We start from the raw sequence: 56,656 nt of genomic DNA, 5'->3' as shown, positions 1-56,656 counted from the left end.
GCGGCGTGATGAACGTCCTGTGGATCGCGGTGATCGCGATTTTCGTGCTCGCCGAAAAGGTGGTGCCCGGCGGCCGGATGCTGTCCCGCGTCGCGGGAGCCGCGGTCGTCATGGCCGGGCTGTGGCAGCTTGCGGCCATGACGTGATCCTACAGCGCCGTGCGTCTTATTGGACGCGCAAAGGTCGCTGTAGCACTTTGAATTGCTGCATGTTTTTATCCTTAGATCGGATAGGATCTAAGGAAACATGCAGTAGGGGCAACCGCTGAGCGTCAGTCGCTCAGCGTGTCGAAGAAATCCTTCATCCGGGCGAAGAAGCCGGCGGATTCCGGATTGTTGTCCTTCGACGAGATCTGCTCGAATTCCTGTAGCAGCTCGCGCTGACGCTTGGTCAGCTTCTGCGGCGTCTCGATCTGCATCTGGATGTAGAGATCGCCGGTCTGGCTGGAACGTAGCACCGGCATGCCCTTGCCCTTCAGGCGGAACTGCTTGCCGGCCTGGGTGCCTTCCGGCACGGTCACGCGCGACTTGGTGCCGTCGAGCGTGGTGACGTCGAACTTGCCGCCAAGCGCCGCCGTCGTCATCGAGATCGGCACGCTGCAATAGAGATCGGCGCCATCGCGCTGGTAGAACTCGTGCGGCTTGACCGAGAGGAAGATGTAGAGATCGCCCGCTGGTCCACCGCGCAGGCCCGCTTCCCCTTCGCCGGAGAGGCGAATGCGAGTGCCGTCTTCGATGCCGGCCGGAATGTTGACGGAGAGCGTGCGCTCCTCGGTGACGCGGCCCTGGCCGTGGCACTTGGTGCAGGGATCGGTGATCGTCTGGCCGCGGCCGCCGCAGGTCGGGCAAGTGCGCTCGATCGAGAAGAATCCCTGGGCGGCGCGTACGCGGCCCGAGCCTTGACAGGTTCCGCAGGTCTTCGGGCTGGTGCCAGGCTTGGCACCGGACCCGGTGCAGACGTCGCAGGTGATCGAGGTCGGCACCCGGATCTGCGCGGTCTTGCCGGAATAGGCCTCTTCCAGCGAGATTTCCATGTTGTAGCGCAGATCGGCGCCGCGCTCGCGGCCACCCGATGAACGCCGCTGGCGCCCGCCACCCATCATCTCGCCGAAGATGTCTTCGAAGATGTCGGAGAAACCGCCTGCGCCACCGGCGCTACCGCCAAAGCCGTTGCCCATGCCGCCCTGCTCGAAGGCTGCGTGGCCGTAACGATCATAGGCCGCGCGCTTCTGCGGGTCCTTGAGCGTCTCGTAGGCTTGGTTGATTTCCTTGAAGGTCTTTTCCGAGGCGGCGTCGCCGGGGTTCTTGTCCGGATGATACTGCATCGCCAGTTTGCGGAAGGCGCTCTTCAGCTCCTTCTCATCCGCGTTCTTGGCAACGCCAAGCGTTTCGTAAAGATCACGTTTCATTCTTCAAAGATTGTCCTGTTGACAAGGCGTGCCAGCGCGGGGGCCCGGCGGCTGCCTGGTTACCTTGCCACAGGATTTAGTAAACCTTGAAGCGCGATACCATAGCCCATCGGGCCGCGGATGCGGTTTTTTGTCGGAAAAATGACGTTTCTGCCGGTCTCGCGCCCGGTAGACCCGCTTTGGGTGGCACTCCTGCCCCCAGGGATGCTCTGTAGCGGCGGTTTCAGCGGCGCGGGCCTCACGGGGCCGACGTCCTTCAGAGGCTGTCTGGCGCAGGCGCCTGAGGGGTAAAAAGGCAACAAAAAAGCCCGGGTCGCCCCGGGCTTTTCCGTCTCTAGGAGAGGGCGACTTAGGCCGACCGCTTGCGATCGTCTTCGTCGTTGACTTCTTCATAGTCCGCGTCGACGACATCGCCGTCGCGCGCGGCGTCAGCGGCGGCATCCGCATGGGCGGCGTCCGTCTGCTGGGCCTCGTAGATCGCCTGACCAAGCTTCATGGAGACTTCCATCAGCGTGTTGGTCTTGGCCTTGATGTCTTCGGCGTCCGGCTCGGAAGCCTCGACGGCGGTCTTCAGCGCGGCAATGGCGTCGGAGATCGCGTTGCGGTCGGTTTCCGAAACCTTGTCGCCGTAGTCCTTCAGCGACTTTTCCGAAGAATGGATCAGGCTTTCTGCCTGGTTCTTCGCTTCCACGCCTTCGCGGCGCTTCTTGTCGGTTTCGGCATTGGCTTCGGCGTCCTTGACCATCTTCTCGATGTCTGCGTCGGACAGGCCACCGGATGCCTGGATGCGGATCTGGTGTTCCTTGCCCGTACCCTTGTCCTTGGCCGATACCTGCACGATGCCGTTGGCGTCGATGTCGAAGGTCACTTCGATCTGCGGCATGCCGCGCGGTGCCGGCGGAATGCCGACGAGGTCGAACTGGCCGAGCAGCTTGTTGTCGGCTGCCATTTCACGTTCGCCCTGGGAGACGCGGATCGTCACGGCCGACTGGTTGTCGTCGGCGGTCGAGAAGGTCTGCGACTTCTTGGTCGGGATCGTCGTGTTGCGTTCGATCAGGCGGGTGAAGACGCCACCGAGCGTTTCGATGCCGAGCGACAGCGGGGTCACGTCGAGCAGCAGAACGTCCTTGACGTCGCCCTGCAGAACGCCGGCCTGGATCGCAGCACCCATGGCCACGACTTCATCCGGGTTCACGCCCTTGTGCGGCTCCTTGCCGAACAGCTGCTTTACGGTTTCCTGGACCTTCGGCATGCGGCTCATGCCACCGACGAGAACGACTTCGTCGATCTCGGCAGCCGAAACGCCGGCATCCTTCAGCGCGGCCTTGCACGGAGCAACGGTGCGCTGGATCAGGTCGTCGACAAGCGCTTCGAACTTGGCGCGGGTCAGCTTCATGGTCAGGTGCTTCGGACCGGAGGCATCCGCCGTGATGAACGGCAGGTTGATTTCGGTCTGCTGCGACGAAGACAGCTCGATCTTGGCCTTTTCGGCCGCTTCCTTGAGGCGCTGAAGAGCGAGCTTGTCGTTCTTCAGGTCGATGCCCTGTTCCTTCTTGAACTCGCCGGCGAGATACTGGACGAGACGCATGTCGAAGTCTTCGCCGCCGAGGAAGGTGTCGCCGTTTGTCGACTTCACTTCGAAGACGCCATCGCCGATTTCGAGAACCGAGATATCGAAGGTGCCGCCGCCAAGGTCGTAGACGGCGATCGTCTTGCCGTCCTTCTTGTCGAGGCCATAGGCGAGCGCGGCAGCGGTCGGCTCGTTAATGATGCGCAGCACTTCGAGGCCCGCGATCTTGCCGGCATCCTTGGTTGCCTGGCGCTGGGCGTCGTTGAAGTAGGCCGGAACGGTGATGACGGCCTTTTCGACCTTTTCACCGAGGTAGGATTCGGCGGTTTCCTTCATTTTCTGAAGGATCATGGCGGAGATCTGCGACGGCGAGTAATCCTTGCCATGCGCTTCGACCCAGGCGTCGCCATTGTCAGCCTTGGTGATCTTGTAAGGAACCATGTCCTTGTCTTTTTGCGTGGTCGGATCCTGGAAGGTCCGGCCGATCAGGCGCTTGATCGCAAAAAGCGTGTTTTCCGGGTTGGTGACGGCCTGGCGCTTTGCCGGCTGGCCAACGAGACGTTCGCCGTCTTCGCTGAACGCCACCATCGAGGGGGTCGTGCGCGCACCCTCGGCATTTTCGATGACCTTCGCATCTTTTCCGTCCATGACGGCGACGCAGGAGTTGGTCGTTCCCAAGTCAATACCAATAACTTTAGCCATGTCGTTCTCTCCTTGCAGCGGACTGTCGGAACCCGGTCAGGCATTCGTGAGACAGTCCCTAACGGGATGGTCTTTGGATTTCTTCGCAGCGGTGGCTGCGCCGATGCGGCGTATATAAGGACCGGCGTTTCGGACTGCAAGGCATTCTGCGGGGCGATTGGGGGCAAAAGCAAGCCTGCGATTGGCGTGCGGCCTACAATAGATGCTCGACCCGCGGCAGGGGCGGCTGCAAACTGCCAGGACGGCGCCGTTTGCGCCGCCTCAGCCGCCCGTCAGGATATCGAAAAGCGTCGTGCGCTTGGTGGCGCCGGTGGTCTCGCCGACGTCTGCCGGCGGCACCATGCCGCCACTGCCCTCAGGCAAAGGCCGGGTCTGCTGCACGGCGGCCGAGCCGTCGACGCCTACAGGCGGCTCAGGAAACGCGTTCGGGTCGCCGGAAAGCATGTCGCCCGCCGCGGCAGGCGCACCTCCGTCATCGAAGACCGGCTGCACCCCGGTTGTGCCGAACAGCGGCGAGGGCGAAAGGCCATCATGTGCGGCCACCATGAAGTCGTGCCAGGCCTTGGCCGGAAGGCCGCCGCCGGTGACCTTCTTCATCGACTTGCCGTCGTCATTGCCGAACCAGACGCCGGTGGTGAGGTTCGAGGTGTAGCCGACAAAAAGCGCATCGCGGAAGGATTGAGTGGTACCGGTCTTGCCGGCCGCCTCCCAGCCCTTCAGACGCGCCTTCTTGCCGGTGCCGTTGGTCAGCACCCGCACCATCATCTGGTTCATTTCGCTGACGATGGCCGGATCGAGCACGCGCGGCGGGTTGTCGTAGGTGTTTTCGTAAAGCACCGTGCCATCGGCCTTCGAAATCCGGCGAATGACATGCGGCGTCGCCTTGAAGCCACCGTTCATGAACGGGGCATAGGCCGAGGTCAGTTCGACCAGGCTCACTTCCGAGGTGCCGAGCGCGATCGAGGCGTTGGCTTGCATCTCGGAATCGATCCCCAGGCGATGCGCCACCTTCACCACGTTCTGTGGGCCGACCTCCATCACCAGCTGCGCGGCGATGGTGTTTAGCGAGTTGGCGAGCGCGTCGGCGAGCGTAACTTCGCCGCGGTATTTCTGGTCGTAATTCTCGGGCGTCCAGTTGCCGATTCTGACCGGGCCGTCGTTGCGGATCGACATCGGCGTGCGGCCGATCTCAAGCGCTGCCGCGTAGACGAAGGGCTTGAAGGCCGAGCCCGGCTGGCGCTTGGCCTTGGAGGCGCGGTCGAACTGGCTCTCGGCGTAGTCCTTGCCACCGACCAGCGCGCGGATGGCGCCGGTGCCGTCGATCGAAACGAGGGCTGCCTGCGAGGCGTCGAGCTTGGCGCCGTCGCCCGCAAGCGTGGCGCTGATCGCCTCCTCCGCCTGCTTTTCCAGATTGAGGTCGATGGTGGTGTCGACGATCAGGTCTTCCTTGACGTCGCCGATCATGCCGGGAAGCTGGTCCATCACCATGTCGGCGACATAGTGTTCGGCACCCGACCAATAGCTCTTGGCCTTGGTCGGCGTCTGCGACATCGCCGTCTTGATCTCGCTGTCGGTAACGAAGCCTTCCTCGCGCATGGCGCCGAGCACGACCTGGGCGCGCTCTTCCGCGGCCTTCGGGTCACGGGCGGGCGACAGGCGGGAAGGCGCCTTCAACAGGCCGGCCAGCAGCGCCGCCTCGCCGAGGTTCACGTCGCGCGCCGATTTGTTGAAGTAGCGCCTCGACGCCGCCTCAACGCCGTAGGCGTTCGAGCCGTAGAACACCCGATTGAGGTACATCGCCAGGATCTGGTCCTTGGAATATTTCTGCTCCAGCCAGAAGGCGAGTAGCACCTCCTGAACCTTTCGTTCCAGGGTCCGCTCCGGCGACAGGAACAGGTTCTTGGCAAGCTGCTGGGTCAGTGTCGAGCCGCCCTGGACCATTCGGCCGGTGGTGACGTTCGTCAGCATGGCGCGCGCCAGGCCCAGAGGGTCGACGCCGAAATGCGAATAGAACCGGCGATCTTCGATGGCGATCACCGCCTGCGGGATATAGGGTGACATGTTTTCGAGCGACAGCGCTTCGCCGCCGGTCGTGCCGCGATTGGCGATGATGTCGCCATTGACGGAGAGAATCTTGACGTTGGGCGGACGCTCGGGGATCGACCAGCTTTCAGCACTCGGCATGCGCGCGCCGTAATAGAGCACCAGGCCGCCGACGCCCATCGCGCCCCAGATGCCGAGCACAATGCACCAGTAAAACAGCGTGCGCACGAGACCGATGAAACCGCCGCCTCCGCCCGAGCCGCGGCGCGTTCCGCCGCGCTTGCTGCGCTGAGCCTTCTTCTTGGGCGCAGGAGCCGATTTGCCACGCGCAGGTTTGCGGCTGCCGCCGGTCACGCGATCGCTGGCCTCGATGCGAAAATCGTCATCGTCTTCGGCGTTGCCGCCGAACGAGGGCTCGATCCGTTGTCCTGACTTGCCGCTTGCTGCCATGCCGTTTGGATTTACCCCTCATGCCGCATTGCGGGCGCCCAGTCGTCCGCCCCAGCAGCGAACGCAATCCTAAAGGCGGGGAAAAATTGATCGCTCGACCCGCCATGGCGATGCGGTGAACTTTAAATGCGGCAATTTAAGGGGGGGTTAAAAACCGAATTGTAAAATATGCATGGTCTTCAACAGCTTGCCGGATTTGAAGCCCCAGGCTTTGCCGCTTCGTTCGCGCACGCCTGCCAGCATCAATCGCGCGGAGCCACGCGCACGCGCCATCATCAACAGCGGAGGAATTGGCCGCAGTTGCCGCCGACGTGCACGATCCGGCATTGTGTCTGTGTCGATGCCGGCCCTATTCGGCGGCCTTTTCGTCCTGAACCACGCGATCGGTCTTTTTCAGGAGCACAATTTCTTCGGACGTCGGCTGGCTTTCCGTCGTGATGCTGGCGGTGGTTGTTGTCGTATCGACCGCTGCATTGGTCTTGGCGTGATAGGCGCATTCGGCAAATGCCGCGGAGGCGGACAGGCCGACGGTGGCCACAGTCACCAGAATGATCTTCATGATCTTCTCCTTCTCGCCCACGCGTGAAATCCTAACCTGCAACGCGAGCCGCTCGAAATCACGATTTTGTTCCGGCGGAGGCTGCGCCAGGGTTATGGAGGTAGATCGAACGTCGTTGCTCTAGTCGATCGAACTCCTGAGCGGTGTTTCGCCGACGAGCTTCGCCTGCTTGCTGCGGTCTGGTTCGGTGTACTCGTAAAGCCATTGGCTGAAAGGCAGTCGCAGCAGGACGGTCTTTGCCAGCTTGTTGGTAGCCATCGCATCGCAGTCGCGCGCCGGGTAGGCCTGGCGGGTACACATCGCTTGCGGACTGTCGACCAGGCGGTAGCCGTGACCTTGAAAGACCAGTGTGGTCATCGCGGTCAACCGGTACGAACCGGGCGGCACAACAACGAGGCGCAGGCTGGCAAGCCAGGTCGTCAGAATCAGGAGAACGATGATCGCGGTCGGGACCTGGAGCAATAACTTCAAGAAAGAGCCTGCAATTCCTAGGTGCAATGGCATCTAAGGAACCAAAAACGCCCGCATGTCTAGGAAGATGTGCGCCGTCATATCGGCTATCTTCAGTTGTGGTTTGCAACCTTTAACGCCAATCGCCACTCATATACGCAACCGGTAATAGATTGCGGACATGATTTTGGGTGAAAATTGTGCGATGCAACAAATCCGCCCTTGAAAATATTGCGACGCATGATTATTGTAACACTTATCGAAGCGCTGCACCTCCTCCCGCGGCGCCCGATGCGGATCGGTGGCACTCCTCCTCCCAGTCACCGGTCAAGTTTGAGAGCCCCGTGCACCTCCTCCCGCGCGGGGCTCTTTTCATGTCTGGACCCCCGCGCTCGTAACGAAAGCACCTGAACGGCGACGCAGATTTTGCTGGTCCTGTCGGTGTTGCGGGTGTATCGGCGCGGTTCATGGGCTCCAAGGCAAACGGCTATATCTACGCGCTCCTCGCCATCGTTATCTTTGCGATCCAGGACGGCATCTCCAAACATCTGGGCAGTGTCTATCCGCCGGTCTTCGTGGCGATGATCCGCTATTGGGCCTTTGCCCTGTTCGCCGTGGCGCTGGCCGCCCGCGCAACGGGAGGGCTCAAGCTGACGGCGACGACGAAACAGCCATTGCTTCAGGTACTGCGCGGGCTGCTGCTGCCGCTGCAGATCGTCATGATCATTACCTCTTTCACGATGGTTGGGCTGGCGCATTCGCAGGCGATCCTTTCAGCGACACCGCTGTTCGTAGCGCTTCTGTCGATGCCGCTTCTGGGCGAGCGTGTCGGCTGGCGCCGATGGCTGGCAATCTCGGTTGGGCTCATCGGCGTACTTCTGATCCTGAAACCGGCCGAAGGCGCGTTCGAACTCACATTCCTGTTGCCCTTGGCCGCAGCACTTGTCTTTGCCCTCTATGTCATCGTCACGCGGCTGGTCAGCCGCGACGATCCGGCGATGACGAGCTTCTTCTACACCGGCATCGTCGGCGCCGTGGCGATCAGCCTTGTCGGCCCATTCTTCTGGACGACGCTGTCGCCACCCGATTGGGGTTGGATGCTGCTCTTGTGCCTCACGGGAACCACGAGCCATTATTTCCTCATCCGTGCCTATGACGTGCTGGACGCGGTCGCCGTCCAGCCTCTGACCTATCTGCAGCTGGTCTTCGCGTCGATCATGGGCGTCAGCCTCTTCGGTGAGACGCTGACCACCAACATGGTTGCCGGCTCGGTGCTCGTGGTTGCGGCCGGCATCTTCACCGTCTGGCGCGAGCGCGTCGTTGCCCGCCGCAAGGCGGGCCTGCCGTCGACCTGACGCGATATCGATATTTTGGCGAATCTTGCTATGGCTTCGCCTTGATGTTGTGCTCGGTTGGCTGCCCCAAAAGCCGATCAGGAGGAGTGCCATGACGTTTCCGTCCGCCGCCGTGCTGGTGTTTTCGACGCTCGCTGCCGTGAATTCCGAAGCTCTGGCGCAGGACAACGTCGCCTATATCGACGACCGATCGGATGGTGCAGCAGTCGTTCGCTCGCTCTACAACGCCATCAATCGCAAGGAATATGCGCGCGCCTACGGTTATTTCGGCGAATCGAAACCGGTTGGCGGTTACAGGACTTTCACGCGCGGTTACGACCGCACCGTTTCGGTCGAAATAAAGCTCGGCAAGGTGAAGACCGAGGCCGGCGCCGGCAGCATCTATTCGGCTGTTCCGGTGGCGGTGAAGTCGATCGAAAAACGTTCGCGGGTACGCTTCTTCGCCGGCTGCTACGTGACGCGGATCATCAATCCTTCGCTGCAGGTGCCGCCGTTCACGCCCTATCAGATCGAAGCGGCGCGCCTCAAGGAAGTGAAGGGACCGCTGGAGGCGGCCCTTCCGACCGTCTGCAACGCCCCGTGACGACGACCTCTACTGAATAGGTCCGCGCCGCTCCGCAAGGAATCTTGACCGTTCGAACACCAGGATTACGGCGAGCGCCATGATGAACGGGATGACGAGATAGAGGATCCGGAAGATCGCCAGCGCCGCCAGCACGTCGGCCGGATCCATTTCCGGCAGGGCGGCGATGAAGACGAGCTCAAGAACGCCAAGTCCGCCCGGCGCGTGCGACAAGAGTGCTGCCGAAAACGACGCCAGAAAGATCCCGAGAATGACGATGAAACCCGGATTGCCGGCTTCCGGCAGGGCGAAATAGATGATCCCGGCGGCACCGATCAGCTCGACCGGCGCGATCACCAGCTGCCGCAGCACGATCGAGGGCTTGGGATAATGCAGCTGGAACCAGCGTGTGCGGATCGACGGCAGGCCGACGAGGCTGCCGATCACATAGAGCGCGATCACGACCAGGATCAGCACGCCCGTCGTCAGCGACATTTCGACCGGCAGGAACTCGGCGAACCGCTCGATGATCTCCGGTTTGACCAGAAGCACGATCGCCGAGAGCATCAGGGTGCCGAGCGTAAAGGTGAACGAGCAGAAGGCGACGAGCACGCCGACTTCGCCCGGCGTCAGCCCTTTCGATCGGTAGGCCCGGTAGCGCACGACAGCGCCCGAAAAGACGGAGGCGCCAAGATTGTGCGAGAGCGCATAGGTGGTGAACGAGCAGACGGTGATGAACCACAGCGAGATACGATGGCCGAGGTGATCGAGCGCCAGCTTGTCGTAGCCGGCAAGTGCTGCATAGGCGACCAGCGTTGCGCCGATCGCCAGCAGCCAGCTTCTCAGGGAAATCGCCTTGAAGCTGGCGATGAATTCGTCCAGCGAGAGACCGCTCAGCTCGTGATAGAGCGCATGCACCGAAAAGATGATCGCCGCCAGCCCGACGACGGGCCAGAAATACGCGCGCAGCCTGCTCATACCGGTGTCGCGATCGCTGCAACAATCTTGGCCGAAGGCCCTTTCGACGGCGTCGCCTTTATCTCGGGACGCATCTGTTCATGAAAGCAGCCGCGATCGCGGCTCCAGCCCGTCACAGTTTCGCGTCCGGAACGCGACGTCTCGGTCCTCACACTTGCCAACGATCCAATTTCCCATTCTGATTTGTTTTGCAAAAGGGAAGCATCTGAGGTCGAGCAGGTCAAGGATCGATGCCCCGGCAGGAGCCGGTGTTTGGTCAAGAAATCGCGAACACGACACGGTAAAGCGGAGGCGGGCGGATGCAGAACGATGAGGAAAAGCCGATCGAGCCGGTTTTTCGCAATGGAACGGTGACGGTCGTCGGCGTGGTGCTGTCGTTTTCGCTGGGCTTTCTCACCCAGTGGGCAGCCAATCCGGTGCCATGGAATATGGGCGATCTTCCCGCCGTCATCCTGTTGGCGATCGGCATCCTTTTGCAGATGCATGCGCTCTGGGACTTTCTGCAGCTGCGGTCGCTGCAGCCAAAGGTCTACGGTCAGGCGACGCGCATCTTCTTCATCGGCGTAGTGGTTACCGGCAGCGGCGTGTTTGCAGCGCTTGTCGCCGACTTTGTCGTGATGATCTCGAAAGCGGGGTGATGGTCGTGGCGGGCTGACCCGCCACGACGTCGTTCGATATCAGGCGGCAAGCGCGTTCAGGATGCGGATCCAGGAACGAATGCCCTTGTGATAGGATTGCAGCTCGTATTTCTCGTTCGGCGAATGGATGCGGTCGTCCGAAAGGCCGAAGCCGACGAGCAGCGATTCCATGCCGAGCATCTTCTGGAAGTCGCCGACGATCGGGATCGAGCCGCCCATGCCGATGACCACGGCCGGCTTCGGCCATTCGTCGGAAAGGGCGAGCTTTGCCGTGTTGAGCAGGTTCGAATCGTAGGGCAGCTGGATTGCCGGCGAACCGCCATGGGCGTGAAATTCGACCGTGCAGTCCGCCGGCACCTTCGAGCGCACATAGGCGCGGAAAGCTTCGCGGATCTTCTCCGGGTTCTGGTTGCCGACCAGGCGGAAGGAGACCTTGGCGGAAGCCTGCGCGGCAATCACCGTCTTGAAGCCTTCGCCGGTGTAGCCGCCGGTGATGCCGTTGATCTCGGCGGTCGGGCGGGCCCAGGTGAGTTCGAGGACCGAACGGTTCTTTTCACCAGACGGGATCGACAGGCCGATTTCGCCGAGGAATTTTTCCGCGGTCTGGCCAAGCGTCTCCCATGCAGCCTTGATCTGGGCCGGGGTTTCCTCGACGCCTTCGTAGAAGCCTTCGAGCGTCACGCGGCTGTTTTCGTCATGAAGCCCGGCGAGGATGCCGGTCAGGATGCGGATCGGGTTGGCGGCAGCACCACCGAAATAGCCCGAATGCAGGTCGCGGTCGGCCGCCTTGATGATGACTTCCTCGCCGACGAGCCCGCGCAAGCCCGCCGAGATCGCAGGCGTGTCCCGGTCCCACATGCTGGTATCGCAGACAAGTGCATAGTCGGCTTTGAGTTCGGCCGCATTGGCTTCGAGGAAAGGTTTTAGCGACGGCGAGCCGGACTCTTCCTCACCTTCGAACAGGATCGTGACGCGGCAGGGCAGCGAACCGTGGACTTCCTTGTAGGCGCGGGCGGCTTCGACGAAGGTCAAGAGCTGGCCCTTGTCGTCGGCGGTGCCTCGGCCGGTGATGACCTTGCGGCCGGGCTCCAGCTCCTTGACGCCGGGTTCGAACGGATCGGTGTCCCACAGGTTCAGGGGATCGACCGGCTGGACGTCGTAATGCCCGTAGAACAGCACATGCGGGGCATCGGCGGTGGCGCCGGCGTGATGGGCAACTACCATCGGATGTCCGGGAGTGTCGCGGATCGAGGCGTCGAAGCCGAGGCCGTTCAGTTCCGCGACCAGCCATTCGGCGGCCTTGCGGCAATCGGCCTTGAAGGCCGGATCGGTCGAGATCGACTTGATGCGCACGAGGTCGAAAAGCCTGTCCAGGCTCTTCGGCAGGTTTGCGTCTGCGCGCTCGAGAATGGGGGTGATATCTGCCATCATGCATATCCTTGCTTCAAGTTTTGCCGGAACCTACTGCATGACGCCGCAAATCGGAATCGATTTCAGCAGCGAAATCATGCGGCCGTTCGACGGGCGGCAGCGATTTTGGCGTGTCCGAACGAACCCGCTCAGGTTGTTTAGAACCTCATGCGGGTGGATTTAAGCCAAATTTTTTGATGGAACGATTAGGGAGACGTGTTGCCTGTCACGCGGCACCGCCGTCACGCGCGGCATGGGCAAGCGCCATGCGCATGTATTCGAGCATGAGTTCGCGCTCGAATTGCCTGAGGCCTGATAACAGCGACTGATCGGCGGCAAGCGCTGCCTCCTTGGCCGCCGCCTCGATTTCCCTCGCCCTCTCGGTCAGGAAGATTTGCTGCGAACGCTTGTCCTGCGGATGTTTGCGCCTGACGATGAGCCCGTCGCGTTCCATTCTCGCCAGCGTGTTGGCCATGGTCGCCTGTTCGATGTCGAGCCTGTCGAGAAGCTGTTTCTGGGTCAGACCCTCCTCGGCCCATAGTTCCAACAGGACGGGAAACTGCCCGGGCGCGAAGCCGAGCTTCTGACCGCGCTCCTGAAGTGCACGCGAGAAGCTTTTGGCCAGCAGGCTGGCCAGGTAAGTCGCAGATTCCATACGGTTGAAGGCCATGCTCCAGTGGGTACGCTCGAAGCGGCGCGAAGACAAGTTACAAAGCAGGCGATGGACTTGAGAAAGCCTTATCTCACAAGGATTTGACAAGGACTTGACCCAACCAACGAGAAACCGCCACGGCGCGGAGGCGGCGCCGTGGCGGTTCTCTGAAAACGGGACAAAGGCCCGGAGAGGGGGATAAGGCCTTTGTCCTCATCTGGTGCGGGCGGGGGACAGGCCAATCACCAGAAGACGGCATCACTCGGTGCCGTTGACTAAGATTTGAGGATTCAAATGTGGCTTTTCAAGGATTGGGCCAATGAATCGCACATTACAAATGCGTAACGTTTCTGTGAAAGCCGGACATTGCTCAAGCGCCCTTCGAGCGCCGGTTCCGCAAGGCAAAAATGACCTCCACGGCGCCGATCGCGATTGCAGTCGCCAACGCTGATTTCGCCACATCGCGGGCCGATTGATCCGGCCTGATGCACATGACGATAATGAAGGCGACGAAAAGTGCGGCCCGAGCGATCGCGTATTCGACCTTCTGCACAGTGGCCACGGCGCGGCGTCCGCCCGTCTGAAATGGGCATCGAGCCCCGTCGTCGCAAGCAGATAGATCGGCGCAAAGACGGTCTTGATGACGACAAGGAATGCCGGATCGCTCAACAGCCAGGAAATGACGAAACAGACTCCGGCAAACCCTGAAAGAACAAGGTACTGTCTCAGTGCATATTGCACGTCATGCGGCATCGCTTGCTCCTCTGTGACAGCTGGACATTGTAGTGTTCGACGAGAAAACCGCAATGGACGTTTGGCTCACCCCGCGCTATCCATTGCCCATGAAAAACGGTGATCACCTCTTCCTCGTCGACGGCTCCGGATTCATCTTCCGGGCGTTCCACGCCATCCCGCCGCTCAACCGCAAATCCGATGGCCTTCCGGTCAATGCGGTGTCCGGTTTCTGCAACATGTTGTGGAAGTTGCTCACCGATGCGCGCGACACCTCCGTCGGCGTGACGCCGACGCATTTCGCCGTCATTTTCGACTATTCCTCGAAAACGTTCCGAAACGAACTCTACGATCTCTACAAGGCCAATCGCTCGGCGCCGCCTGAGGATCTGATCCCGCAGTTCGGGCTGATCCGCCACGCCACGCGCGCCTTCAACCTGCCTTGCATCGAGAAGGAAGGGTTTGAGGCCGATGACCTGATCGCCACCTATACGCGCCTTGCCGAAAAGGCGGGCGCCAGCGTCACCATCATCTCCTCCGACAAGGACCTGATGCAACTCGTGACGCCGAACGTCTCGATGTACGACAGCATGAAGGACAAGCAGATCTCGATCCCGGAAGTGATCGAGAAATGGGGTGTGCCGCCGGAAAAGATGATCGATCTTCAGGCGATGACCGGCGACTCGACCGACAACGTGCCTGGCATCCCCGGCATCGGCCCCAAGACCGCGGCGCAATTGCTGGAGGAATACGGCGATCTCGATACGCTGCTGGCGCGTGCGGGCGAAATCAAGCAGGCCAAGCGCCGCGAAAACATCATCGCCAATGCCGACCTTGCCCGCCTGTCACGCCAGTTGGTGACGCTGCGCACCGACACGCCGCTCGACGTCCCTCTCGAGGAGCTGCATCTCGAACCGCAGGATGGGCCGCGCCTCGTCGCCTTCCTGAAGGCGATGGAATTCACCACGCTCACCCGTCGCGTGGCCGCCGCCACCGATACGGACGCCGATGTGGTCGAACCGGCCGCGGTGCCGGTCGAGTGGGGCGCGGATGCGCGCGGACCGGATCTCGACAAGGCTGCGGCTGCCCCGGCGTCGTCGAGTGCCGGCGAGGCCGCGCCTGCGGCCGTGAGCCAGGTAGCCTCCACGGGCGAGGCCACTGACGCCACACCAGAGGCGCTCGCACAATCGCGCGCAGCCCTTTTCGCCAGCGCTACCATCGACCACTCGCGGTATGTCGCGATCCGCGATCTGCCGACGCTCGACGCCTGGATTGCCGACGCCAAGGACGCGGGCCTCGTCGCCTTCGACACCGAAACGACGTCGCTCGATGCCATGCAGGCCGAGCTCGTCGGCTTCTCGCTGGCGCTTGCTGACTATGGCAAGGACCCTTCGGGAACGGTGATCCGCGCCGCCTATGTGCCGCTGATCCATAAAACAGGAGTGGGCGATCTTCTCGGCGGCGGCCATGCTGAAAACCAGATTCCGGTGCGCGAGGCGCTCAGCCGGCTGAAGGTGCTGCTTGAAGATCCTTCGGTGTTGAAAGTCGCACAGAACCTCAAATACGACTACCTCCTCATGAAGCGACACGGCATCACCGTCCAGGGCTTCGACGACACCATGCTGATGTCCTACGTCGTTGATGCCGGCAACGGCACGCACGGGATGGATGCGCTGTCGGAGCGCTGGCTCGGTCACAAGCCGCTCGCCTACAAGGACATGACCGGCAGCGGCAAATCGTCGGTGACCTTCGATTATGTCGATATCGACCGCGCCACCGCCTATGCCGCCGAGGATGCCGAAGTCACCCTGCGCCTCTGGCACGTGCTGAAGCCGCGGCTGGTGGCCAAGGGGCTGGTGCGCGTCTATGAGCGGCTGGAGCGCCCGCTCGTGCCGGTGCTGGCCCACATGGAAGAGCGCGGTATCACCATCGATCGCCAGATCCTGTCGCGCCTCTCCGGCGAACTGGCGCAAGGGGCAGCGGCGCTCGAAGACGAGATCTACAAGTTAGCCGGCGAAACATTTACCGTCGGCTCGCCCAAGCAGCTCGGCGATATCCTCTTCGGCAAGATGGGGCTGCCCGGCGGTTCGAAGACCAAGACCGGCCAATGGTCGACCTCGGCGCAGGTGCTCGAGGATCTCGCGGCGGAGGGCCACGAACTGCCGCGCAAGATCGTCGACTGGCGCCAGATGACCAAGTTGAAGTCGACCTATACGGACGCCTTGCCGGGTTTCGTCCATCCGGAAACCAAACGCGTCCACACCTCCTATGCGCTGGCGGCGACGACGACGGGACGCCTGTCCTCGTCCGACCCGAACCTGCAGAACATCCCGGTGCGCACCGCCGAAGGCCGCAAGATCCGCACGGCCTTCATTGCCACATCAGGTCACAAGCTGGTTTCGGCCGACTACAGCCAGATCGAACTGCGCGTGCTTGCCCATGTCGCCGACATCCCGCAGCTTCGCCAGGCCTTTGCCGATGGCGTCGACATTCACGCGATGACGGCTTCGGAGATGTTCGGCGTTCCTGTCGCGGGCATGCCGAGCGAAATCCGCCGGCGGGCGAAGGCCATCAACTTCGGCATCATCTACGGTATCTCCGCTTTCGGCCTTGCCAACCAGTTGTCGATCGAGCGCTCGGAAGCCAGCGACTACATCAAGAAGTATTTCGAGCGTTTCCCCGGCATTCGCGACTACATGGAAAACACCAAGGCCTTTGCCCGCGAGCACGGCTATGTCGAAACGATCTTCGGGCGGCGTGCACATTACCCCGACATTCGCTCGTCGATCCCCTCGCATCGCGCCTTCAACGAGCGCGCTTCGATCAACGCGCCGATCCAGGGGTCCGCAGCTGATATCATCCGTCGTGCCATGGTGAAAATCGAGCCGGCGCTGAGTGAGGCGAAGCTTTCCGCCCGCATGCTGCTGCAGGTGCACGACGAACTGATCTTCGAGGTCGAGGATGCCGACGTCGAGCGGACCATCCCGATCGTCGTGTCGGTGATGGAAAATGCCGCGATGCCGGCGCTCGACATGCGGGTACCGCTCAAGGTCGATGCCCGCGCCGCGATGAACTGGGACGAGGCGCACTGAGGTTTCCCTGAGGGATTCCATCAGCGACCTTGCATCGACAGCTGCGGTTATTCTTGCAGAAGGCGGCCACGACGGCCGCCTTCTGCCTGTCGGCGTATCACGATGATAGAAAGCGCATGCCGCCGCCGTCTCAGCGGTTGCGGTCGTCCTCGTCTCCCCCTAGGCAGCGATCGGGGAGGGCGCTAGCGCGCCCGGCAGAGCCGCCGATCGGAGGAGACCATGGCCACCAACACATTCATCCTTGTGCTGTCCTGTGACGACAAGCCGGGCATCGTTGCCGCAGTGACGACGGAGCTGGCCGGCCTTGGCGCGAATATCGCCGAGAGCAGCCAGTTCTGGGATCGGCACACCAACAGCTTCTTCATGCGCATCGCCTTCCAGGCGCCCGATGGCATGACGCGGGACGACGTCGAGCGGGCGTTGCGGCCGGCGGTCGACCGGTTCCAGATGCGCACCGCGCTGACGGAAGCCGCACGCAAGCCGAAGATCGTCATCCTGGTGTCGAAGTTCGACCATGCGCTCCTGCGTCTGCTCTACCAGATCCGCGTCGGCTGGCTGAACGCCGAGGTCGCCGCCATCGTTTCCAATCACGAGGACAGCCGGCGCACGGCGGAACTCGAGGCGATCCCGTTTCATCATTGGACGGGATCGAAGACCAACAGGGAAGAGCAGGAGGAAAAGCTGTTGCGCCTGACGCAGGAGACCGGCGCCGATCTGGTGATCCTGGCGCGGTACATGCAGGTGTTTTCGGACAATCTGTCAAAGCGCCTCTACGGCAAGGCGATCAACATCCATCACTCGTTCCTGCCGTCGTTCAAGGGGGCCAGGCCCTACCACCAGGCCCACGAACGCGGCGTCAAGCTGATTGGCGCCACGGCCCACTACGTCACCCCGGATCTCGACGAGGGGCCGATCATCGAGCAGGAAACCGAACGTGTCAGCCACGCGCTGACGGCGGAGGACTTCGTCGCCAGCGGCCGTGACATCGAAAGCCGCGTGCTGGCCCGTGCCGTCAAGCTGCACCTGGAACGGCGGGTGATGCTCAACGGCCATAAGACCGTCGTCTTCAGCTGACGGTGGATAGTGCAGAACGGGCGGCGGAGGGCGTGCGGAAGCTCGAAAACAGCCGCCTCAGCCCGTCACGCCCTTCGGCGACGATGTCGAACGGGCGACCAAAGAGCAGCCACTGGGTGCAAAGCCCAAGCATCATCCAGTGAAGCGTGCGGGTCGCCGACGTGGGCGTCCAGCTGTCCTGCATGTAGCCCTTGGCAAGGGCGCGGGAAAAGGCCAGTTCGAGCAGGGCATTATGATGTTCGTCGAGTTCCTTGTGGCGGGTCAGGACCTCGCTCATGTCGCCGTCGTAGTTGGTGCGCAGCATGATGGTGAGAATGCGCTGGCGCTGCTCGTCGGCGGCCAGGATATCGATCCAGGCGCCCATGGCGTCCTCGACGATTGCCAGCGTATCGGCGGCCTCGGCCTCGATTTCCTGGGCGATCATGTCTTCCTGGGGCAGCGGCACGGCATCGTGCAGGGCCAGGAAAAGATCGGTCTTGTTGGCGAAGTGCCAGTAGATGGCGCCGCGGGTCACGCCCGCTTCCTTGGCCACTTCCTCAAGCGTGGTGTTTGAAACACCCTTTTCGTAGAACACACGTTCAGCGGCGCTCAGGATCTTCTGCCGGGTTGCCTCCGCATCGGCTTTCGTTCTGCGCATTCATTCCTCCTTGCAGAACGGCCCGCCGAGAGGGCGGGCCGTCGATAGCAGTGTTATTCGGCGGGTGTTGGGGTCTCGGCTGCAGCCGGTGTGGCTTCTACCTTCTTGCGTCCGAACAGCTTCGTGACGAACACGAAGAACACCGGAACGAAGAAGATCGCCAGCACCGTTGCCGAGATCATACCACCCATCACGCCGGTACCGATGGCGCGCTGGCTGCCAGAGCTTGCGCCGGTGGCAATCGCCAGCGGCAGAACGCCGAGCGTGAAGGCGAGCGACGTCATCAGGATCGGGCGGAAGCGTAAGTGTGCTGCCTCCAGCGTCGCATCGATCAGCGATTTGCCCTGTTCACGCAGTTCCTTGGCGAACTCGATGATCAGGATGGCGTTCTTCGCCGACAGGCCGATGATCGCGATCAGGCCGACCTTGAAGTACACGTCGTTCGGCATCTCGCGCATGGTCACGGCAAGCACCGAACCGATGACGCCGAGCGGAACCACCATGATGACCGCCACCGGGATCGACCAGCTCTCATAGAGCGCAGCCAGGCACAGGAAGACGAGCAGGCACGACAGCGCGATCAAGAGAGGCGCCTGGGTACCCGACTGGATTTCCTGCAGGGACTGGCCGGTCCATTCGTAACCGAAGCCTGCCGACAGTTCGCCCGCAAGCCGCTGCATTTCGTTGATCGCGTCACCGGAGGAGTAACCCGGAGCCGCTTCGCCGCTGATGCGTACCGACGGGTAGCCGTTGTAGCCGATCGTCTGGGTCGAGGCCTTGACCCACTCCACCGTCGCGAAGGCGGAGAGCGGGACCATGCCGCCATTGGCGTTGCGGACGTTGAGGTTCAACAGATCCGCCGTCTGCATGCGCTGACCCTCGTCCGCCTGCACCGTCACGCGCTGCATGCGGCCGGCATTCGGGAAGTCGTTGACATAAGACGAGCCAAGGTTGGTCGAGATCGTCGAGTTGATGTCCGCAAAGGTCACGCCGAAGGTATTGGCCTTTTCGCGGTCGATGGCCACGCTGACCTGAGCCGCATCGGGCATGCCTTCGAAGCGAACCCCGGTCACGATCTTGCTCTGAGCCGCAAGGCCGAGAAGCTGGTCGCGTGCCTGGGACAAAGCCGCTTCGCCGAGACCGCCACGATCCTGCAGGCGGAAGGAGAAGCCCCCGGTGGTGCCGAGGCCCTGGATCGCCGGCGGCGACAGCGCGAAGCTGATCGCATCCTTGATCTGGCTCATGGCCATGGTGGCCCGCATGGCGATCGATTGAGCGGCGTTGTCGGCGTCGCGTTCCTTCCAGTCCTTCAGCGTCACGAAGGCGAGCGCTGCGTTCTGTCCGGTGCCGAAGAAGGAGAAGCCGTTGATCGCGATGATGCGTTCGACAGCCGGCTCCTGGCCGAAGATCTTCTCCGCCTGTTCCACCACCTCGGTCGTACGGTTGCCCGTCGCTTCGGAGGGGAGCTGCATCATGACGATCACGAAGCCCTGGTCTTCGTCCGGAAGGAACGACGACGGCAGCTTCATGAACAGCCAGCCGAGGCCGGCCAAGACGGCGATGTAGACGATCATGTAGCGACCGGTGCGGTGGACCAGGCGCTTCACGATGCCGCTATAGCCGTGCGAGGTCTTGTCGAAGCTGCGGTTGAACCAGCCGAAGAAGCCGCGCTTGGCGTGGTGGTGGCCCTTCGGAACCTGCTTCAGGAAGCTGGCGCACAGCGCCGGCGTCAGCGACAGCGCGAGCAGTGCCGAGAACAGGATCGACACGACCATGGTCAGCGAGAACTGGCGATAGATCACGCCGACGGCGCCCGGGAAGAAGGCCATCGGAATGAACACCGAAGCCAGCACCAGCGTGATGCCGATGACGGCGCCGGTGATCTGCTTCATTGCCTTGCGGGTGGCGTCCTTCGGTGTCAGCCCCTCTTCGGACATGATGCGTTCGACGTTCTCGACGACGATGATCGCATCGTCGACCAGGATGCCGATCGCCAGCACCATGCCGAACATGGTCAGAACGTTGATCGAGAAGCCCATCGCCAGCATCACCGCGCAGGTGCCCAGAAGAGCGACCGGCACGACGAGTGTCGGGATGATGGTGTAGCGGATGTTCTGCAGGAACAGGAACATCACGATGAAGACGAGCGCGACCGCTTCGACCAGCGTCGAAAGCACCTTCTCGATGGAAACGGCAACGAACGGCGAGGTGTCGTAGGGAACCGAATATTCCAGGCCCTCCGGGAAGAACTTCGACAGTTCGTCCATGCGCTCCTTGATCGCCGTCGAGGTCGACATCGCGTTGCCGCTTGGCGACAGCTGTATGGCGATAGCCGCGGACGGCTTGCCGTTCAGGCGGGTCGAAAACGCGTAGCTTTCGCCGCCGATCTCGACGCGGGCAACGTCGCGCAGACGAACGGAGGAGCCGTCCGGATTGGCGCGAAGCACGATCGCTCCGAATTCCTCGGCGCTCGACAGCTGACCCTTGACGACAACAGGAGCACTGATCTGCTGCGTGATCGGGTTCGGCTGTGCGCCGATCGAGCCGGATGCGATCTGGGCGTTCTGGGCCTGGATGGCATTCGTCACGTCGCCGGCGGTCAGGTTGAGGCCGAGCATCTTGTCCGGATCGAGCCAGATGCGCATCGAGCGTTCGGTCGCAAACAGCTGCGCACGGCCGACGCCGGGCACGCGCTGGACTTCGTTCAGCACGTTGCGGCTGAGATAGTCGCCGAGACCGATGGCGTCCATAGAGCCGTCGGTCGAGGTGAGCGCGACGATCATCAGGAAGCCGGAACCGGCTTCGTCGACCTGTACGCCCTGGCGCTTGACCGAATCGGGCAGGCGCGGTTCGACGCGGCGAACGCGGTTCTGAATGTCGACGGCCGCCTGTCCCGGATCTGTACCGGGTGCAAAGGTGGCGCTGATGTCGACCGAGCCGGCAGCGCTGGAGGTCGATTCGAAATAGAGCAGGCCTTCGACGCCGTTCAGCTCGTTTTCGATCAGCCGGGTGACGCTCTGATAGGTGTCCTGCGACGAAGCGCCGGGGTAGCTCGTGTTGATGGAGATCTGCGGCGGCGCAACATCAGGATATTGCGATACCGGCAACAGCGGTATCGCGATGATGCCGGCGAGCATGATGAAGATCGCCACCACCCAGGCAAAAATAGGCCTGTCGATGAAAAAACTAGGCATTAATCAGCACTCACTCTGTGGCTTCAGCGGGCTTTGCGTCGGTCGCCGCGGTCGTCTGGGCTGCTTCGGCCGCCGGCTTTGCATTCGGATCCCAGTCGGTCGGCTCCACCGGCGCGCCGGGGCCGATCTTCTGGAAGCCTTCGACGATGACCTTTTCGCCGGGCTTCAGCCCCGAGGCCACCTGCCAGCGGGTTCCGACCGTGCGTCCAAGTGTGACGTTGCGGAACTCGACCTTCTTGTCGGCGGCCACGACATAGACCTGCGACTGGCCGGCATTGTTGCGCTGGACAGCCTGCTGCGGCACGGTGATCGCGTCCTTCTCGACACCCTGCTGGACCAGCACGCGGACATACATGCCCGGCAATAGGTCGCCGTCGGGATTGGGGAACTCGCCGCGCAGCGTTACCTGGCCGGTCGTCGCGTCAACGGCCGCTTCCGAGAACAGGAGCTTGCCCTTGTGTTCATAAGGCGTGCCGTCGTCGAGGATCAGTTGAACCTCGGCCTCCTGGTCACCGCTCATCATCTGGCCGGCTTCAAGCGCCTTGCGCAGGCGGATGAGATCGGTCGCCGACTGGGTAAAGTCGGCATAGAGCGGATCGAGTTGCTGGATCGTGGCGAGGTTTTCCGAGCTGTTGGCGCTGACGAGCGCACCCTCGGTGATGAGAGCGCGTCCGATCTGGCCGCTGATCGGGGCGGTCACGTTGGCGTATTGCAGGTCGAGCTTGGCAGCGGCCAAGCCCGCCTGGGCGATGGCGACGTCGGCGTTTGCTGCAGCCAGCAGGCCGTTTGCATCGTCGAACTGCTGGGCGGCGACGACGTTTGCCTTCTTCAGAGCTTCCTGTCGGGCAGCCTTCTGTTCGGCCTGGAGATGCACGGCCTGGGCGCGGCGCAGGGTCGCTTCGGCCTTTTCGACCTGGACCTGGAAGGGAGCAGGGTCGATGCGGTAGAGCACGTCACCTTCCTTGACCTTCGAGCCCTGCTGGAAGACGCGTTCGACGACGATGCCGGAAACGCGCGGACGAACTTCGGCGACGCGCGTCGCGGTGATGCGGCCCGGCAGTTCATTGGTGATCGGCAGCGTCTCGGATGCGGTCGTGAAGACAGCGACGGCCGATGGCGGGAAGGCGGGAGCGGCCTGTTCTTCGTCTTTCTGGCAGCCGGAAAGGAGAATCACGGTTGCCAAGGCGGCGGCCAGTGTCGGTCGGTTCATGCGCATAGCGATGTCCATATTCGGTGACCGTGCGCAGCCAGTGCGTATCGCAGGGCTGCGCGGTCCGGAAGTGAAGGGAAGCAATTACCAGTATCGGGATGGGAAAATACCGGAACGCTAATATACAAACACAAATGTATGTTAATTTGCGCCGCAGTGCAACACCGTGATGCAGCGCGTTGAATCGATCAAAAAAATCAGCCGCCGCAGTGCTTTCGGCACCACGGCGGCTTGATATCACTAAGGTGTGATCCGGGTTTGTCGCCGGATTATCGTCTCAGGCGAGGACGCGGTCGTCGGCACCGAAGCGGTGCATGCTGCCGACCATCGGCGTCGCAAAGACAATGTCATCAGGCGCGTAGCGGTGTTCGCCAAACAGCCGAACGGTGATCAGACCGACCTGGTCGGACTCGATATAGACAATCGTGTCGGCGCCCAGATGCTCGACGTGGATGACCTTGCCCTTCCAGTCGCCACTCTCGCGCGACAGACCGATATGTTCCGGCCGGATGCCGATCGTCTTGGCGCCGGGATCGCCGAGGCGGGCGCCGTCGACGAAGTTCATCTGCGGCGAGCCGATGAAGCCACCGACGAAGACATTGGCCGGCCGGTTGTAGAGATCCATCGGCGAGCCGATCTGCTCGATCTGGCCGGCGTTCAGCACCACGATCTTGTCGGCCAGCGTCATCGCTTCGACCTGATCATGGGTCACGTAGATCATCGTGGCCTTCAGGCTGCGATGCAGCCGGGCGATCTCGAGCCGGGTGTTGACGCGCAAGGCCGCATCGAGGTTCGACAAGGGCTCGTCGAACAGGAACAGCTTCGGTTCGCGCACGATGGCGCGGCCGATGGCGACACGCTGGCGCTGGCCGCCGGAAAGTTCCGCCGGGCGCCGGGCGAGATAGGGGTCGAGCGACAGCATGCTGGCGGCCTTGCCGACCTTGTCCTCGATTTCAGCTTTCGGCTTGCCGGCCTGCTTCAGGCCCAGGCCCATATTGTCCTTCACCGTCAGGTGCGGATAGAGCGCATAGGACTGGAATACCATGGCGATGCCGCGCTTGGCGGGGGCCACGTGTCCGACTTCGACGCCGTCGATCTGGACGCTGCCGGAGGTCGCGTCCTCAAGGCCGGCAATGGTGCGCAGCAATGTCGACTTGCCGCAGCCGGAAGGACCCACGAAGATGACGAACTCGCCGTCCTTCACTTCCAGGTCGATGCCCTTGAGAACCTCATGGTTTCCGTAGGCCTTGCGGATGGATTTGAGTTGAAGTGATCCCACCTAATTGCCCCTCTTAAAGTTTGACCGGCTGACCGGTGCGGACGCTTTCATCAGCCGCAAGGCAGATGCGCAGCGACTGGACGGCGTCGTTCATGTGGCGGTCGAGATTGATATCTTCGCGAATGGCCTTCAGCACATAGGCCTGCTCACGATCGCAGAGTTCCTGATGGCCGGGCTCTCCGTCCATTGTCAGGTCCTCGTCCGGCTTGAGAAAGCGACCATTGGGACCAGTTTCCGCATTGTGCACGCGAATGACCGAGGTCTTGGTGTGTGTGTCGATATCGTCCGACTTGGCATTCGGATCCATGACGATCGACACGGAGCCCTTTGGCGACATGACGTCCTTCACGAAGAAGGCGGTCTCCGAAATCATCGGACCCCAGCCGGCCTCGTACCAGCCGGCCGACCCGTCTTCGAAGATCACCTGCAGGTGGCCGTAATTGTACATGTCCGAAGCGATTTCGTCGGAAAGACGCAGGCCCATGCCGCGCACCTCCACCGGCTTGGCGTCGGTGATCTGGCACATGACGTCGACATAATGCACGCCGCAGTCGACGATCGGCGGGGTCGTCTGCATCAGCGACTTGTGGGTCTCCCAGGTCGGACCGCTCGACTGCTGGTTCAAGTTCATGCGGAAGACGTAAGGACCGCCGAGTTTGCGGGCTTCGGCGATCAGCCGGATCCACGAGGGGTGGTGGCGCAGGATGTAGCCGATGATCAGCTTGCGGCCATGCTTCCTGGCGGCAGCAACGACCCGTTCGGCGTCTGCGACCGTCGTTGCCAGCGGCTTCTCCACGAACACGTCGCAGCCGGCTTCGAAGGCGGCAACCGCATAGTCGGCATGGCTGTCGGAATAGGTACAGACCGAGCAGAGTTCGGGTTTCAGTTCCTCAAGCGCCGTCTTGAAGTCAGGATGGATCTCGTAGCCGCGCAGTTCCTCCGGAAGCTCCACCTTGGAGCGGTTGACCAGCCCGACGATCTCGAAGCCGGGATTGTTGTGATAGGCCAGCGCATGGCTGCGGCCCATATTGCCGAGACCCGCGACGAGGACCCGGACCGGTTTGCTGTTTGAACTCACTTGACTGCTCCTGCGGTGATGCCGCGGATCAGCTGCCGCGAGAAAATGACATAGAGGACGAGAACCGGAAGGATGGCGAGCGACAGGGCCGCAAGCACGGCGTTCCAGTTGGTGACGAACTGGCCGATGAAGATCTGCGAGCCGAGCGTGACCGTCTTGGTTGCTTCTGCCGGCGCCAGGATCAATGGGAACCACAGATCGTTCCAGATCGGGATCATCGTGAACACGGCAACCGTTGCCATCGCCGGCCGGATCAGCGGCAGCACGAGGCGGAAGAAGATCGAGTATTCCGACAGCCCGTCGATGCGGCCGGCATTCTTCAGGTCATCCGAAACCGTGCGCATGAACTCCGACAGGATGAACACCGCGAGCGGTAGCCCCTGTGCGGTATAGACGAGGATCAGCGCCGTCAGCGTGTTGACGAGGTTGGCAGCGACCATGCCCTGAAGGATGGCGACGGTGCCGAGCCGGATCGGGATCATGATGCCGATCGCGAGATAGAGCCCCATCAGCGTATTGCCGCGGAAGCGGTATTCCGACAGCGCGAACGCGGCCATGGCGCCGAACAACAGCACCAGCGCGATCGCGACGACCGTGACGATGAAGCTGTTCTGGAAGTAGGTCGCGAAATCGCCCTGGCCGAGCACCGTCTGGTAGCCGATCAGGCTGAAGGTCTCGGGCGTCGGGACCGTCAACGGCGCCCGGAAGATCGCGTTGCGATCCTTGAACGAGTTGATGATCGTCAGGAACACCGGAAACAGCGAGATGAGCGTATAGGCGATCAGCGCGATGTGGACGAAGCCGGTGCGGAAAATGGAGTGGCGTGCTTGCGACATCTCGGCCTCCCTTAGAACTGATAGCGGCGCATGCGGCGCTGGATGACGAAGAGGTAGAGCGAGACGCCGGCGAGGATGATCAGGAACATCACCGTTGCGATCGTCGCGCCCATCGAGCGGTCGCCCAGCTGCAGCTGGAAGCCGAAGAAGGTGCGGTAGAGCAGCGTGCCGAGAATGTCGGTCGAGCCATCAGGACCGGCAAGCGCGCCCTGCACGGTGTAGACCAGGTCGAAGGCGTTGAAGTTGCCGACGAAGGTCAGGATCGAGATGATGCCGATCGCGGGCAGGATCAGCGGCAGCTTGATCTTCCAGAACTGGCTCCAGCCGGTGACGCCGTCGCATTCGGCGGCTTCGATCACTTCATCGGGAATGTTGAGCAGGGCGGCGTAGATCAGCATCATCGGGATGCCGACATATTGCCAGACCGAGATCAACGACACGGCGATCAGGGCCGAGCCTGGCCTGCCGAGCCAGGGCGCAAACATCGACTTGAGGCCGACGAGATCGAGCATCCAGGGCGCGACACCCCAGATCGGCGACAGGATCAGCTTCCAGATGAAGCCGACGATAACGAAGGAAAGCAGCGTCGGCAGGAAGATCGCCGTGCGGTAGAACGTGACGAAACGCAGCTTCGGAATGGACAGCATGGCCGCCAGCGCAACGCCGATCGGATTCTGCACGCACATGTGAATGATGAAGAAGATGACGTTGTTCTTCAGCGCGTTCCAGAAGTCGTGCGCCCAGCGCTCCTCGCCGAACAGGACCTGGAAGTTTGCGAGACCAACGAAGGTCGGCTGGCCGTCGACCGTGTTGTATAGCGAGAGACGCAGCGTCTCGATCAACGGCAGGATCATCACCGCCGTGTAGACCAGAAGGGCCGGCAGCAGAAAGATGAGGATGTGCCAGCGTTTCGGCCGTCTCACGGTCGGCTGTCCCTCTTGCAGTGAAGTGACGTTGCTCATTGATCGTACCCGCTTGTTCGACCGGTTCCCCAGGGCGTCATGATGCACGTCGACGCCACACGGCCGGTCTTGCCGCATAACGCCTGCCCCGATCCGGGCTCATGACGAAGGTTAAGGCTATCGCGTTCTTTTGCAAACGACTGCGTCGGGGACCTCCCCATCAAGGGGAGGTCGAGGACGCTGCGGCTGGGGGAGTGCCTCCTTGGGCAATGTCCTCCCGCCCGGCCCTTGCTGCATGTTTCCTCAATCCTATCCGATTTGAGGACAAAAACATTCAGCAATTCAAAGTGCTACAGCGACCTTTGTGCGTCCGACAAGACGCGCGGCGCTGTAGGGCCGACCCTCCCCCGAAGGGGAGGGAACCAGTTGCGCTTACTTCGCCGGCTTGTACCAGCCGTCGAGACCCTTCTGCAGCTTTTCGGCCGCAACCTCAGGCGTATCCGTGCCGTTGATGACGTTGGCCGATTCAACCCAGGTTTCGTTCTCGAGGCTCGGCGTACCGCGCGCCAGGATCTGGTAGGTCGAGCGGATCGTCGGCTTGCACTTTTCGCGCCAGGAAACGAATTCCTGAGCGAGCGGATCGGTCATCTTCACCGGGGTCGAATTGAGGCTGAAGAAGCCCGGCAGCGAATTGGCGTAAATCTCGGCGAATTCCGGCGAAGCGACCCAGGTAAGGAAGGTCTTGGCTTGCTCGGCGTGCGCACTCTTGGCGTTCAGACCGACGCCGATGTCGTTGTGGTCGGAGATGTAGCAAGCGTCGCCGGCGTTCTTAACCGGAGGCGGGAAGGCGCCCATCTTGAACTGGGCCTGGGTGTTGAACAGGCCGATTTCCCACGAGCCGGCCGGATAGATCGCGGCGCGGCCGAGCGTGAACAGGTTCTGGCTGTCCGGATAGGTCTGGGCCTCGAAGCCGTCGCCGAGATAGTCCTTCCACTTGGCGAGAACGCGATAGGGCTCGACCCACGGTTCATCGGTCAGCTTCTGCTCGCCCTTGATCAGCGCAGCGCGGCCTTCTTCACCCTTCCAGTAGGTCGGGCCGATGTTCTGGTAGCCCATGGTCGCGGCTTCCCAGAGATCCTTGGTGCCCATCGCCATCGGGATGTAGTTGCCGTCGGCCTTGATCTTGTCGAGAGCTGCGAAGAATTCGGCTTCCGTCGTCGGGATCTGGATGCCGAGCTGGTCGAAGGCGTCCTTGTTGTAGATGAAGCCGTGGATGACCGAAGCCATCGGCACGCAGAAGGTGGCCGAGCCATCGTCTGTCGTCCAGGCGGACTTGGCGACCGGGGAGAAATTTTCCATACCCGGCAGCGCCGTCAGGTCGGCAAGGTGCTTCTTGTTGTAGAGTTCGAGCGAGACATCGAACGGACGGCAGGTGATGAGGTCGCCCGCGGAGCCGGCGTCGAGTTTGGCGTTCAGCGCCGCGTTGTACTCGGTCGGCGCCATCGGGGCGAACTTGACCTTGATGCCGGGGTTCTTGGCTTCGAAAGCCGGGATCAGCTTTTCCTGCCAGATCGCCAGGTCGTCGTTGCGCCAGCTTTCGATCGTCAGCGTGACGTCCTCCGCGTGGGCCAGGCCGGCCGAGCCGAGAATGCTCGACGCAAGCAGCAGGCCCTTGAGTGTCGTACGGGTCATTTAGCTTCTCCCTCTTATATGCGCCGTTTTGGCGCGGTTTGAATCCCAGGTTTATCTCAGGCCGAAACGATATCGATCGCCCGGCGCAGGTTCTGCTTGGTCTGGTTGAGCGCCGCTTCGGCTGCCGCCACGTCCTTCGCGCCCGATGCCAGCAGGATGGCGATCTTGACCGAGCCGGATGCGGCATTGATCAGCCGGCCGGCCTCGGATGCGCCAACACCGGTAATGTCGGTGACGATGCGAACGGCGCGGCCGTGCAGCTTGATGTTGTCGGCGCGCAGATTGACCATGTGGCCGTCGAGCACGTGGCCGAGATGGATGCCGACCAGCGTCGAGAACATGTTGAAGGCGATCTTCTGTGCCGTGCCGGCACCCATGCGCGTCGAGCCGGAAACGACTTCCGGCGGCGTCTGCAGCAGAATGGCGACATCCGCGTCGTTGAAAAGAGCTGCGCCCGGATTGTTGGCAACGGCGATGACTTTTGCGCCGAGCTTGCGCGCCTCGTCGGCTGCGGCCAGCGCATAGGGTGTCGAGCCGCTGGCCGACACTGAAACCAGACAGTCGCCCGCGGTGATGCCGGCCTTGCGGACGTCTTCGCGCGCCAGATCCATGTCGTCTTCGTAGCCGCCGGCGAGGTCATTGAGACTGGCGGCGCCGCCTGCAAGCAGAATGACGATCTGGTCCTGGGGGATGCCGTAGGTGCCGGGAAGTTCCAGCGCATCGGCCATGGCCATCAGGCCTGAGCTGCCGGCGCCGGCATAGGCGAGACGCTTGCCGGAGGCGAGCGTTTCTGCAGCCAGGGACGCAGCAGCGGAAATCTGCTCAATCGCGGCGTCCACGACCTTTGCTGCCGCCTGTTGTCCGGATGCGAGCAGCCGAAGCGCCAGCGCCGGATGCATGACATCCAGGCCTTTGGCGTTGTCGTGACGCTCTTCGGTCTTCACTGAAGGCATAGGTTGTGTCTCCTCTGGGTGAATTAATGCCAAAAAAATACCAATTGTCTAGGAGAAATTACATTTTGGCGTCAAAAAAAAACCAATCTCTGAAATTATCCGTTGTTATTCAATGCATTATTTCAAAATTGGATATCGAGACCAATTCGGACTTGGTTATTGGTATTTTTTTGGTATCCTCTATGGGCGGAGGTGCTCATGCCAAACTACCTAATAGGAATCGATGGCGGCGGAACAAGCTGCCGGGCGGCTGTGGCTGCGGGGGATGGACGTATTCTCGGCCGCGGCAAGGCTGGTGCAGCCAACATTCTGACGGATCCTGAAACGGCGCTCGCCCATATTGGCGACGCTGCGCGGGCGGCATTTGAAGAAGCCGGTCTTGATCCCTCTGGTATCGCCGAGGCGCGCGCAATTGTCGGCGTCGCCGGGCACAATGTCGGCGATGCCGTGCATTATGTGAAGCGACGCCTGCCGTTTGCCGCAGCCGATATCGAATCGGATGGTCTGATTGCCCTGCAGGGCGCGCTCGGCGACGAGGACGGCGCCGTCGCCATTCTCGGCACCGGCAGCATCTATATCCTGCGGCAGGCCGACATCGTCAGCTATGTCGGCGGCTGGGGCTTCACGATCGGCGATCATGGCAGTGGCGCACGCATCGGCCATGCGCTTTTGCAGGAAAGCCTGCTTGCCTTCGATGGCATCCATGAGGCGTCGCCGATAACCGATTCCGTCATGGCCGAGTTCAGGAACGATCCGAGTGCTGTCGTCGATTTCGCGCGCCTGGCAAAGCCGGGTGAGTTCGGCCGCTATGCCCCGCGTGTCTTCGAAGCGGCGCAGGCGGGCGATCCCGTCGCCGTGCGTCTGCTCAAGACTGCGGCGATCACGGTCGACGAGGCGCTAGACGTCGTGGTCGCCCGGGGCGGGCGCAAGCTCTGCCTGCTCGGTGGCCTCGCGCCGCTCTATCGTCCCTGGCTTGCCGAGCGCCACCAGCCGTTTTTTTGTCGAAGCCGAGGCCGACGCGCTCACCGGCGCCGTCGCACTCGCCGCACAGCGCTTCGGCTCCCGCTCGGAGGTCGGCGCATGACCGATCATCTCGCTGCCATTCTGCCGCTCGAAGGCCTGCAGGCCGGTGGATCCGGTCCGCTCTATCTGAAACTGCGGCAATCGCTGGAAGACGCGATCCAGTCGGGCAAGCTCAATCATGGCGACGCCCTGCCGCCGGAGCGCGATTTGGCCGATTACGCCAATATCAGCCGCGTGACCGTGCGCAAGGCCGTCGACGATCTCGTGCGCGACGGCTTGCTGGTGCGGCGCCACGGCTCCGGCACTTTTGTCGTCAAGCCGGTCTCCAAGGTGCAGCAATCGCTGTCGCGGCTGACCTCGTTTACCGAGGACATGGCGCGCCGTGGTCTCAACACTCATGCCCGCTGGCTGGAGCGAGGCCTGTATCATCCGTCGCCGGATGAGATGATGGCGCTCGGCCTGCCGGCCGACGCGTTGGTGGCCAGGCTCGGGCGTCTGCGCATCGCTGACGACATGCCGCTCGCGATCGAGCGCGCCAGCATCTCGGCCGAATTCCTGCCGGATCCGCAGGCCGTCACCTCGTCGCTCTATACCGCGCTCGACAAGACCCGTTCCCGGCCGGTGCGCGCCGTGCAGCGCATCTCCGCCTGCAACATCAAGGATCCGGACGCCTCCATGCTCGGCGTCGCCGTCGGCTCTGCCGGCCTTTCCATCGAACGCGTCTCCTATCTCGCATCGGGACGCGTCGTCGAATTCACCCGCTCGCTCTATCGGGGCGACGCCTATGATTTTGTCGCGGAACTGACCCTGTCGGAATCCTGACCGTCGCTCCGCAAGAAAGGAATTGACCATGCAGACCAACATGCGCCGAGAAATCGACGAGATCCCCGAAGCGGCGGCCCGACTGCTCGAGCATTCTTCCGAGGCCCTGAAGCAGGCCGGCGCAGCGCTGCGCGCCAAGGACCCGGCTTTCCTGGTGACGATCGCGCGCGGTTCTTCGGACCATGCCGCCCTGTTCCTGAAATATGCGATCGAGCTGCAGGCCGGTCGACCGGTCGCTTCGCTCGGGCCGTCGCTCGCGTCGATCTATGGCGCCAAGCTGAAGCTCGGTGGCGCGGCGGCAATTGCGATTTCGCAATCGGGCAAGAGCCCGGATATCGTCGCGATGGCCCAGGCCGCAACCGATGCCGGCGCCGTATCAATCGCACTTACCAACACCCTGCCGTCACCGATCTCGAAGGCATGCACCCATCCGCTCGACATTCTCGCCGGCCCGGAAATCGCCGTTGCTGCAACCAAGTCCTATGTCAACTCCATCGTCGCCGGCCTTGCCGTTCTCGGCGAATGGACCGGCGACGCGGCGTTGCAGCGCGCCGTGGCCGATCTGCCGAACCAGTTCGCCAAGGCGGTGAAGCTGGATTGGCATGAGTTCGCCGCCGATCTCGGCGAGGCCGAATCGCTCTACGTGCTTGGCCGTGGCCCGGCGCTGGCGATCGCCAGCGAAGCGGCGCTGAAGTTCAAGGAAACTTCGGGCATGCATGCGGAAGCCTATTCGGCCGCCGAAGTGCTGCATGGACCGGTGGCGCTTGTCGGCGCCAAGTTCCCGGTGCTGACGCTTGCGGCGCGCGATGCGGCCGAAGGGTCCGTCGCCGAGATCGCCGACGGCATGGCCGAGAAGGGCGCCGTGGTCCATGTGACGTCGAACCGCGCCGGCAAGGCCAAGCGCCTGCCGTTCGTCGAGACGGGACACCCGATCACCGACGCGCTGACCCTGATCCTGCCGTTCTATGGCTTCGTCGAAGCCTGGTCGCGCTCGCGCGGTCTCAATCCCGACGCACCGGCAAGCCTCAAGAAGGTAACGGAGACGAGATGACCGAGAAGAAGGCAATCATCGGCGCCCGCCTGTTCGATGGTATCGAATGGCATGACGGCGCCGCTCTCTTGATCGAGGCGGGTCGTGTCAAGGCCATCGTGGCAGCCGGCGATCTGCCGGCCGGTGCCACGATCGTCGATGCCCACGGCCTGCTGCTGGTGCCCGGCTTCATCGACCTGCAGGTCAACGGCGGCGGCGGGGCGCTTCTCAACGCGCAGCCGACGCTGGAAAGCATCCGCCAGATCTGTTCGGCCCATGCGAAGTTCGGTACGACCGCACTTCTGCCGACGCTGATCACCGATACGCGCGAAGTCCGCACGGCAACGATCGCCGCCGGCCTTCAGGCCAAGGCGGCCGGCGTGCCCGGCTTCCTCGGCCTGCATCTGGAAGGTCCGCATCTTTCGGTCGCACGAAAGGGCGCGCACGATCCAGCGCTGATCCGACCGATGGATGACGCCGACCTCAAGGAGATGCTCGACTGCGCCAGGGCGCTCGGCACCCTCATGGTCACGGTCGCACCGGAAAATGCGACCAAAGAGCAGGTTCGAGCCCTTGCCGACGCCGGCGCCATCGTCAGCCTCGGCCATACGGATGTCGGCTATGAGACCGCCGTGTCCTATGCCAAGGCAGGGGCGAAGACGGTGACGCATCTGTTCAACGCCATGAGCGGTCTCGGTCATCGCGAGCCTGGCGTCGTCGGTGCAGCCCTTGCGACAGGCACCCTGCACGCGGGCCTGATCGCCGACGGCTACCATGTCGACCCCGCCTCGATGGGTGTGGCGCTGCGGGCCAAGACCGGCCCGGGCCAGATCTTCCTGGTGACCGACGCGATGTCGCCGATTGGAACGGACATGACGAGCTTCGAGCTCAATGGCCGCGAGATCCTGCGCCACGGCGGTCGTCTGACGCTCGCCGACGGCACGCTTGCCGGCGCCGATATCGACATGCTCTCGTCGGTGCGCTTCGTGCACGAAAAGCTCGGCCTACCGGTCGAGGAAGCCCTTCGCATGGCATCGGCCTATCCCGCCGACGCCATGGGCATCTCCTCGCACAAGGGCCGTGTTCTGCCCGGGGCAGATGCGGATTTCGTGCTTCTGACATCAGAACTCGCCATGGGATCGACTTGGATTGGCGGCAACCAGGTCTACGCAGCCTGATCACCGATCTATCGAAAAATTGAGGCCCGACGATCGGAGTGATCGTCGGGCCTTTCTTTAGCGTGAACTGAAAGCGTGGCGAAGATCCGACGCGCGAACGTCCTACCCCGCCGAAAGCCGCGCTTTCATCGCCTGAACGGTCGCCACATCCGTGCGGCGCCGATCCTCGGTCACGAAGCCCATCTCGACCAGTCGCCGATCATGAGCCGGCTCACGGATCGAGCAGGATGAATGCACTTCCGTGACGGGCAGTCGGGCAAGCAGCGCATCGACGGTTTCAAGCGTCACGCCGGAACCAGGCATGATCGAAAGCCGCCCACCTGCCAGCTCGACAAGCTCCGCCAGCTTCTCGATGGCCTGTGGCGCGCTCCTCGCGCCTCCGGATGTCAGGATCCGCTCAAAGCCGAGTTCAACCGCAAGTTCGATTGCGTCCTTGAAATCTGGCACCAGGTCGAAGGCGCGGTGCAAGGTGAGGCCGAGGCCTGCGGCATGGCCCGTCAGTTTTCGGAGCATGGGCGCATCGAGCTGGCCATCGGTAAGCGACGCACCGAGAACGACGCCGGCAAGTCCGGCATCGCGCACCGCATCGATATCGCGGCGCATCATGTCGAGATCGGCGGCGCCAAAGACGAAGTCGCCCGGCCGCGGCGGACCATGACATAGACGGGTACCCGTGGCGGCCCGGCGAGTGCCATCAACCCGGCGGTCGGCGTCAGCCCGCCGACGGAAAGTGCTGCGCAGAGTTCGATCCGGTCCGCCCCGCCCTCGATCGCCGCGGCAAGCCCGTCGGCGTCGTCGACGCAAACCTCAAGTCCGATGCCATTCATGCCTTTTCTCCTCCAAGGCCGAGCAGGGCTGCGCCGATCAGGCCGGGCTCGACCTGACACTCGCCGCGCACGACGAGCGGCCGTTTGAACTGCCGCAGAATCCGGCTACGAACCGCCAGATCGATCCCCTCAAGCAGCGGTTCAACGTTGGAAAGACCGCCGCCGACAGGTACGATCGTCGCTCCCGTGGTGTTGATGACGAGCGCCAGCGGTGAGCTGACGAGATCGACAAGAATCTCGACGGTGCGTTTCGCTTCCGTGTCGCCCTTGAGCCACGCCTCGATGATCTCATGGCTCGACATGGTCTTGCCGTGCACGGTGTCGTGCAGTCGTTCGAGCCCGCGCGCGCCGCCGACCGTGTCGACGCAGCGCCGCTGGCCGCAGCCGCAGGCATAGGCGGGGATGGCGATCGGCGGTTCACCCGCTTCCGCGGCAAGTGCCGGTCCATGTCCCCATTCGCCGGCAAAGCCGCCGTCGGCGTTGATCAACTGGCCGTCGACCACCAAGCCGCCGCCGACACCGGTGCCGAGGATCGCCCCGAAGACGATGCGGTGACCCCGGCCGGCGCCGGCGCCCGCTTCGGCAAGGGCGAAACAGTCGGCGTCATTGGCGATCTTGATCGGCAGGTGCAGCTCGCGCTCGAGCTCGGCCACCAGTTCGCGGCCGTCGATGCAGGGGATGTTGGCGCATTTGATCCGGCGCGTCTCCGGGTCGATGACGCCGGTAATCGAGATCGCCACGCATTCCGGGTGGCCGCCGGCTTCGTCGAGCACGGATTCGAGCGTTTGGACGAACTGGCGGAAATTGTTGAGCGGCGTCGTGCGGCGCGGCAGCGGAAAGATCCGTTCGCGCGAATGCACGATCGCCCCCTTGATCGCCGATCCGCCGATATCGAAACAGACGATCATGCCTCTCCCCGGATCACGGCTTCGGCGGCAAGTGCGATCGAGAGCAACCGGTCGTCCTGATGGTGCGGTGCAGCCAACTGCAGGCCCACGGGCATTTCGCCGGCACCGGTGCCGCAGGGGATCGAGATGCCGCAGAAATCGAGGAAGTTGCCGATGAGCGTGTTGCGCAGCGTCGTGGCGTTGGTCTTGAAGAACAGCTCGTCGTCGGCCAGCAACGGCGCCAACGGCGGCGCGACATGCGGCAATGTCGGATGGACGATGAGTTCGCCCGGCTTCAGGCTCTCGACCGTTTCATGGATCAGCTGGTCGCGCGCATCGAGAAGCGCGATATAGTCAGGCATGGTGATCTTCTCGCCGAGCCTGGTGCGCGCGACGACACGCGGATCGATGCGTTCGGCCTCGGAGCCTGCCAGGCGCTCCCGGTGAAGTGCGAAGGCTTCGGCGGTGACGAGCGCGCCGTGGCGCGCCATCAGATCGAACACCGCCTTGAACGTCGGAAAGGCGCGGCGGGTGACCGTGGCGCCGGCCTTTTCCAGCCGCTTGACCGCATCCTCGAAGGCTTCGACGACTTCGTTTTCCGCCTCGTCGAAGACGATGGTTTCGGGGATGACGATCGAGAGGCCGGCGATCTCGCCGCGGCGAACCACCGGTGCGGTCAGTCCATGCATGGCGGCGTCGAGCCAGACCGCATCCTGCACCGTATGACAGAGAGGCCCGAGCGAATCGAGGCTTTCGGCGAGCGGGAAGACGCCCTTCATCGAATAGCGGCCGCGCGTCGCTTTGTAGCCGATGATGCCGGTCATGGCCGCCGGGATTCGGACGGAGCCGCCAGTATCGGTACCGATTGCCGCGGGCACGAGACCGGCCGCGACCGCCGCCGCCGCGCCCGACGAGGAGCCGCCGGGGATGCGCTCGACATCGGTCGAGGCCGGGTTGTGCGGCGTGCCGTAATGCGGATTGATGCCGAGGCCGGAGAAGGCGAATTCGCTCATGTTGGTTCGCCCGACGCTGACCATGCCGGCACCGGCAACCGCGCCGACCACGGCGGCGTCACTGCCAGCAGGCGGGGTGTCCCGCAGGACCGCGGAACCCGCGGTCGTCACGCTGCCCTTGACGTCGAAGAGATCCTTCCAGGCGACCGGAAGACCATCGAGCAGGCCGAGCGATCGGCCCGCACGAAGCCGGGCGGAGGCCGCCGAGGCCTCCTTAAGCGCGCGTTCGCGGGTGATGCCGACAAAGATCGACTGATCGCCGTGCGCCGCGATGCCGGCAAGTGTTTGCTCTGCAAGCGTGACCGGGTCGAGCTTGCCTTCCTGGACGAGTACCGAAAGCCCGGCGAGCGTTTTCTGTCTGGTCATGGTCTCCCCTTGTCCGCCTGCCGCCAGCGGCAGCTCGTCCTTCCGTTGGCCCGCGTGGGCAGGCTTTTGATCTAAAGCGTGTCGCGATCTCCAGGATTCGCTGACTGCGCATTAAGTCGTTGTTCTTGCGCATGTCGCGCAAAACCCCTGCACAGTTTTGTGCAACAAGCTCTACCATATCGCTCCCCGTGGCGTTTGCCATGGTTCGTCCGTCTTCGCCGCAGGAATTTTGCCGAAAGCAGATGATGCCGGCCGTCCTGCCTTGTCGATACGAAGGCGTTTGCCTACATGCCTCATCGAACCCTGCCCGGCACTGGAGAGATTTGATGATATTGGACGCGGCGCGGCTTTCTTTTGCCAATCTCTTTGCACCGGAGACCCGTTCGGTGTTCTGGAAAGTGCTCGGCCTGACGCTTCTGGCGCTCGCAGCACTGTGGTTCGGCCTGCGCGAACTCTTCATCTGGCTTGCTTTGCCATGGCTCGATGCGTTGATGCCTGGCACGCCCGCCTGGGCGGGTTGGCTCACCTTCGTGCTCGGCATCTTCGCGAGCCTCGGGCTGGCGCTGGCCCTGGCCCTGCTGCTAGCGCCGGTGACGGCGCTGATCGCCGGCTTCTTCCTTGACGATGTCGCGGACGTGGTCGAGGCGCGCGACTATCCGAGCGAGCCGGCGGGCAGGCCCTTGCCGCTCGGAGAGGCGATTGCCGGCTCCGCCAAGTTCCTCGGCGTCGTCATTCTCGGCAACATATTGGCGCTGTTCCTGCTGCTCGTGCCCGGCGTCAACCTGATCGCCTTCTTCCTCGTCAACGGTTACCTGCTGGGGCGGGAGTTCTTCGAGTTTGCCGCCATGCGCTACCGGTCGCCGGCGGAGGCGCGGCTTTTCCGCGCCAAGCACCGCTCGACCGTGTTCCTGGCCGGGTTGATCCTTGCGGCGTTTCTCGCCGTACCGCTGCTCAACCTGCTGACGCCGCTCTTTGCCGCCGGCATGATGGTGCACCTGCACAAGAGGCTGTCGGCAAGCGATCCGGGATTTTCGCTGACGCGAGGGGCCACGGCCAGGCCCTGAGACGCAATCTGCTTGACAGCGGACATCCGCTGGCCAATCTGCCGGCAAATCCCCCGCTGCATGTTTCCTTAATCTTGTTCGATTTAGGAATACCGACATGCAGCTATTCAGAGTGATACAGCGACCTTTGTGCGTCTGAAGACGTACGGCGCTGCAGGCGTCGCCCGCCGGGATGGCCGCGACAGGACGGAGCAGCTGAAATGAACAACGCCGAAGACCGGGTCACCCGCCTTGAAGAGACGGTGGCTCACCAGGCCAAGACGATCGAAGAGCTTTCCGACCAACTTGCCGAGCAATGGAAAGTGGTCGAACAGACCCGAGCAAAGCTCGACCGGCTGACGGAACGCTTCCTCAGCCTCGAGGAGCAATCGATCGATGCGCCTCCGATCACCCGGCCGCCGCATTACTAGAGCTTTTCCAGGAAAAGTGCGAAGCGGCTTTGCGTCAGGAAATGCGCAAAGCCAGGGAGATGGCGCGGCTCAATGGCTCCGCAGGACAGGGAAATAAAAAGGCCGCCGGTTCTAGCGAACGGCGGCCTTTCTCATTTTCAGGCGGAAGCCCTTAGTAGGGGCAGGCTTCGTCGCTCATGTAGTCGTGCACCTGGACCTTGCCGGCGATGATCTCGGCTTTCACCTTCTCGACCGCATCGAGCATTTCCGGGGTGATCAGAGCCTTGTTGTTGTCGTCGAGCGAGTAGCCGACGCCATCTTCCTTGAGGCCGAGATTGGAGATGCCGAACTCGAACTTGTCGTTCTTGGCAGCAGTGAAGGCTTCGTAGACGGCGACGTCGACGCGCTTCAGCATCGAGGTCAGAACCTTGCCCGGCTGCAGTCCGTTCTGGTTGGAGTCGACGCCGATGCCGAGCTTTCCGGCATCTGCAGCGGCCTGCAGGACGCCAACGCCCGTGCCGCCGGCTGCGTGGTAGACCACGTCCGAACCCTGGTCCATCTGCGACTTGGCAATTTCGCCGCCCTTGACCGGGTCGTTCCAGGCGTCCGGTGTCGTGCCGGTGTAGGCTTCGAGAACCTTCACGTCAGCGCCGGTCGACTTCGCGCCGCCGACATAGCCGCAGGCGAACTTGTGGATGAGCGGCACGTCCATGCCACCGACGAAGCTGACGGTCTTCGACTTCGAAGCGAGACCAGCGAGCACGCCGACGAGGTAGGAGCCTTCCTGTTCCTTGAACACGATCGACTTCACGTTCGGCTTGTCGAGCACCATGTCGATGATCGCGAACTTGGTGTCCGGATATTCGCCGGCAATCTTTTCGAGCGGTGCCGCCCAGTTGAAGCCGGCCATGACGATCGGGTTGTTGCCGTCGCTGGCGAAGCGGCGCAGGGCCTGCTCGCGCTGTGCATCGTTGGCGATTTCGAATTCGCGGTATTCGACGCCCGATTCGGTTTTGAACTTTTCGGCGCCGTTATAAGCGGCTTCGTTGAACGATTTGTCGAACTTGCCGCCCAGATCGTAAATGATGGCCGGCTTGATGTCGGCGGCCAGAGCCGTCGCGGACATCATGGAAAAGGCAAAGAGACCGAGAATGGTTTTTTTCATCGTGCAGCCCTGTTGTCGCTATTGATCTTTATCGGGTCCTCCCGCGGGCCCCGGATGGAACCTGTCTGCGGAACCCACCCCTCTCGTGGGGGCTAGGGTGGCCGCATCCTTGCACGGTCACGGCAAAAAAACACTCAAAATTTTTCGGATGGTAAAAATGTCGACCGGCATTCACAAGCAGGGTTAAAATGCCGGTTCGCTTGACCTTTTAGCGCGGGGGGTGGACACCAGCAGCATGTAAAAGGCCAAGAGCATATCGCGCAAGAGTATACAGTGGGTTGTGCGCGACATGCGCAAAAGCGAAAGCCTGAAACGCAGCAGGCGGATCCCGCTGATCGCGATAGGCCCTAGGCGCCGATCGGGCAGCTGACGCCGGTGCCACGCAGGGCGCAATAACCAACAGGGTTCTTCGCCAGATACTGCTGGTGGTAGTCCTCGGCAAAATACAACGGGCCGGCCTTCGCGATCTCGGTGGTGATCTTGCCGGTGTGGCCCGATCTCTTCAGCGCCGCCTGGAAGGCATCGCGCGCGGCCTTCGCTTCCTTCAGCTGCGCGTCGTCATAGACATAGATGGCGGAGCGATAGGTCGTGCCGATATCGTTGCCCTGACGCATGCCCTGGGTCGGGTCGTGTTCCTCGAAAAAGGTCTTGAGCAGGCTCGACAACGGAACCACCTCCGGATCGTAGACCACCAGCACCACCTCGGTGTGGCCGGTCAGTCCCGTGGTGGTTTCCTGGTAGGTCGGGTTCGGCGTCATGCCGCCGGAATAGCCGGCCGCGGTGACATACACGCCCGGCTTATTCCAGAGCAGCCGCTCCGCGCCCCAGAAGCATCCCATGCCGAGCAGGATCTTTTCCATGCCTTCCGGGTAGGGGCCCTTCAGCGGGTGTCCCGAGACGAAATGCGTGGCGGCGGTCGGAATGGCGTCCTCGCGCCCGCGCAGTGCCGTCTGCGCGTCGGGCATGATGGTCTTCTTGTTGAACATGTCGATCAGGAACATCACGAAACTCCTTGTCGGTCGACGCGGGATGAGCACCCCGCGATGATCAGGCAGCGAAACGGCCGGCCGCCGGCCGCTTCTTGTATCCGGCCATCCACAGGAGGAGGGCGAGAAGGGCGAGCACCGCAAACGCCGGCTGCGTAAAGAACCAGTGCAGCACCGTGTGCCAGAGGATCGGCCCGGTATCCGTCCGCTGCGCGAACAGCACCCAGCTAGCGGTGTCGGGGCCAAGCGCTTCGAGATCGTCGCCGAGCGACGTCATCACCAGCTCGGAGGCTGCGACGGACTGGATGGCATCGACAGCCCCCGCAAGGACGGCCGCAAGCAGCACCACAAAGCTCGCCAGTCGCAGCACGAAGCGCATCGGTCCCTCATTTCTCAAACTCTATCGCCCCAGATCGAACCGTCGCTCCCGTCTTACGGCATCAGTTCCCCTGCTTGAGGGCAAAGCCGGCGCGAGGGGAGAACGTGGCAATCCGGGATGGTGCAACGTTCCGGCGGCCTTCGAAAGGAGGCGCCGAACAACTCTGCCGCAAGAGATAGGCCCCGTGTTCGACAAGCGCAATGGCAGCCGTTCGCTGCCAAGTTTCATAAGATGTCAACAATCTGTCAGAAAGCAGTTGATCCCGCGCAAATCATCGGTATATATCCCGCCCGTCCGCCGGTTCGCGCCGGATGACACGAAGGGCCTCGCCCTTCCCATCCAGCCGCATGACCATCGGCTGTTGACGGATGGACAGGTGGCCGAGTGGTTGAAGGCGCACGCCTGGAACGCGTGTATACGTGAAAGCGTATCGAGGGTTCGAATCCCTCTCTGTCCGCCATTTCTTCACCAAGGGTTAATTTTTCATCGTACTCAGCCGTCGCTAGTCGCAACCTTGTGCGCTGACCCAGATCATTGATGTGCGCGGAGCTTGCGCGGGTGTTGGTGCGTCGCCGGCGGAGGGCAAACAGTTAGCCGTTGCGCTAAGTGTTTCGTCATGATACTTAGCCTTATGGAACAGTATTCGAGCCCTTTGGACGGAATTTTTCAGGCCCTGGCCGACCCCACGAGGCGCTCCGTGCTGGCGAGGCTCGGTCGAGGGCCAGCCAGCATCAGCGATCTGGCAGAGCCGTTCGACATGGCGCTACCGTCGTTCATGAAACACATCCATTTTCTCGAAGGCAGCGGCCTGATCCGCACCGAGAAGCAGGGCCGGGTGCGCACCTGCACCATCGAGAAGAGCCGGTTTGCCGCCATCGAAGCGTGGATGTCGGAGCAGCGCGCCCTTTGGGAAGGCCGCACCGATCGGCTTGAACAGTTCGTGATATCAGCTGAGAACAAGGAGAAATGACATGATCCGATCTCACAACCCCGATCTCGACCTGACGATATCGCGCCTGATCAAGGCGCCGCGGCCGACGATCTGGAATGCATGGACCGATCCCGCCAGCTTCGAGCAATGGTGGGTTCCGGCGCCGGCCAGATGCCAGGTGGTCGATATGGACCTGCGGCCGGGCGTGCGCCTTCGTCACAAGGATCAGCGAAGGCGGCGGTGCGTTCACGCCGCATCTGGATGCGTGCTTTCTGGCGGTCGACGACATCCAGCGCATTGTCTTTACCAATTCGCTGGTCGCGGGGTGGCGCCCGGCCGAAAACCCTTTCATGACGGCGATCATCACACTCAAGGATCATCCTGAGGGCACGGACTATGCCGCCCACGTCATGCACAAGAGCAACGCCGACCGAAACATGCACGAGGAGATGGGTTTTCACGATGGCTGGGGCACGGTCATCGCGCAGCTTGCCCGGCTCGTGGAGGGCAGAACCCAGTAGAGGAGGTCGACATGCGCAAGATTGTCCTGCAGATGATGACGACGCTCAACGGTCGCCTCGACGATCCGCTGGCCTGGCTCGGTAGCGTCGGCGACGACCAATATCGGGCGATCGACCGGCTCTACGCCACCTATGACACCGTACTCGTCGGCCGCGTGACCTACGAGGAAATGGCATCCTACTGGCCGGGCGCCCTGTCGGAGGACGTGGGAACCGAAACCAACCGCAAGATGGCGCGGAGGATGCACGACTATCGCAAACTGGTCTTCTCGCGCTCGGGACGCCAGACGCTGACCGAATGGAACAATGTCGAGCAGGTCGTTGCCCACGATGACGAATTGCTGGCAGCCTATCTCCTGGATCTGAAGGCGCGCGCCGGTGGCGATATTCACCTTTCCGGCGGCGCCAGCCTGGCCCAGACGGTCATCGGTCTCGGCCTCGTCGATATCTTCCACTTCTTCGTCTATCCCGTCACGTCCCCGGGTGCCGCCTGGTTCGATGAGCTTCCCGACAGATATGATCTGCGGCTGATGGGCACGGACACCTACGAGAATGGCGTGGTCGGCCTGCACTACGAACCGCTCAAGCGTGAGAACGCGGAACGGGCAAGCAGTTTTTCCGAACTGCTCGTATAACCGCGTGTCCCGCCGCTCCGGCCGCGCCGACGGCCCGAGCGGCGGTCGATCGCAGATCAGCAACCGTGCTCCAGCGCGGTCTTCATCCGGTCATAGGTCGGGGCGAGTGCCCGCAAGGTGGCCGCCGCGACTGCGTCCTTGCGCACCACCAGCGGATACTGCAGCGCTCCGATGAGCCGTGCCTGTTCATCGGCAATGCGGGCCGCCTCGTTGTAACCCGCCCGTGCGAGGCAGGCGGCCGCGTCGGCCGCGCGGCGGGCGCCGGTCCGGATGGCGAAGTGGACCAGATGCGCGCGCAAGTTCTTGTCGCAACCGGTCGCGACGCGCGCGGCGAGCGTTTCGGCTGCTTCGGCATTGCCGAGGGTTCCGGGAGGAACGGGCAGGTCCGTCTCCATCGACAGCCAGTGGATGGCGGCCGGGATCGACGCCCGTATCGTCTCGATTTCCGATATCTCGGCGATACGGACAAAGTCGGTCCGCATGGTGTAGGCGTCACCATAACTCAGCGTGTCTGCGCGCCAGGCGGCCATGAAGTTGGCGAGCGGCAGGCGCGCATAGGGGTAGCCCTGCGGGTCGTGCATCAGCACGCTGTCCTCGTCCATGTCGAGCACCACGACGTAATGGTCGGCGTCGATCGGTCCGTTCATGCCCGGCTGGTGGCGCAGATGCCCCATCTCGATGGGGCCGATCCAGACCGGTCCGTCCTTGAGGGCTGCGCGCAGGCGGGAAAGCGCGTCGTCCGCATCGCCGCCCTTGCTGAGCGTCGATGTCCAGCCGAGCGCCGCAAGCGCGCCTTCAGAGCCGGCTTCCGGATCCCAGCCATAGGGGTCGAAGAACGGCAGGGTGCCGCCGAGCAGTTGCATGCCGAACGGACTGCTGGTGGCAAATTCGATCACCGCGGTGGAGGGGGCCTGCGCGCCGAACATCATTGCGAAAGAGTTGGCGTAGCAATAGGGGCCGGAGCCCGTATAGGCGAAATGCATCATGATCGTCTGTCCTGTTAGAGCATTTCCAGGAAAAGTACGGAGCGGTCTTCCGTCAGGAAATGCGGATAAAACAAAGAGATAGAGTGGTTCTGATTCCGCCTAAGACGGAAACATTATGGGGTAGGCGACATCGAAGGACGCGCCGTTGCTGCCGGGGTAGTTCGTAGGGGCTGCCGCTGCTGTTGATGTCGGTTCGCGCATCCAGCCAGGTTTCGATGGCGTCGTAGACGCGCAAGATCAGCGGGAAGTTTTCACAAGCCGCCGGCACCGGCAGAAAGACCTCTCGCCGCGCGGCCTGAAGGCGGATGCGCAGGTCGTCGACCGGCTCGATGCCGCCTTCATAGGCGATGGCGACTTCCACCAGTCCCTCGCTGTCGCGGCTAACGGTTTCATGGAAATGCACGGTCATGGCGCCGTCGCTGGCAATCCCGCAATGGCGCAGGTAACCACGGATCTCCGCCTGGGCGGTTGCCAGGAATGCATCAAGCGCCTCGATATCGAGCTGACGTTGGCAGGAGATCAGCTTGCAGGCTGCCACCTCGCGTACGGCAATCGCCGAGATTAGGTCGGCATCACCGCCGTCCGTCTGCCGCGCGATCGCCACCACCAGCTCGGTCTGCTCGCTCAGCCGCTCGTTTTGAGCGTCCAGCCAGGACCGCAATTCGATAAGGCGGCTCTGCGCATCCAGTTCCACCAATTGCGCGACGCGCGCCACCGACAGGCCAAGGCGTCGAAGGCGCGCGATAAGCCGTGCCCGGGCGGCCTGCTCCGGCGCATAGTAGCGATAGCCCGTCGTCGGATCGGTATAGGCGGGCACCAGCAGGCCCTGCTCGGCATAAAGCCGCAGCGCCTTTGGTGACAGTCGTGTGGCGGCGCCAAAACGGCCCGCAAGGAGATAAGATTCGCTCATGGATCTGACTGTGAGGCTTGCCCCTGGGGCGAGGTCAAGAGGCAATCGTTGTCGATGTGCACGCCTTGTACTCGCATTCGCTTTGCCAGCGCTGTCGGGGGGTAAACAAGGGGTGCCGCAGGGCGTGCCGAGATGGTCGATACGCCCTGTGGCAGGTTCATCGGATCAGGCTTCCGCCGGGCGTTGCCTCGCCAGCACACCGAGCGCGACCAGCGTGACGATCGCCATTGTCATTGAATAGCCGGCTAATGGAAATGCGGTATCTCCACCAAGCAGAACCACAGCCAGGGTGCCGAGCACCCCGACAATCAGGCTCTGAATGCAGAAGTAGAGCGCGACCGCCGTTCCTGCCACATGGCCGAAAGCCTGGAGGGCTCCATTGGGGGTGACCGAACCGGTGAAGACGATGCCGACGGCGATGACCCACATCGGCAGGATGAAGGTCCAGAACGACGGTGCGGCGACGCTCTGGCCGACGACGAGCAGCACCGCGCCGAGGATGAGCAGCGCCATCCCGCGGGCAAGGCTGCCGGTGATGCCCCAGAGCGCCACGAAGCGTTTGGCAAAACGGGTCGTGACGATCATCACAAGGGCCGCCGTCGCAAAGACCAGGCTGAAGGCGAGTTCGGAATAATCAGCTCGATCGATGAGCACGCGTGGTGCTGTCGAGAAGAACACGAAGAACGAGCCCATCGCGGCGCTGAAGCCGAGCGTGTAGGTCCAGAACGCTCCGTTGCGCAGGATCGGGCCGAAGGATCTTCTCTCGCCTTCGGTGCCGGTTGGCCTGGTTTCCCGCCATCGCGGTATCGCATTCGCCATGGCCGCGATGGCGAGTAGGCCGAGTGCCAGGAAGATCGCCCGCCAGCCGAAGCGATCGGCAAGCAGCGCGCCGGCGATCGGGCCGAGGGCCGGCACGAAGGCGAGCATCGCGCTGAAGAGGCCGTAGATGGTCACGCCTTCGGGCCGGTCTGCATAGACATCGCGGACAGTGGCAAAGGTGGCAACGAGCGCTGCCGAGGCGCCGATCGCCTGCAGCAGGCGAAGGGCGAGGAAGGCGGGGGCCGACACGGTGGCGGCCATCAGCAGCGATGCGACCGCAAACAGCAGCGCCCCACAGATGACGACCGGACGCCGACCGATGCGATCGGAGATGGGCCCGAAGACGATCTGGCCGACGCCGAGAATGGTCATGTAGAGGCTTAACGTCAGCTGGATGATCGCTGGCGTCGTGGCGAGAATGCCCGGCATGACAGGCACGACCGGCAGATAGATATCCATCGCCAGGGAGGCGAGAGTCGAAGGGGGCCATCAGCAACAGCGCTGCCGGCACTGAATAGTTCCAGGTTGATGATTTATGATTGGGCACGATTGAACATCCGCTCAAATGAATGACATTCAGCGGCGCTCTGCCTTCTTATCGGTAGTGTGAAATGACCGGACAGACGCCGCAACAACGATTGGGAGTGTTGTTGCGGCTTACTTGGTTGCTGACTCAGGCGTCCCCATTCCGGTCTCCATAGGAAATCGCGCGCGTTGTGGTTGGCGCCGTGTCCATTTACCAGCCCAAGCTGCCAACAACAACCGCTTGCGGTCAAGCAAGCAGATCATGAATGTTTGCCCGGCTTCACCGTCAGGCGGTTCTCGACGCTGGTGACGCCGATTACCGATCTCGCCGCGTCGCCGGCGCAGGCAACATCGGAATCGCTTGGGACCTGGCCCGACAGCACGACCATTTCGCCGAGCACGATCACTGAGATATCGGTGGTGTCGACGAAGGTGGCGTAGCGGATGAAGCGCAGAACCTTGCCCGCCAGATCGTCATCCTTCAGATGAGGATCGTCGTCCTTATGGGAGTAGATGGGCTTTTCTGTTGGCATGGTCGTTTTCCCACTGCTGTTCGGGAACGCCCCGGACAAGCGAATGTTCCGGTCTTTTTTACCTTGGTCGACGGCTTCGTCAGGGGCGTGGATCCGGTCCTGCAACCTTGCGGCGGTCGCCGGAACGGGTCTATCTCTATCGGACCGTTCCCAAGGCTCACGCATGTCCGATATTTTCCAGAATGTTCTGCCCATCTTCATCCTGATCCTCACCGGTTGGCTGATCGTCAGGCTCGGCTACCTGAAACCGACCGTTGGCGACGCGCTCGGTGATTTCGTTTTCCGCGTCGCGGTGCCTGTTCTCCTGTTTCGCACAATCGCCGAGGCGGATTTCAAGGACGGCTCGCCCTGGCCGCTCTGGGTTGCCTATTTCTCAGGCGTCGCCGTCACCTGGACCATCGGCCATCTGGCGGCGACGCTCGCCTTTGGCCGCGATGCGCGCATGGGCGTGCTGGCCGGTGTTTCCTCGGCCTTCGCCAACACCGTCTTCATCGGCTTGCCGCTGGTCTCGCGCATCGTCGGCGAGGAGGGGATCGTCGCGCTGTCGATCCTGCTGTCGGTGCACCTGCCGGTGATGATGATCGCGGGCACCGTGCTGATGGAGCGCGCCGAACGCAGGGTAAGCGGCAAGCCGGGCCAAAGCCCGCTGAAGCTCCTGGGCGGCGTTGCCCGCAACCTGCTGCGCAATCCGCTGGTCATAGGCCTTGCCTTCGGTGCCGCTTTCCATCTGCTTGGCCAGCCGCTCGACGGTCCGGTCAAGAGCGTCGTCGATCAGCTAGCCGCCATTGCCGCGCCGGCGGCGCTGGTTTCGATCGGCATGGCGCTCGACAAATATGGTCTTGTCGGCAATCTCGGGCTGGCGACGGTGACGAGCCTGTTGAAGCTTGTGGTTCTGCCGGGCGTCGTCTTTGCCGCCTGCCACCTGCTCGGCCTCAACGACAACTGGACGACCGCGCTTGTGCTGACCTCGGCGGTGCCGACCGGCGTCAACGCATGGCTGATCGCCAATCATTTCAACGTCGGCCATGCGCTGGCGTCCTCGACCATCACGCTGACCACAGCGCTGGGTGTCGCCAGCGTTTCGGTCTGGGCCTACATCCTGATGTGACCGGCGGGTCCGGTGAAGACAGCAAAAAGCCCGGCGCGATGGCCGGGCTTTGCGAAATTCGATCGTAACGGAGCTTGGGGCTTATTGAGCCGGCGCAGCCTGGCCTTCGGCCGGCTTGGCTTCCGTTGCGGGCGCTTCGGCCGGCTTCTCGGCAGCACCTTCGGTAGCGGCAGCCGGAGCAGCTTCTGCGGCCGCTGCATCCGGGAGAGCGGCCGGAGCATCGGCCTGTTCGCGGAGATATGCGATCAGGTTGGCGCGTTCGTCAGGCTTCTTCACGCCGGCAAAGCCCATAGCGGTGCCCGGAACGTGCTTCTTCGGCGCTTCGATGAAGAAGCTGAGGTGGTCGTAGTCCCAGACGACCTTGCTGCCTTCGGAGAAGGTCTTCATGCCAGCCGAGTAGCTGAAACCTTCGTGCGAGGCGATCGGGCGGTTGACGACACCCCACAGGTTGGGGCCGACCTTGTTGGCTCCTCCCTTATCCACGGTGTGACAGCTTGCGCATTTCTTGAACACGGTTCCGCCGGCTGCAGCGTCTGCCTTGAGGAGCAAGGGCTTGATGTCGACTTCAGCCGCTTCCTGGGCGCCGCCGCCAGCTTCGGCCGTGCCTTCTTCGGCAACGATCGCGAAGCCTTCCTTCTCGGGAGCCTCGGAATGGAAAATGCCTTCCGACGCAATGGATACGGACATCAGAACGAAAACCGTACCCAGAAAGGCACCCACGCCCATGTTCACATATGAGTTCATCTGCAAACGCTCCCTTTGCCACCGGCGTAAACAAAAACCCGGCCCATCTTGAAATCGCGCGGAACCTATGTCTTTTGGCTCTGCGTTGCAACAGAGATTATGGGCCCCCAACTGAGACTTTTTGACACTTTGGGCGGGGTTTTTGAAGGCCACATCATGAATCGCGAAAATTCAGGCAAAGCCATCGTGCTCATTCCGGCGCGCATGGCCTCCACGCGTCTGCCGGGCAAGCCGCTCGCCGATATCTGCGGCCTGCCGATGATCGTCCAGGTTGCCAAGCGCGCGGCGGAAGCCGATGTCGGACGGGTCGTCGTCGCCGTCGACGACCCGCGTGTTTTCGATGTCGTGCGCGACGCCGGTTTCGAGGCGATCATGACGCGGGTCGACCATCAGTCCGGTTCCGACCGGATCTATGAGGCGCTGTCGAAGGCCGATCCGGACAGTGAGGCGCAGTTCGTCATCAACGTGCAGGGCGATCTGCCGACGATCGAGCCGGCTCCTATCCGTGCCTCGCTGAGGCCGCTTGTCGAAAATGCCTCGACCGATATCGCCACCTTGACGGTGGCGATCACCGACGAGGAAGAGAAGAAGAGCCCCAACATCGTCAAGATCGTCGGCTCGCCGCTGTCGGCGACGCGCCTGCGCGCTCTCTATTTTACCCGCGCGACCGCGCCCTACGGACAGGGCCCGCTCTACCACCACATCGGGCTTTATGCCTACCGCCGCCAGGCGCTCGAAAAATTCGTCGCTCTGAAGCCGTCGACGCTGGAAAAGCGCGAATCGCTTGAGCAATTGCGCGCGCTTGAAGCTGGCATGCGCATCGATGTCGAAATCGTCGACACCGTACCGCTCGGCGTCGACACTCCGGTCGAGCTCGAAAAAGCCCGCCGCATCCTTTCCGAAAAAGCCTGAGAAGGAAGACAGTGTGACCACGAAGACCAACAGGATCTCCTTCCAGGGCGATTACGGCGCCAATTCCGACATGGCCTGCCGCGACATGTTTCCGTCGATGGAGCCGCTTCCCTGCCAGACCTTCGAAGACGCCTTCGTGGCGGTCGAGAATGGCGAGGCGGATCTCGCGATGATCCCGATCGAAAACACCATCGCCGGCCGTGTTGCCGACATCCACCACCTGCTACCCGAATCGCGGCTGCATATCGTCGGCGAATATTTCATGCCGATCCGCTTCCAGCTGATGGTGCTGCCGGGCGTGACGCGCGACGAAATCCGCACCGTTCACAGCCACATCCATGCGCTCGGTCAGTGCCGCAAGATCGTGCGCGCCAATGGCTGGAAGCCGGTGGTTGCCGGCGATACCGCAGGAGCCGCCAAGCTGGTGTCGGAGCAGGGTGATCGCTCGATGGCGGCGCTCGCGCCGCGGCTTGCCGCCGACCTCTACGGCCTCGAGATCGTTGCCGAAAATGTCGAGGACACCGAAAGCAACGTGACTCGCTTCGTCGTGCTGTCGCGTGACGAGCAGATGCTCTCCCGCAGCGCCGATGACGAACTGATCATCACCACCTTTGTGTTCAACGTGCGCAACATTCCGGCCGCGCTCTACAAGGCGATGGGCGGCTTTGCCACCAACGGCATCAACATGACGAAGCTCGAGAGCTACCAGCTCGGCGGCAAGTTCGTGGCCACGCAGTTCTACGCCGACATCGAAGGTCATCCGGACGACACGTCGGTGCGCCATGCGATGGAGGAGCTGCGCTTCTTCTCGGAGAAGGTCCGCATTCTCGGCACCTACAAGGCGCATCCGATGCGTGGTGTGCTTTAAGCATCTCAGAGACAGAGCGTTTCTACGACCCGTCTAAACCGGAGACGCTCTGGCGGCTCCGGCCGCACTGCAGATCAGGCTTACCAATGCGTTAACTCGCTACGCGTCTGGTGCATGCCTAATCTGCAATCGCGGCGGTACCTAAACAATGTGCAAATGCCTATTTGACACTCGTTCACATATGGAGTGTTAAAAATGAAGATCCGTCAGAAGATCGTTGAATATGCAAAAATGCGCCGTGCGATCCGCGAGCTGAATTCGCTGGATGACCACGCCCTGAGCGATATCGGTATTTCCCGTTCGCAGATCCAGGCCGCCGTTTACGGCCGCTAATCAGCACAATTCGCCGTATCCCGCCACCCAAGCTGGCGGGATACGCGCAATGCACTACAGCGCCGCGCGTCAAACTGGCGCTACTCGTCAAAAAGGCACACGCGCAGGCGGTGTCCATCCGGGTCAAGCGCCACGAAGGTCGGTCCGAAATCCATCTTCGTCAGTTCCTGCGCAATCGGCAGGCCAGCGTCCTTCCATTTTTCATAGTGCGCGCGAACCGCCTCCTCATTTTCCACCATGAATGCCAATTCCGAGCGGCTGCCGGTCTTCGACGGCGGTGGTGGCGCCACCTTATCCTGTGCCCAAAGCCCGAGCACGAAGCCGCCCTGCAGCTCGAAGGACGAAAAGGTCGGGAAGGAGACGAGCGGCTCCTTGCCGAGCAGCTTGCGATAGAATTCGACGCTTGCGAGCGGATCTTCGACATAGAGAATAGTGAGATTTGCCTTGGCCATAATCCGTCTCCTTGTTTGGGAGTTGCAGATTAGCGCGCACCACTGCCAATTTCTGTCAGCATCGATTTCCGGTTTTTATGCCTTATGCCGAACCGACCCGCCTGCCTTCAGGCGCAGCAATATTCTGCGTCGTGCGCCATTCCCGAAGCAACACCTGCCGCCGGCGCGCATAGCGGCTCTCGCTCATGTCAGCCTGCCTGATGCGGTCGGTCCGGAAATGCCTGAAGCCCTGGCGCAGCTCGCACCAGGCAACCAGAACTCGAACATTCTCGAAGAAGCCGAGGGCAAACGGCCAGACCGTGCGGCGGGTCTCGCTGCCGTCGTTGTCGATATAGACGAGGTCGAGCTTGCGCTCGTGGCGTATCGCCTTGCGCAACAATGCAATGTCGATGCCGTCGGCCACCGGCGGGCTTGGCCCGACGAGCAGTGTCGAGGCGTCGAGCTCGTCGCGCAGATCCGCCGGCAGCACCGCGGCGATCTTGGCGAGCGCATCGGCGGCGGCCGCCGCCAGATGGGTGTCGGCGCGTTTTGCCACCCAGCGTGAGCCGAGCACCAGCGCCTCGATCTCCTCCTGCGAGAACATCATTGGCGGCAGCATGAAGCCGGGTTTCAGGATGTAGCCGAGCCCCGGCTCGCCTTCGATATGGGCGCCCTGCGCCTGCAGGCTGGCGATATCGCGGTAGAGCGTTCTGAGGCTGACGCCGGTCTCCTCCGCCAGACGCCGTCCGCTGACGGGCTGGCGGTAGCGTCTGAGAACCTGCAGCAGGTCGAGAAGCCGTTCGGAGCGGGACACCTTAAGTCTCCTCGTATCGGCAGGTCTGTGCTCAGCCGTGCTCGTCCCAGGCCAGCCAGTCGCGCATCAGCCGGTGGGCAATGGCGCCCTTCGGCGGCGGAATATGCTCGTCGCCGGTATCGGCCACGCCGGTCGTGCGTTCCAGCATTGCTGCCGTTTCGGCGCGGGTGAACCAGCGGACATCCTCGAGCTCCTGTTCGTCGCGCTTGATCGCCGTCGATTTCGCCTCGGCATAGCAGCCGATCATCAGCGAGTGCGGCAGCGGCCACGGCTGCGAGGCGTGGTAGCGCACGCGGCCGATGTGGATGCCGGATTCCTCGTGGGTTTCGCGGCGCACGGCGTTTTCGATGGTTTCGCCCGGCTCGACGAAGCCGGCGAGGCACGAATACATTCCGGCCGTGAAATGCGGGCTGCGGCCGAGCAGGCAGAGATCACGCTCCAGATCGATGGTCAGCATGATGACGACGGGATCGGTGCGCGGGAAAACCATATGGCCGCAGGCTGTGCAGACGCGGCGATAGCCACCGGCCTTGCCTTCCATCGGCCCGGCGCAACGGCCGCAGAAGCGGTTGTTGGCGTTCCATGTGATGAGGCTCGAGCCTTGGGCGAACTGGCCGAGAAGTTCTTCCGGCAGCATCTGCTGGCGGTAGAGCGTGCGTCCGTCGGCGATCTTGAACGGCTCGGCCATGTTGTCTTCGGTAAGGCCGGTCGGCACGGCGAGCCGCGGCTCGCCGTTCGGCAGGTAGCCGAGCAGGATGGTGTCGTCGAGCACCGGCTCAAGCCCGTCGAGCTCATAGGGTGCAAACAGCGGGTCGATGATCTTCTCGTCGTGTTTGACGATCAGCTTCGGTCCGGAAAAGGCGAGGAAATGGGCGCCCGGATGTTTGAGCGCGACTTCGATGCAGTCGTCGGCCCGGTGCTCGGACTGGCGATCCAGGTGGTTCTCGGAAAAGGCGACGAGAGTGCTCGGCTCCGGATGAGGGCTTCGAAGGTCAAAGATCGATTTCGTCATGTTCAGAGATTTTCCAGAATGCGGGCTGCAAATGCCTGATGGTCTTGCTCGCCCCAAGGCTCCGACTTGCCGAAGCCCCAGACGGGTCCGGGCCAGTTCGGGTCGCCGTCACTGCGGGCGATGATATGCACATGGAGCTGCCGGACGATGTTGCCGAGCGCGCCGATATTGATCTTCTCGGCACCGGTGACCTTTTTCAAGGCGGTCGCCACCATATTGGTTTCGAAAGTCAGCATCGTCTGGTCGAGCGGCGTGAGATCGAAGATCTCGGAAATGTCCCCGCGTTGGGGAATGAGGACCAGCCAGGGCCAGCGGCGATCGTTCATCAGGCGCATCTGGCAGAGGCCGATCGAGGCGATCGGGATGCCGTCGCGTTCAAGCCGCTCGTCAAGGGTGAATGTCGTCAAGAAGGTCTCCTTGTGCCGGGAGCGGATTCGCCTTGTTTTGCATATCGATATCAGTTTTTTGATGGCTTGGCTTGCATTTGGTTGCGATATTGCCGATATGGGAGCCGGGAGGTTGGTGGTGGACGAGCCACTCGCCAACCGGGTCAGGTCCGGAAGGAAGCAGCCCTAACGAGCCCGGCACGGGTCATCGTGCCAGCCTCCCACCTGCCTGATTGCTGAGATCGAGATAGCTCTCAGCAATCAGGCAGCATCACAGAATGTTGCGGCGTCCAGACGCATCCCATGCGACGCGCGGTGCCGTAAATCCGTCCTGTCGGGACACGAGTTCAAGCAGCGGCAGGGTCGATGAGCGACGAAACGTCCATTTCATCCGAACAGAAACCAGCCGCCTACCGCGTTCTGGCGCGCAAGTATCGCCCCAAGGATTTCTCCGACCTGATGGTCGGCCAGGAGCCGATGGTGCGCACGCTGACCAACGCGTTCGAAACCGGCCGCATCGCTCAAGCCTATATGCTGACCGGCGTGCGCGGGGTCGGCAAGACCACCACCGCCCGCATTCTCGCCCGTGCGCTGAACTACAAGACACCCGAAATCGATCGGCCGACGATCGACCTGCGTGCTCTCGGCGAGCATTGCCAGGCGATCATGGACGGCCGCCATGTCGATGTCATCGAGATGGACGCCGCTTCCCATACCGGCATCGACGATATCAGAGAGATCATCGAGCAGGTGCGCTACCGCCCGGTTTCGGCGCGCTACAAAGTCTACATCATCGACGAAGTGCACATGCTGTCGACGCAGGCCTTCAACGGTCTGTTGAAGACGCTGGAAGAGCCGCCGGAACATGTGAAGTTCATCTTCGCCACCACCGAAATCCGCAAGGTTCCGATCACGGTGCTGTCGCGCTGTCAGCGGTTCGATCTTCGGCGCATCAGCGGCTCCGACCTCGTCGGCCTGTTTTCGACCATTCTCGGCAAGGAAGGCGTTTCCTTCGATCCCGAAGCGCTGGCGATGGTCGCGCGTGCGGCCGAAGGCTCTGCCCGTGACGGCCTGTCGCTGCTCGATCAGGCGATCGCCCATGGCGGCGGTTCCGTCGAGGTCGAGACGGTGCGTTCGATGCTCGGACTTGCCGATCGCGCCCGCATCGTCGATCTGTTCGAACATATCGTCAGGGGCGACGTTGCCGCAGCCCTCGCAGAATTTTCGGCACAATACGAGGCCGGCGCCAACCCGACGGTGGTTCTGACCGACCTTGCCGATTTCACCCATCTCGTCACCCGGCTGAAATACGTGCCGGATGCGGCCAGCGATCAGTCCCTGAGCGAGATCGAGCGGACGCGCGGAGCGGAGTTTGCCGGCAATGTCGCCGTCAGCACGCTGTCGCGCATCTGGCAGATGCTGCTGAAGGGCATTCCTGAAGCCGAAAGTTCGTCGCGCCCGGCCGGTGCTGCCGAAATGGTGCTGATCCGGCTTGCCCATGCGGCCCATCTTCCGTCGCCCGAAGACGCGGCGAGACGCGTGCTCGAACTGTCCGGCAGCGACAATGGCAGCGTCCGTCCGGCGCCCGGTGGTGGAAGTGGCGGCGGCATGCTGGCGTCAGTCGGCGCGCCCGTGCAGGCGCAGGCGGCCCAGTCGACATCGATGGGACGGCCGACCGGCAACGGCGCGACGATGTTGCGCGCGGTTCCCGATGTCAGCCCGCAGCCGATCAGCGTCGGACACACCGAGGAGCGGCCGGCAGCCGCGCCTTCAGCAAAGGCTCAGCCGTCGGTGCCGGTCAATTCGGTCAGCGACATCGCCGACCTCTGCGCCAAGAATAAAGACATCAAGCTGAAGACGCTGGTGCGCGGCTTCGTGCGGCTGGTGCGCATCGAGCCCGGCCGGCTTGACGTCAACGTCCCGGATGATGCGCCGAAGACGCTGCTCGGCGAACTCGCCGTCAAGCTCAAGGAATGGACCGGCATTCACTGGATCGTCAGCTACAGCCGTGACCCCGGCGAGCCGACCATGATCGAAGCCGAACAGCAGGCCCAGGAAAAGCGTGTCAGCGATGCGCGCCAGGATCCGGATGTGGCTGCCATCCTCGCCCGTTTCCCGGGCGCCAAGATCACCGACGTGCGCATTCGCGCCGTCGAGGAGGAAGAGGCCGAGAGCGTAGCTCCGGCCACAGCCGAATCTGCCGATGGCGATATCGTCCCCGGCGACGATATCGAATAGTCGGTCGGAACGAACGACCGGAAATTTCTAGAGAACAGGAGACGACGATGCGCGACATCATGGGGATGATGGGCAAGGTCAAGGAAATGCAGGCCAAGATGGAGAAGATGCAGGCGGAAATCGCTGCGCTCGAAGTCGATGGTGTCTCCGGTGGCGGCCTCGTCACCGTCCGCCTCGATGGCAAGGGCACTCTGAAGAGCCTGAAGATCGACCCGTCGCTGTTCAAGGAAGACGATGTCGAGATCCTCGAAGACCTGATCGTCGCCGCCCACAAGGACGCCAAGGACAAGGCCGAGGCCGTCCAGGCCGAAAAGACCCGCGAACTCACAGCCGGCCTGCCGATCCCGCCCGGTATGAAGCTGCCGTTCTGATCGGCCGTTCTTCGCTGCTAGACCATTTCCAGGAAAAGTGCGAAGCGGTTTTCCGTCAGGAAATGCGTAAAAACAAAGAGATAGATCATTTGTGCGGTTCCGTCCAAATCGGAAACGACTCTATGAGTCGGGCGCCGGTGCGGGAACGATCGGTTTCGCCGGAGTGGCGCCGCGCGGATTGGTGTCCATGCTGGCGGTGATGCGCAGATCGGCTTTCTGTGTAGAGGCCGGCGGTATCGGTCGTTGATCGAGCGCCGCGCCGATCTCGGCGAGCTTGAAGGCGAAATCGTTGAGCGCTGCGCGTTCGGCCTTGGACGACCCCACCAATCCGGTCGGGTCGTATTTCGTCAGGATCGTTGGATAGTCGGCGGTGCTGTCCGTCGGCGGCGCATTGTAGCGCGCCGAGAGCTTTCTGAGCGATTCCGCCAATGTCGGCAGCATCGTCAACGCTCTACGCCAACGGTGTTCGTTGAAGTCGAAATCGTTAAGAAGAGTCTCGCCGGCCTTTCCGCCGAGTGCGCTGAGATAGGCGACGGTTTCGCGATCCATATCCAGATTGAGCCCACCCTCCTTGTCGTCGTCGAGCCTGACTTCGACGATCCGCTCGCTGTAACCGTGCAGCTGGCTCTGCAGCGTGTCCTGCCAATTGCGCGCCGTGTCGAGGATGGCACCGACAAAGCCGAACAGCCCGTCGACCGGGTAGATGGGCGCGACCTTGCCTTCGGACGTCCTGCGCGGAAGATAGACGCGGCTTGCCCCGTCCGCGTCATCGCCGTGCCGCCGCTGATCATAACTGGCAAGCGAGATGCCGAAGGTCGGTCGCCCAGGCAGAAGGCCGTCAAAAAGGTGAATCGGAAAGTTGCTGGTGATGCCACCGTCGGAAAACAGACAGCGGATGTGCGTAGCGGGATCGCGCCGTGCGCTGCTTTTCAGCGAGTAGTCGTAGCGGTAAAGCGGCACGGCACGGATCAGCCCGGGAAAGCTCAGGCTCATC

The 56,656-nt window shown here is 62.5% G+C and carries 51 protein-coding genes, 1 tRNA gene, 1 other RNA gene and 4 pseudogenes (2 of these 57 cut by a window edge); 23 read left to right on the top strand and 34 right to left on the bottom strand.

Features of this window, described 5'->3' with window-relative positions:
* Positions 1-146: the end of a DUF2182 domain-containing protein gene (locus BKP54_RS18810; RefSeq protein ID WP_113568355.1), read on the top strand. It extends 727 nt beyond the left edge of the window; 146 of the gene's 873 nt are visible here — the last part of the coding sequence; the start codon falls outside the window, past its left edge; its stop codon occupies positions 144-146.
* A gap of 125 nt (positions 147-271) precedes the next feature.
* On the opposite strand, the gene dnaJ is transcribed toward BKP54_RS18810, so the two are convergent.
* The 5 genes from dnaJ to BKP54_RS18785 all read right to left on the bottom strand — a co-directional run bounded on the left by dnaJ (position 272) and on the right by BKP54_RS18785 (position 7,203).
* Positions 272-1,408, bottom strand: a complete 1,137-nt coding sequence (dnaJ, locus tag BKP54_RS18805; protein ID WP_025425430.1) for a molecular chaperone DnaJ — start codon at positions 1,406-1,408, stop codon at positions 272-274.
* 349 nt (positions 1,409-1,757) lie between these two features.
* Positions 1,758-3,680 (bottom strand): molecular chaperone DnaK, encoded by a 1,923-nt coding sequence (gene dnaK / locus BKP54_RS18800; RefSeq protein ID WP_025425431.1) that lies wholly within the window; start codon positions 3,678-3,680, stop codon positions 1,758-1,760.
* A gap of 261 nt (positions 3,681-3,941) precedes the next feature.
* Positions 3,942-6,173, bottom strand: coding sequence for a transglycosylase domain-containing protein (locus BKP54_RS18795; protein ID WP_025425432.1), 2,232 nt, complete (start codon positions 6,171-6,173; stop codon positions 3,942-3,944).
* Between the two features lie 349 nt (positions 6,174-6,522).
* Positions 6,523-6,732: a hypothetical protein gene (locus BKP54_RS18790; protein WP_025425433.1), complete on the bottom strand. Its 210-nt coding sequence runs from the start codon at positions 6,730-6,732 to the stop codon at positions 6,523-6,525.
* Between the two features lie 120 nt (positions 6,733-6,852).
* Positions 6,853-7,203, bottom strand: coding sequence for a hypothetical protein (locus tag BKP54_RS18785; protein ID WP_128090451.1), 351 nt, complete (start codon positions 7,201-7,203; stop codon positions 6,853-6,855).
* A 446-nt stretch (positions 7,204-7,649) separates the two neighbouring features.
* Between BKP54_RS18785 and BKP54_RS18780 the strand changes: the two genes are divergently transcribed.
* Positions 7,650-8,537: a DMT family transporter gene (locus BKP54_RS18780; protein ID WP_025425435.1), complete on the top strand. Its 888-nt coding sequence runs from the start codon at positions 7,650-7,652 to the stop codon at positions 8,535-8,537.
* Positions 8,538-8,628: 91 nt separating this feature from the next.
* Positions 8,629-9,120, top strand: a complete 492-nt coding sequence (locus BKP54_RS18775; protein WP_025425436.1) for a hypothetical protein — start codon at positions 8,629-8,631, stop codon at positions 9,118-9,120.
* A gap of 9 nt (positions 9,121-9,129) precedes the next feature.
* Here BKP54_RS18775 and BKP54_RS18770 read toward each other — a convergent pair whose 3' ends face one another.
* The gene (locus BKP54_RS18770; RefSeq protein ID WP_025425437.1) at positions 9,130-10,077 is read right to left on the bottom strand and encodes a YbhN family protein; all 948 of its coding nucleotides are present in this window, start codon (positions 10,075-10,077) and stop codon (positions 9,130-9,132) included.
* Positions 10,078-10,376: 299 nt separating this feature from the next.
* On the opposite strand from BKP54_RS18770, the gene BKP54_RS18765 reads away from it, so the two are divergent.
* A complete protein-coding gene (locus BKP54_RS18765) occupies positions 10,377-10,715 on the top strand; it encodes a hypothetical protein (protein WP_025425438.1) in 339 nt (112 codons plus the stop codon).
* Positions 10,716-10,754: 39 nt separating this feature from the next.
* Here the strand turns inward: BKP54_RS18765 and BKP54_RS18760 are convergent, their stop codons facing one another.
* From BKP54_RS18760 to BKP54_RS18750, 3 genes are all read right to left on the bottom strand, one after another.
* The gene (locus tag BKP54_RS18760; RefSeq protein WP_025425439.1) at positions 10,755-12,146 is read right to left on the bottom strand and encodes a M20/M25/M40 family metallo-hydrolase; all 1,392 of its coding nucleotides are present in this window, start codon (positions 12,144-12,146) and stop codon (positions 10,755-10,757) included.
* Positions 12,147-12,351: 205 nt separating this feature from the next.
* The gene (locus BKP54_RS18755; RefSeq protein WP_025425440.1) at positions 12,352-12,795 is read right to left on the bottom strand and encodes a MarR family transcriptional regulator; all 444 of its coding nucleotides are present in this window, start codon (positions 12,793-12,795) and stop codon (positions 12,352-12,354) included.
* Between the two features lie 352 nt (positions 12,796-13,147).
* The gene (locus BKP54_RS18750; RefSeq protein WP_084814696.1) at positions 13,148-13,339 is read right to left on the bottom strand and encodes a hypothetical protein; all 192 of its coding nucleotides are present in this window, start codon (positions 13,337-13,339) and stop codon (positions 13,148-13,150) included.
* A gap of 280 nt (positions 13,340-13,619) precedes the next feature.
* On the opposite strand from BKP54_RS18750, the gene polA reads away from it, so the two are divergent.
* Both polA and purU read left to right on the top strand, forming a co-directional pair.
* Complete coding sequence (gene polA, locus BKP54_RS18745) at positions 13,620-16,601, top strand: DNA polymerase I (RefSeq protein ID WP_025425442.1); 2,982 nt, start codon at positions 13,620-13,622, stop codon at positions 16,599-16,601.
* 219 nt (positions 16,602-16,820) lie between these two features.
* A complete protein-coding gene (gene purU, locus BKP54_RS18740; protein WP_057204380.1) occupies positions 16,821-17,675 on the top strand; it encodes a formyltetrahydrofolate deformylase in 855 nt (284 codons plus the stop codon).
* On the opposite strand, the gene BKP54_RS18735 is transcribed toward purU, so the two are convergent.
* From BKP54_RS18735 to BKP54_RS18695, 9 genes are all read right to left on the bottom strand, one after another.
* A complete protein-coding gene (locus BKP54_RS18735; protein WP_025425444.1) occupies positions 17,668-18,312 on the bottom strand; it encodes a TetR family transcriptional regulator in 645 nt (214 codons plus the stop codon). The two genes, purU and BKP54_RS18735, sit on opposite strands and share 8 nt — an antisense overlap.
* 53 nt (positions 18,313-18,365) lie before the next feature.
* Positions 18,366-21,506, bottom strand: a complete 3,141-nt coding sequence (locus BKP54_RS18730; RefSeq protein WP_025425445.1) for an efflux RND transporter permease subunit — start codon at positions 21,504-21,506, stop codon at positions 18,366-18,368.
* A gap of 10 nt (positions 21,507-21,516) precedes the next feature.
* Positions 21,517-22,734, bottom strand: a complete 1,218-nt coding sequence (locus BKP54_RS18725; RefSeq protein ID WP_025425446.1) for an efflux RND transporter periplasmic adaptor subunit — start codon at positions 22,732-22,734, stop codon at positions 21,517-21,519.
* A gap of 259 nt (positions 22,735-22,993) precedes the next feature.
* Entirely contained in the window at positions 22,994-23,995 is a 1,002-nt protein-coding gene (locus tag BKP54_RS18720) for an ATP-binding cassette domain-containing protein (RefSeq protein WP_025425447.1), read from the bottom strand.
* Positions 23,996-24,008: 13 nt separating this feature from the next.
* Positions 24,009-25,073, bottom strand: a complete 1,065-nt coding sequence (locus BKP54_RS18715; RefSeq protein ID WP_057204378.1) for a Gfo/Idh/MocA family oxidoreductase — start codon at positions 25,071-25,073, stop codon at positions 24,009-24,011.
* A complete protein-coding gene (locus BKP54_RS18710) occupies positions 25,070-25,909 on the bottom strand; it encodes a carbohydrate ABC transporter permease (protein WP_025425449.1) in 840 nt (279 codons plus the stop codon). Before BKP54_RS18710 ends, BKP54_RS18715 begins: the two co-directional genes overlap by 4 nt.
* Positions 25,910-25,920: 11 nt before the next feature.
* The gene (locus tag BKP54_RS18705) at positions 25,921-26,871 is read right to left on the bottom strand and encodes a sugar ABC transporter permease (RefSeq protein WP_025425450.1); all 951 of its coding nucleotides are present in this window, start codon (positions 26,869-26,871) and stop codon (positions 25,921-25,923) included.
* Between the two features lie 372 nt (positions 26,872-27,243).
* A complete protein-coding gene (locus BKP54_RS18700; protein WP_025425451.1) occupies positions 27,244-28,503 on the bottom strand; it encodes an ABC transporter substrate-binding protein in 1,260 nt (419 codons plus the stop codon).
* A 56-nt stretch (positions 28,504-28,559) separates the two neighbouring features.
* Positions 28,560-29,456 carry an N-acetylmuramic acid 6-phosphate etherase gene (locus tag BKP54_RS18695; RefSeq protein WP_025425452.1) on the bottom strand — a complete coding sequence of 299 codons (897 nt, stop codon included), beginning with the start codon at positions 29,454-29,456 and terminating at the stop codon, positions 28,560-28,562.
* A gap of 198 nt (positions 29,457-29,654) precedes the next feature.
* On the opposite strand from BKP54_RS18695, the pseudogene BKP54_RS18690 reads away from it, so the two are divergent.
* The 4 genes and pseudogenes from BKP54_RS18690 (at position 29,655) to nagA (ending at position 33,509) form a co-directional block, all read left to right on the top strand.
* A pseudogene (locus BKP54_RS18690) lies at positions 29,655-30,540 on the top strand (N-acetylglucosamine kinase).
* Entirely contained in the window at positions 30,537-31,301 is a 765-nt protein-coding gene (locus BKP54_RS18685) for a GntR family transcriptional regulator (RefSeq protein WP_025425454.1), read from the top strand. The pseudogene BKP54_RS18690 and the gene BKP54_RS18685 overlap by 4 nt, the downstream one beginning before the upstream one ends.
* Positions 31,302-31,329: 28 nt before the next feature.
* The gene (locus tag BKP54_RS18680) at positions 31,330-32,352 is read left to right on the top strand and encodes an SIS domain-containing protein (RefSeq protein WP_025425455.1); all 1,023 of its coding nucleotides are present in this window, start codon (positions 31,330-31,332) and stop codon (positions 32,350-32,352) included.
* Positions 32,349-33,509, top strand: a complete 1,161-nt coding sequence (gene nagA, locus BKP54_RS18675; protein ID WP_025425456.1) for an N-acetylglucosamine-6-phosphate deacetylase — start codon at positions 32,349-32,351, stop codon at positions 33,507-33,509. Before BKP54_RS18680 ends, nagA begins: the two co-directional genes overlap by 4 nt.
* 102 nt (positions 33,510-33,611) lie before the next feature.
* Here the strand turns inward: nagA and BKP54_RS18670 are convergent.
* The 3 genes and pseudogenes from BKP54_RS18670 to BKP54_RS18660 form a co-directional block, all read right to left on the bottom strand.
* Positions 33,612-34,336 (bottom strand): annotated as a pseudogene (locus BKP54_RS18670) (copper homeostasis protein CutC).
* Entirely contained in the window at positions 34,333-35,244 is a 912-nt protein-coding gene (locus tag BKP54_RS18665; protein ID WP_025425458.1) for an ROK family protein, read from the bottom strand. Before BKP54_RS18665 ends, BKP54_RS18670 begins: the two are co-directional and overlap by 4 nt.
* Positions 35,241-36,602, bottom strand: coding sequence for an amidase (locus BKP54_RS18660; protein WP_057204374.1), 1,362 nt, complete (start codon positions 36,600-36,602; stop codon positions 35,241-35,243). The genes BKP54_RS18665 and BKP54_RS18660 overlap by 4 nt, the downstream gene beginning before the upstream one ends.
* A 326-nt stretch (positions 36,603-36,928) precedes the next feature.
* Between BKP54_RS18660 and BKP54_RS18655 the strand changes: the two genes are divergently transcribed.
* Entirely contained in the window at positions 36,929-37,666 is a 738-nt protein-coding gene (locus BKP54_RS18655) for a sulfate transporter family protein (protein ID WP_057204371.1), read from the top strand.
* A gap of 200 nt (positions 37,667-37,866) precedes the next feature.
* Positions 37,867-38,076 (top strand): SlyX family protein, encoded by a 210-nt coding sequence (locus tag BKP54_RS18650; protein ID WP_025425461.1) that lies wholly within the window; start codon positions 37,867-37,869, stop codon positions 38,074-38,076.
* A 151-nt stretch (positions 38,077-38,227) separates the two neighbouring features.
* Here BKP54_RS18650 and BKP54_RS18645 read toward each other — a convergent pair whose 3' ends face one another.
* From BKP54_RS18645 to BKP54_RS18635, 3 genes are all read right to left on the bottom strand, one after another.
* Positions 38,228-39,220 (bottom strand): BMP family ABC transporter substrate-binding protein, encoded by a 993-nt coding sequence (locus tag BKP54_RS18645; protein ID WP_025425462.1) that lies wholly within the window; start codon positions 39,218-39,220, stop codon positions 38,228-38,230.
* Positions 39,221-39,567: 347 nt separating this feature from the next.
* Positions 39,568-40,221 carry a peptide-methionine (S)-S-oxide reductase MsrA gene (msrA, locus tag BKP54_RS18640; protein WP_025425463.1) on the bottom strand — a complete coding sequence of 218 codons (654 nt, stop codon included), beginning with the start codon at positions 40,219-40,221 and terminating at the stop codon, positions 39,568-39,570.
* A gap of 46 nt (positions 40,222-40,267) precedes the next feature.
* The gene (locus BKP54_RS18635) at positions 40,268-40,585 is read right to left on the bottom strand and encodes a hypothetical protein (protein WP_025425464.1); all 318 of its coding nucleotides are present in this window, start codon (positions 40,583-40,585) and stop codon (positions 40,268-40,270) included.
* 370 nt (positions 40,586-40,955) lie between these two features.
* On the opposite strand from BKP54_RS18635, the gene BKP54_RS18630 reads away from it, so the two are divergent.
* The 4 genes and pseudogenes from BKP54_RS18630 (at position 40,956) to BKP54_RS18615 (ending at position 42,672) form a co-directional block, all read left to right on the top strand.
* Positions 40,956-41,045: transfer RNA gene (locus BKP54_RS18630), tRNA-Ser, on the top strand.
* 171 nt (positions 41,046-41,216) lie between these two features.
* Complete coding sequence (locus BKP54_RS18625; protein ID WP_038576608.1) at positions 41,217-41,555, top strand: metalloregulator ArsR/SmtB family transcription factor; 339 nt, start codon at positions 41,217-41,219, stop codon at positions 41,553-41,555.
* A 1-nt stretch (position 41,556) separates the two neighbouring features.
* A pseudogene (locus BKP54_RS18620) lies at positions 41,557-42,037 on the top strand (SRPBCC family protein).
* A gap of 11 nt (positions 42,038-42,048) precedes the next feature.
* Positions 42,049-42,672 carry a dihydrofolate reductase family protein gene (locus tag BKP54_RS18615; RefSeq protein ID WP_025425467.1) on the top strand — a complete coding sequence of 208 codons (624 nt, stop codon included), beginning with the start codon at positions 42,049-42,051 and terminating at the stop codon, positions 42,670-42,672.
* Positions 42,673-42,728: 56 nt separating this feature from the next.
* Here BKP54_RS18615 and BKP54_RS18610 read toward each other — a convergent pair whose 3' ends face one another.
* From BKP54_RS18610 to BKP54_RS18595, 4 genes and pseudogenes are all read right to left on the bottom strand, one after another.
* The gene (locus tag BKP54_RS18610) at positions 42,729-43,658 is read right to left on the bottom strand and encodes a hypothetical protein (RefSeq protein ID WP_025425468.1); all 930 of its coding nucleotides are present in this window, start codon (positions 43,656-43,658) and stop codon (positions 42,729-42,731) included.
* Between the two features lie 52 nt (positions 43,659-43,710).
* Complete coding sequence (locus BKP54_RS18605; protein WP_198956847.1) at positions 43,711-44,613, bottom strand: MerR family transcriptional regulator; 903 nt, start codon at positions 44,611-44,613, stop codon at positions 43,711-43,713.
* A 120-nt stretch (positions 44,614-44,733) separates the two neighbouring features.
* Positions 44,734-45,877 (bottom strand): annotated as a pseudogene (gene cml, locus BKP54_RS18600) (CmlA/FloR family chloramphenicol efflux MFS transporter).
* Positions 45,878-46,172: 295 nt separating this feature from the next.
* A complete protein-coding gene (locus BKP54_RS18595) occupies positions 46,173-46,445 on the bottom strand; it encodes a BON domain-containing protein (RefSeq protein ID WP_025425471.1) in 273 nt (90 codons plus the stop codon).
* Positions 46,446-46,608: 163 nt separating this feature from the next.
* On the opposite strand from BKP54_RS18595, the gene BKP54_RS18590 reads away from it, so the two are divergent.
* Entirely contained in the window at positions 46,609-47,553 is a 945-nt protein-coding gene (locus BKP54_RS18590; RefSeq protein ID WP_025425472.1) for an AEC family transporter, read from the top strand.
* 81 nt (positions 47,554-47,634) lie between these two features.
* On the opposite strand, the gene BKP54_RS18585 is transcribed toward BKP54_RS18590, so the two are convergent.
* Positions 47,635-48,297: a cytochrome c family protein gene (locus BKP54_RS18585; protein ID WP_038575793.1), complete on the bottom strand. Its 663-nt coding sequence runs from the start codon at positions 48,295-48,297 to the stop codon at positions 47,635-47,637.
* A 156-nt stretch (positions 48,298-48,453) separates the two neighbouring features.
* Here BKP54_RS18585 and BKP54_RS18580 point away from each other — a divergent pair, with 156 nt between their 5' ends.
* From BKP54_RS18580 to BKP54_RS18570, 3 genes are all read left to right on the top strand, one after another.
* The gene (locus tag BKP54_RS18580; protein WP_025425473.1) at positions 48,454-49,209 is read left to right on the top strand and encodes a 3-deoxy-manno-octulosonate cytidylyltransferase; all 756 of its coding nucleotides are present in this window, start codon (positions 48,454-48,456) and stop codon (positions 49,207-49,209) included.
* Positions 49,210-49,222: 13 nt separating this feature from the next.
* Positions 49,223-50,077, top strand: a complete 855-nt coding sequence (locus BKP54_RS18575) for a prephenate dehydratase (protein ID WP_025425474.1) — start codon at positions 49,223-49,225, stop codon at positions 50,075-50,077.
* Between the two features lie 195 nt (positions 50,078-50,272).
* Positions 50,273-50,410, top strand: a complete 138-nt coding sequence (locus BKP54_RS18570; RefSeq protein ID WP_065784874.1) for a DUF1127 domain-containing protein — start codon at positions 50,273-50,275, stop codon at positions 50,408-50,410.
* Positions 50,411-50,490: 80 nt separating this feature from the next.
* Here the strand turns inward: BKP54_RS18570 and BKP54_RS18565 are convergent, their stop codons facing one another.
* From BKP54_RS18565 to BKP54_RS18550, 4 genes are all read right to left on the bottom strand, one after another.
* Positions 50,491-50,862 carry a VOC family protein gene (locus BKP54_RS18565; RefSeq protein ID WP_025425475.1) on the bottom strand — a complete coding sequence of 124 codons (372 nt, stop codon included), beginning with the start codon at positions 50,860-50,862 and terminating at the stop codon, positions 50,491-50,493.
* 82 nt (positions 50,863-50,944) lie between these two features.
* The gene (locus BKP54_RS18560) at positions 50,945-51,655 is read right to left on the bottom strand and encodes a YafY family protein (RefSeq protein WP_025425476.1); all 711 of its coding nucleotides are present in this window, start codon (positions 51,653-51,655) and stop codon (positions 50,945-50,947) included.
* A 31-nt stretch (positions 51,656-51,686) separates the two neighbouring features.
* Entirely contained in the window at positions 51,687-52,667 is a 981-nt protein-coding gene (nudC, locus tag BKP54_RS18555) for an NAD(+) diphosphatase (RefSeq protein ID WP_025425477.1), read from the bottom strand.
* 2 nt (positions 52,668-52,669) lie between these two features.
* A complete protein-coding gene (locus tag BKP54_RS18550; protein ID WP_025425478.1) occupies positions 52,670-53,074 on the bottom strand; it encodes an HIT family protein in 405 nt (134 codons plus the stop codon).
* Positions 53,075-53,181: 107 nt separating this feature from the next.
* On the opposite strand from BKP54_RS18550, the gene ffs reads away from it, so the two are divergent.
* The 3 genes from ffs to BKP54_RS18535 all read left to right on the top strand — a co-directional run bounded on the left by ffs (position 53,182) and on the right by BKP54_RS18535 (position 55,662).
* Positions 53,182-53,278: signal recognition particle sRNA small type (gene ffs / locus BKP54_RS18545), an RNA gene on the top strand.
* Between the two features lie 141 nt (positions 53,279-53,419).
* The gene (locus BKP54_RS18540) at positions 53,420-55,291 is read left to right on the top strand and encodes a DNA polymerase III subunit gamma/tau (protein ID WP_025425479.1); all 1,872 of its coding nucleotides are present in this window, start codon (positions 53,420-53,422) and stop codon (positions 55,289-55,291) included.
* A 47-nt stretch (positions 55,292-55,338) separates the two neighbouring features.
* Complete coding sequence (locus BKP54_RS18535) at positions 55,339-55,662, top strand: YbaB/EbfC family nucleoid-associated protein (protein WP_025425480.1); 324 nt, start codon at positions 55,339-55,341, stop codon at positions 55,660-55,662.
* Between the two features lie 120 nt (positions 55,663-55,782).
* Here the strand turns inward: BKP54_RS18535 and BKP54_RS18530 are convergent, their stop codons facing one another.
* Positions 55,783-56,656: the 3' portion of a patatin-like phospholipase family protein gene (locus BKP54_RS18530; RefSeq protein ID WP_025425481.1), read on the bottom strand. The gene runs 950 nt beyond the window's last position; 874 of the gene's 1,824 nt are visible here — the last part of the coding sequence; its start codon lies off the right edge, out of view; the stop codon is at positions 55,783-55,785.

Source organism: Ensifer sp. 1H6 (genome assembly GCF_001976035.1).
In the GTDB taxonomy this organism is placed as follows: domain Bacteria; phylum Pseudomonadota; class Alphaproteobacteria; order Rhizobiales; family Rhizobiaceae; genus Ensifer; species Ensifer canadensis.
Note: the sequence above shows the minus strand (reverse complement) of the source record. Positions and strands in the feature narration are given on the sequence as shown.

Coding starts and splice junctions, on each gene's coding strand:
- BKP54_RS18780 (WP_025425435.1), top strand. CDS start 7,650: ATGGGCTCCAAGGCAAACGGCTATATCTACGCGCTCCTCGCCATCGTT.
- BKP54_RS18775 (WP_025425436.1), top strand. CDS start 8,629: ATGACGTTTCCGTCCGCCGCCGTGCTGGTGTTTTCGACGCTCGCTGCC.
- BKP54_RS18615 (WP_025425467.1), top strand. CDS start 42,049: ATGCGCAAGATTGTCCTGCAGATGATGACGACGCTCAACGGTCGCCTC.
- BKP54_RS18610 (WP_025425468.1), bottom strand. CDS start 43,658: ATGATGCATTTCGCCTATACGGGCTCCGGCCCCTATTGCTACGCCAAC.
- BKP54_RS18535 (WP_025425480.1), top strand. CDS start 55,339: ATGCGCGACATCATGGGGATGATGGGCAAGGTCAAGGAAATGCAGGCC.
- BKP54_RS18585 (WP_038575793.1), bottom strand. CDS start 48,297: ATGAACTCATATGTGAACATGGGCGTGGGTGCCTTTCTGGGTACGGTT.
- BKP54_RS18695 (WP_025425452.1), bottom strand. CDS start 29,456: ATGCCTTCAGTGAAGACCGAAGAGCGTCACGACAACGCCAAAGGCCTG.
- BKP54_RS18660 (WP_057204374.1), bottom strand. CDS start 36,602: ATGACCAGACAGAAAACGCTCGCCGGGCTTTCGGTACTCGTCCAGGAA.
- BKP54_RS18625 (WP_038576608.1), top strand. CDS start 41,217: ATGGAACAGTATTCGAGCCCTTTGGACGGAATTTTTCAGGCCCTGGCC.
- BKP54_RS18590 (WP_025425472.1), top strand. CDS start 46,609: ATGTCCGATATTTTCCAGAATGTTCTGCCCATCTTCATCCTGATCCTC.
- BKP54_RS18655 (WP_057204371.1), top strand. CDS start 36,929: ATGATATTGGACGCGGCGCGGCTTTCTTTTGCCAATCTCTTTGCACCG.
- BKP54_RS18705 (WP_025425450.1), bottom strand. CDS start 26,871: ATGAGCAACGTCACTTCACTGCAAGAGGGACAGCCGACCGTGAGACGG.
- BKP54_RS18565 (WP_025425475.1), bottom strand. CDS start 50,862: ATGGCCAAGGCAAATCTCACTATTCTCTATGTCGAAGATCCGCTCGCA.
- BKP54_RS18725 (WP_025425446.1), bottom strand. CDS start 22,734: ATGGACATCGCTATGCGCATGAACCGACCGACACTGGCCGCCGCCTTG.
- BKP54_RS18760 (WP_025425439.1), bottom strand. CDS start 12,146: ATGATGGCAGATATCACCCCCATTCTCGAGCGCGCAGACGCAAACCTG.
- purU (WP_057204380.1), top strand. CDS start 16,821: ATGGCCACCAACACATTCATCCTTGTGCTGTCCTGTGACGACAAGCCG.
- BKP54_RS18765 (WP_025425438.1), top strand. CDS start 10,377: ATGCAGAACGATGAGGAAAAGCCGATCGAGCCGGTTTTTCGCAATGGA.
- BKP54_RS18570 (WP_065784874.1), top strand. CDS start 50,273: ATGAAGATCCGTCAGAAGATCGTTGAATATGCAAAAATGCGCCGTGCG.
- BKP54_RS18665 (WP_025425458.1), bottom strand. CDS start 35,244: ATGATCGTCTGTTTCGATATCGGCGGATCGGCGATCAAGGGGGCGATC.
- BKP54_RS18650 (WP_025425461.1), top strand. CDS start 37,867: ATGAACAACGCCGAAGACCGGGTCACCCGCCTTGAAGAGACGGTGGCT.
- BKP54_RS18700 (WP_025425451.1), bottom strand. CDS start 28,503: ATGACCCGTACGACACTCAAGGGCCTGCTGCTTGCGTCGAGCATTCTC.
- dnaJ (WP_025425430.1), bottom strand. CDS start 1,408: ATGAAACGTGATCTTTACGAAACGCTTGGCGTTGCCAAGAACGCGGAT.
- BKP54_RS18795 (WP_025425432.1), bottom strand. CDS start 6,173: ATGGCAGCAAGCGGCAAGTCAGGACAACGGATCGAGCCCTCGTTCGGC.
- BKP54_RS18730 (WP_025425445.1), bottom strand. CDS start 21,506: ATGCCTAGTTTTTTCATCGACAGGCCTATTTTTGCCTGGGTGGTGGCG.
- BKP54_RS18645 (WP_025425462.1), bottom strand. CDS start 39,220: ATGAAAAAAACCATTCTCGGTCTCTTTGCCTTTTCCATGATGTCCGCG.
- BKP54_RS18595 (WP_025425471.1), bottom strand. CDS start 46,445: ATGCCAACAGAAAAGCCCATCTACTCCCATAAGGACGACGATCCTCAT.
- BKP54_RS18710 (WP_025425449.1), bottom strand. CDS start 25,909: ATGTCGCAAGCACGCCACTCCATTTTCCGCACCGGCTTCGTCCACATC.
- BKP54_RS18685 (WP_025425454.1), top strand. CDS start 30,537: ATGACCGATCATCTCGCTGCCATTCTGCCGCTCGAAGGCCTGCAGGCC.
- BKP54_RS18770 (WP_025425437.1), bottom strand. CDS start 10,077: ATGAGCAGGCTGCGCGCGTATTTCTGGCCCGTCGTCGGGCTGGCGGCG.
- BKP54_RS18680 (WP_025425455.1), top strand. CDS start 31,330: ATGCAGACCAACATGCGCCGAGAAATCGACGAGATCCCCGAAGCGGCG.
- BKP54_RS18635 (WP_025425464.1), bottom strand. CDS start 40,585: ATGCGCTTCGTGCTGCGACTGGCGAGCTTTGTGGTGCTGCTTGCGGCC.
- nagA (WP_025425456.1), top strand. CDS start 32,349: ATGACCGAGAAGAAGGCAATCATCGGCGCCCGCCTGTTCGATGGTATC.
- msrA (WP_025425463.1), bottom strand. CDS start 40,221: ATGTTCCTGATCGACATGTTCAACAAGAAGACCATCATGCCCGACGCG.
- polA (WP_025425442.1), top strand. CDS start 13,620: ATGAAAAACGGTGATCACCTCTTCCTCGTCGACGGCTCCGGATTCATC.
- BKP54_RS18580 (WP_025425473.1), top strand. CDS start 48,454: ATGAATCGCGAAAATTCAGGCAAAGCCATCGTGCTCATTCCGGCGCGC.
- nudC (WP_025425477.1), bottom strand. CDS start 52,667: ATGACGAAATCGATCTTTGACCTTCGAAGCCCTCATCCGGAGCCGAGC.
- dnaK (WP_025425431.1), bottom strand. CDS start 3,680: ATGGCTAAAGTTATTGGTATTGACTTGGGAACGACCAACTCCTGCGTC.
- BKP54_RS18790 (WP_025425433.1), bottom strand. CDS start 6,732: ATGAAGATCATTCTGGTGACTGTGGCCACCGTCGGCCTGTCCGCCTCC.
- BKP54_RS18540 (WP_025425479.1), top strand. CDS start 53,420: ATGAGCGACGAAACGTCCATTTCATCCGAACAGAAACCAGCCGCCTAC.
- BKP54_RS18735 (WP_025425444.1), bottom strand. CDS start 18,312: ATGCGCAGAACGAAAGCCGATGCGGAGGCAACCCGGCAGAAGATCCTG.
- BKP54_RS18755 (WP_025425440.1), bottom strand. CDS start 12,795: ATGGCCTTCAACCGTATGGAATCTGCGACTTACCTGGCCAGCCTGCTG.